This window comes from Lonsdalea quercina subsp. quercina, from assembly GCF_000688655.1.
Lineage (GTDB): Bacteria > Pseudomonadota > Gammaproteobacteria > Enterobacterales > Enterobacteriaceae > Lonsdalea > Lonsdalea quercina.
Map to the genome: position 1 here is coordinate 346,030 of NZ_JIBO01000006.1, position 57,671 is coordinate 403,700.

Genomic DNA, 57,671 nt, shown 5'->3' on the forward strand with positions numbered 1-57,671 from the left:
TCGATTTCGCGGGCGATGGCCGCCTGCGCTTCAGGATTTTTCACCTTTAGGGCGCCCTGAACCCGGCGACGCAGCCGTTGCTGGTCGCGCAGCATTAACGCATTGATGTGGGGATAAAATGCGGTGAGCTGTGATTTCACGGTTGGTTCCTTAAATACGTCTGGCAGACGTGGCGCAGAGACTGGACGCCACGCTTGGATTTGGCGGCGGGCATGGTATCACATTGACGCCGCAGGCTATAACCTACCTCCACGCCACGTTATTCAATTAAATCGAACAAGGTTCTCGAAATATTACGCTATCGCGTTTTTATTAGGCTGCTTATGATGAAACTCAACGGCGAACGACGCCACGGTGACTCCACCCACTGACTCTCCGAGACAAGGAACAGGCAATGAAGAAAGTATTAGTACTGAAATCGAGCATTCTGGCGGATTACTCTCAGTCTAACCAAATGGCAGACCACTTTGTTGCAGAGTGGCAGGCGGCGCACCCCGATGACGCAATCACCCTGCGCGATCTGGCCGCGCAGCCGATTCCTGTACTGGACGGCGAATTGGTTAGCGCGTTTCGTCCCTCAGAAACGCCGCTGACGCCGCGTCAACAGGAAGCGCTAGCGTTATCCGATACGCTGGTCGACGAACTTCAGTCCCATGACCTCATTGTGATCAACGCGCCGATGTACAACTTCAACATTTCGACGCAGTTGAAAAACTACATCGACTTCATCGCCCGCGCCGGCGTCACGTTCCGTTATACCGAGCAAGGCTCTGAAGGTCTGGTGAAAGGTAAACGCGCGCTGGTGCTGACGAGCCGCGGCGGTATTCATAAAGACACCCCGAGCGATCTGGTCACGCCGTATCTGAAGCTGATGTTGGGCTTTATCGGCATCACCGACGTCGAATTCGTGTTTGCCGAAGGGATTGGCTACGGTCCGGAAGTCGCTCAGAAAGCCTTGCAGGACGCGAAGACCCGGCTCACCGAACTGGCCAACGCGTAAGCTCTCTCTTCCCTCGTTCGTGTTAAGTGCTTTGGCTATATTACTTTTTTTGCGCGCCAGTCGGCGCGCTTTTTTTTATCTGCTCCGCGACGTCGGTATCGGACTTTTCCAGCAGCTGCGTGGCTTCTGGATCCGCCTTAATGTGAATATCGTGATCGATCTTCACATTCATGTTGATGGTGATCGGCGTGTCCGGCGCGGTCACTTCAATGCGCGGCGTACACCCGGTCAGAAAAAGGGCGGTCAGCCATAAAACGGCTCGTCTGTCATGCATCGTGTGGTTCCTCATTGGGTTGACCGCTGCTCCAGCGCGTTCTGTATCGTGTCGCCCCAGCGCAGGCTACGCCATAGCTGGAACAAATTTTCTTGATGACGATAGTTCAAATCAACCTGCTGCCGGGCATCTCGCGGCGAATTATGGCCGCTGATATAGGATTTCATCAACAGTTCCCCCTGATTGCTCAGTTGCAGCGTCGCGTCCGAACGGTCGATTTCCAGATAGCGCAGCCAGCGAACCAGCGCCGCGCTGACCATGTCGCTCTGAGCCACTTCATCCGCCAGGTCCTTATCCAGTCTCAGCGTCAACGCGCCATCGTTGGTGACGCGGCCGTTCTGCACCAGCATCGTCGGATGATTGAAATTGATCGGCAACACGCCGCTGACACGGCCGGACAACGCCACCTTTTTCACGTTAATCGCGGTCATCAGTTCACTGGTTTCAACTCCGTCCATCCGCAACAGCGCCGCATCATGCTGCGGAAAACGCAGCGGCGTCAGAGAAACCTTCCCGCGCAGCAGGCCCATCTCTACCCCGGCCAGCGTAAGCGGGTGTCGATCGCTGTAGGGATACGCGCCAAACACATCGGCCCGGATATTCTGTATCCGGAATCCGCTGTTCAACTCGGCGATACGCAATGAAACCGGTCGCGAAATGCCCAGTTGCCAACGCGGATCGGCATAACGATACGGTAGAACGAAATCTACGCCGCTGACGTCGCCGTCGTTGAGCCAAGCGCTGCCATTTTTGACCACCCAGTGACCGCCGACGCGAAAACCCTGTACGCGGGCCGCAGAAAACGCCCCCTGGCCGTAAAACTGCCCGCGGCGCAGTTTGATTTTCCAGTCCGGCGGCAGCAAAGGCTGGAATACGCGCAGCGACTGCGGCGGCCACCAGCCGCTGCCGCGCAGGCGCTCGCCGTCCCAGCGCCCGACCAGTTTAACCGGCCCGATCTCCTTGGCCTGCAACGCGCCGCGCCACAGAAAATGGTTGGGATGCTCGCCCTGCACCTGCACGTTCAGCTCGGCGGGCGGTAATGCGCCGCCGCCGGTGAATGCGATACGGTCAGCCACTAACCGGAACGCGCCCGCGAACGCATCCTGTTTCTGATTACGCTGCCATCGCAGCGGCTGCACCAACGTCAGCCGGGGTTTGGCGACGGTCATCGCGCCGTAACGCAGTTGGTTCAACCCGCTGGATAAGGTGCTGACTTCCAGCAACGCGTCTTCCCAGCGCCCGCGACCGGCGATGTCCCACCGACCCTGCAACGGCGGCAGCTGTCCTTTTCCCCAGTAGCGCCAATTCCAGACACCGTTGTCCGGCCAGAAGCGCTCCGCTTTGCCGTCCATATGCAGGTTGAAGCGTCCCCAGTAGGCGTCGTGGGCTTTGACGATCGCTTGCAGACGCCCGCTCACGCCTTGCGTATTGACCACGATCCCGGCCAGCGGCCAGCGCGCATCTTCCAGCGTCAGGCCGGGCTGGGGCTGTCCCCAGGCGCGGAGCAGGGAACCGGGCAGCAAGACCAGATCGGGATCCAGCAATGCGCCGCGCAGCACGCCCGGCAGCGTGGCTGAAAAGGACAAATTCGCCAGATTAGCCTGTCCGGCGAGTTGGATGCGCAGATCGCTATCACTCAGCCCGAGCGAACCTGGCCCTAACGTCAACACCGCGTTGGCCCGGCCGTTGCGACCCTGCGTTAACATATTGACGCGCGCCTCGATCTGAGGCAGTCCGTGTCTCTGACGCCAGTCGCGCAGCGCCAACGATAACCCGCCCGAGACCGGCTGCGCGCTGTACGGCCACGCCCAGCGTCCCTCGCTAACGGTGATAGCATCCGCGCTGACGCGCCACGGCAGACTCAACAACGGCGATGCATCCGCCTCTTTCGCCACCCTCAGCTCTCCCTGAGAGTCCTGCCAATTGAGCGTCGCCTGGACCGCCTCAGGTAAATCGAACGGCAGTCGGCCTGCCAGCAAATGTCCCTTTTCCGGGAGGCTGGTCAGCGAATCCGAAAGCTGCACTTCGCCTTCTATCCATAGCGGCGGGCGATCAGGCAGCGCGGTCAACTCCGCACGTCGCAGCGTCAATGTCCGTCCGACGAGGTCGGCCTGCAGTTTCAGACGTACATTATCGATGTTCAGTGATTGCTTCCCGTCACGGGAGGTCAAATGCAGCGCGCTGACGTCATCCAGCCACGGCGTCAGCGTCAGGCGCTCTACCGTCATCTCGCCCACGGGCAGACGCTGTTGCCACTCCGATAGACTCATCGACGTCTCTGAGGCGGAATTCTCGCTTTGCGGCCAGTGCGCGAGGCAGCTGCCATCCAGCGCCACGCTGGCGACATGAAGACGCCAGCCGTCATCCTGTCTCGTTAGACGGCCGTTATCGACGGTAAGTAGATGGCATTGAGGTAGTTGTATGGAGACACCCGGCACAGACAGTCCGCCCTGTTGCCAAGAGGGACGCTCGCCCAGCGCCACCGTCACGCCGGGGGGCGCCAGAAAGGTCAGCAGACGAGGTAGCCAGAGCGGCAACGTCAGCCAGCTTATCAGTATCACCAGCGCGATAGCGCCCAGCCCGAGGCCTACGCGAGGTAAAAAATGTTTATTCATTCGCCATCATTATGCATATCAGTCTTTGGTGAGCACGGCGTTGACTTCCACGCCATGCGAGGTTGAGCATCGATAACGGTAGCAGAATTCCGCTATTCAACGACTTCCGCTACAAAAAACAGCGATCATTCATCGGCCTGCATAATAGTCCCCCGACGTGACAGATACCACCCTTCACGCCAGCCGCCGGGTGAAGGTATGCTGTCTCTGTCTCGACCTCTACACGCCTCAAAACGCCCCCGGATATCGATAAACACTATCGCAACGGGCCAGATGTTTTGGCGGTGGGGTTCCTATCACACTCACTATTTTATGCTAGCCTAACCTAAAAATAGCGGGGTATCCGATGATGAAACTGGCTGTCTACAGCACCAAACAGTACGACCGTAAATATTTGGACCGTGTCAATCAGGACTATGGCTACCAGATGGAGTACTACGACTTCATGCTGAGCCCGCAGACGGTGAAAACCGCCGAGGGATTCGATGCCGTGTGTATTTTCGTCAACGACGACGGCGGGCGCGAAGTGCTGACCGAACTGGCGGCCCTCGGCGTCAAGATCGTGGCGTTGCGCTGCGCGGGTTTCAATAACGTCGATCTTGACGCGGCCAGAACGCTGGGGATAGCCGTGGTTTACGTGCCGGCCTATTCACCCGAAGCCGTGGCGGAACATACCGTCGGTATGATGATGAGCTTAAACCGGCGAATTCATCGCGCCTATCAGCGCACCCGCGATGCCAACTTCTCACTGGAAGGGCTGATTGGTTTCAACATGCATCGTCGTACGGCGGGGATTATTGGTACGGGAAAAATCGGGGTGGCCACGCTGCGCATCCTGAAAGGATTCGGCATGCGGCTGCTGGCGTTCGATCCTTATCCGAATCCGCAGGCCAGAGAGTTAGGGACGGAATATGTCGATCTAAAAACGCTGTACGCGGAATCGGACGTCATCTCGCTGCACTGCCCCATCACGCCGGAGAATCACCATCTGCTCAACGAGGTCGCTTTTTCGCAAATGAAAGACGGCGTGATGGTCATCAATACCAGCCGAGGCGGTCTCATTGATTCGCAGGCCGCGATCGACGCCCTCAAACAGCAAAAGCTCGGCGCGCTGGGACTGGATGTCTATGAAAACGAACACACGCTGTTCTTTATTGATAACTCGAACGACGTCATTCAGGATGATATTTTCCGTCGGCTTTCCGCCTGCCACAACGTGCTTTTTACGGGACATCAGGCGTTTCTGACGGAAGAAGCGCTAACCAGCATTGCCGGCACCACGCTGCAAAGCCTGCGTCAGATAAGCCTCGGCGAAGACTGCCCGTTCGCACTGACGTAATATCGCCACAGATCGGCTAGCGGAATCCTCCGGCCAGGCAGGAGCCATCTTCCAGCGACTGGGCGNCGCAGCGACGTCCGTTGGTCAGCAGACAGGTTCCTACGCTGGCGCCGTTCAATTGGCGGGCTAAGCCAATTCGCCCGCCAGCCAGCGTACAGGCAGCCGCGGCAGAGTCCTTACCCTGCCAGGCTGTTATTTCCTGAGCGGACAACGTCACCGCATCCGCCGGCACGACGGCGTTCTCCTCCGCCGTTTTTTCACTGCTGCCGCACCCGGCCAGCGCCAGCGCCATCCCCGCCAACATCCCCTGCCACACCTTCATGTCCCGCCCTCATCGCCCGATTAGTCCCAATCCTATTTACCACAGTTTATTGCGTGTTAGCAGACCGGCAAGCCGTTAGCAGTGAAAGTTTTTTGCAAAATGAAAAACAAGGCCACATCAAAACGGCCAAGAAGCGACTCTCCACGTTAAAATGACGGAGAAATCGCCGTCCGGCGTTGATGCAAAACGATGAGAACAATGAGATAGCGATTGTGGCGACGCTTGATGATAAACTTGCCCGCCATAAGCTTTATGCCCTAACCCTGCCTAAACCTGAACGTGAGCCACAGTGAAATGTCAGAAATTCAATCGGTGACGCCCAAACAGCAGTACAACCTGAATAAACTCCAGAAGCGCTTGCGCCGCAACGTGGGCGAGGCCATCGCCGCGTTTAATATGATCGAAGACGGCGACCGTATCATGGTGTGCCTCTCCGGCGGCAAAGACAGCTACACCATGCTGGAAATATTGCGCAACCTGCAGCAGAGCGCGCCGATTCAGTTCTCGCTGGTCGCCGTGAATCTGGATCAGAAACAGCCGGGGTTCCCGGAGCACGTGTTGCCGGAGTATCTCGACAGCCTGGGCGTCGAGTATAAAATTGTTGAAGAGAACACCTACGGGATCGTCAAAGAGAAGATCCCCGAGGGTAAAACCACCTGTTCGCTCTGCTCGCGTCTACGCCGCGGCATTTTGTACCGCACCGCCACCGAACTCGGGGCCACCAAAATTGCGCTCGGCCACCATCGCGACGACATATTGCAGACTCTGTTCCTGAATATGTTTTACGGCGGCAAGCTCAAAGGCATGCCGCCCAAGCTGATGAGCGACGACGGTAAACACGTCGTAATCCGCCCGCTGGCCTTCTGTCGGGAAAAGGATATCGAGCGTTTCGCCGAGGCGAAGCACTTCCCGATCATCCCTTGTAATTTGTGCGGCTCGCAGCCCAACCTGCAGCGTCAGGTGATTAAAGATCTGCTGCGCGACTGGGATAAGCGCTATCCGGGACGCATCGAAACCATGTTCACCGCCATACAAAACGTCGTGCCATCCCATCTCGCCGACGAAACGCTGTTCGACTTCAAATCCATCACACATAACAGCGACGTAGTGGACGGCGGCGATCTGGCGTTCGATCGGGAAACATTCCCGCTACAGCCGCTGGGCTGGCAGCCTGGGGATGATGAGATTGCGCCGCCCGCCGATCAGCGGTTGGACGTCGTCGAAGTTAAATAAAGGCGGTAATTCGTCTGAAGCGGCCGGTCTCTGTACCGGCCGTTTTTGTTTTTAGCGCGGGGCGTTGTGATGCAGATGAAAAAAAAGCCGGCATAACATTGCCGGCTTGGTGTGAATTAAATGTGCTATGCAGTAATTCAAAAAAGGAAGTAAGACAATATGGAGCGCAACGCCCATCGCTTGACGTTGCATTCACCTGCAGCCGGAATCTTGCCGTATGCGCCGTTCTGGAATGTTGATGTTGCTCAAAGTTGAACGATTCTTTTGAGTGCCGGGCGATAATATCGCATTTCCTAACTTGAAATTTGGCGGATTTTACATCCACTTACTTCGTTTTAACCACCACGCAACCATTAGCACCATAAAGACCAGCATCATGCAGAAGGAGATAAAGCCAATCGAACTGCCTGAGCCTGGGATGCCCCCCAAATTGACGCCGAACAACCCCGTAAGAAAGGTCGTCGGTAGAAACAGCATTGCCAGCACCGACATATTATATGTTCGCCGGTTCATCGACTCCGCCATCAGGGTGTTGATCTCATCCGCGATGACAGCAGTGCGGGCAATGCTGCCGTCCAGGTCTTCCAGTCCCCTTCCCAACCGTTCGGCAATTTCCATCATCCGGCGACGATCATCATCCTGGAGCCAGAAAAGTTTTTCCCCCGACAGACGAGAGAAAATATCGCGCTGCGGCGTCATGTAACGGCGCAGTACAATCAGCTGTTTACGGATTAGCGATAGCTCGCCGCGCGCAGGCATCGCCTGTTCCAGCAGCGCATCCTCCAGGTCGATAATGCGCTCGTGAAGCTGGTCGATGAACTCGCTGGTATCGTCAGTCAGCGCCTCGGCGATGGACACCAGCCAACTGCTGCTATCCGTCGGGCCATTGCCTTCTTTCAAGTCGCTCATCACGGCATCGATGGCCGCCACTTTGCGGCGGCGCGTTGAGACAATCAGTTTATCGGTAATGTAGATGCGGAGCGCCACCAGCTCATCCGGCCGCGCGTCGCCATTGTAATTGATGCTGCGGAGCGTTATCAGCGTGCCTTCCCCCAGCCGACTGACGCGGGGCCGCGCGCTTTCTCCTGACAACGCGTCGCGCACCGTATCGGGCAACAACCGGGTTTCCTGCAGCCAGCGGCTGCTTTCGGGTTGGGTAGAGTCCAGATGCAGCCAGCAGGGCTGAGTGTTGTTGACGATTTCGTTATCTTTGATGGAAATGACGCCGCCTTTTCCATCCAACTGATAAGAAAATACGGCGCCCGTGCGCTGCAATGCGGTTCCATTAATCACGTCTGCTTCCACTCGGTTTCTCCCATTGACTCCCCTTAGTCACTATCTTAGCGTTTCTGACCATAACGGCAACGACCCCGCGGCGGCCGGCCGCGGCGCGCGCGAGATCAGTGTTTGGTGATATAGAGCATATGGCTGTAAGCCGTATCTTCAGGATTATTAATGGGATAGCCCTTGACCCAGGGTTTAATCAAGCGGGCGTTGGTGTACTGGTAAATGGGCGCAATCGGCGCTTCATGGGTGAGGATTCGCTCGGCCTGATTGTACTCCTGATTCAGCCTCTGGCTGTCGGTCTGCCCGCCACTGTTCTTCATCAGCCGATCGTACTCCGCATTTTTGAAGCGCGAGATATTGCCGCTGTGCTGTGCGGTCATCAGCGATAAAAACGTCGAGGGTTCGTTGTAGTCGCCGACCCAGGAAGCACGCACGACGTCGAAATTACCGCTATTTCGGTTATCGATATAGGTCTTCCATTCCTGGTTGACCAGTTTGACATCGACACCCAGCGTTTTTTTCCACATGGAGGCGACGGCGATAGCCACCTGTTTATTGGTTTCCTGCGTGTTATACAGCAGGGACAACTTTAGTGGGTTGCCCGGACCGTAACCGGCCGCGCCCATCAGCGCCTTGGCCTGCGCATCCAGTTCAGCCTGCGAGTACTGCTCCAGCTCGTTCTGTTCCGGCGTGAATCCGGAGGTCACGTCCGGCGTCAGACGGTAGGCCGGTTTCTCGCCTGTTCCCAAGACCTTCTGAGCAATCACCTGTCGGTCAATCGCAAACGACAACGCCTTGCGCACCCGCTGATCGCTGGTCGGCGCTCTTTGTGTGTTGAAAGCATAGTAATAGGTGCCCAATTGAGGAGGCGTATATACCTCACCCGGCAGCGTCTTCAACAGTTTTTGATACTGGTTTTTTGGAAACGATTCGGTGATGTCGATATCGCCGGCCAGATAGCGCTTGGCGGCGTTAGACTCCTGACTGATCGGCAGATAGGTCACTTTGCGCAGGACCGTGTGAGCATGATCCCAATAGTTTTCGTTCGGCGTCAGCACCAACTTTTCATTGACCACGCGTTCGTCCAGCTTGAACGCGCCATTGCCCACTAGGTGGCCGGGGCGAGTCCAGTCAGCGCCGTATTTTTCCACCGTGGCCCGATGGACGGGAAACAGGCTGAAGTTCGCCATCAGATTGACGAAATACGGCACCGGCCGACTCAGCATCACCTTCAGCGTGTGGTCATCCATCGCGACGACGCCCAGTTGGTCGGGAGGCAATTTACCCGCCAGAATTTCGTCGGCGTTGACCATCCCGGCCAGACTAGCGAACCAGCTGAATGAGGAGGTGTTGGCCGGCGTGACCAGACGACGCCAGCTGTAGACAAAGTCCTTCGCGGTGACCGGATCGCCGTTGGACCAGCGTGCGTTATTGCGCAGGATAAACGTAAACGTGCGGTTGTCGCTGGTCTGCCAGCGCTCTGCCACACCGGGAACGGGATTGCCGTGCTCATCCTGATTCACCAGCCCTTCGAACAGGTCGCGTATCACCGGAATTTCAGGCAATCCGACGGCTTTGATCGGGTCCAGAGAGGCGGGTTCATCCTTGATATGGCGGACCACTTCTTGTTTGACGTCCAGCACGGTGCCGGCGGGAACCTGCGCGGCGTTGACGGCGCCGGTCAGCGTCGCCAGCAGTCCGGCGCAAAGGGCGGAATAGCGAAATGGCATCATGTGTTCGTTCCTTAAAATAGCTGCTGCGCGGGTCGCAAAAGATACCGGCCCCAACGAACCTGTAAAAATCGGTCATTCAGCGCTGAGGTCAACATTTCTTCTATCACGGTATTTTCTCTACGGATCCCTCTGAAAAACGACATAAATCCCCCTTTCGGGCGATGCATTATCATAGCTTGAAATCAGATTTTGCCTATCGGAATGACGCCAAATCCAAACATTCATCGATAAGGTCCCCGCAGCATCGCTGCATGGCCCTTGGGGAAAAGGATACCGCGCTAAAAGTCTGCTATTCCGCCGAGGAAAAGGTTAAAACGTGACTTAACCGAGACTTAGGTCGTCTTAAGTCGACTTACTTTTTTATACCAATGTTGATAATGTTGCCCTACACTGAACACCTTGTTAACCACCTGTAATAAAGGACGCAACCATGTCAAAGAATGTACNCTTCCAAGGTCAACCGCTACCGGTTTCCGGCGAATTCCCCGCTGTAGGCAGCAAGGCCAAGGCTTTCTCACTGGTGGCAAAAGACCTTTCTGATATTCCGCTGAGCCATTACGCGGGCAAACGTAAAATCCTGAACATTTTCCCGAGCATTGATACCGGTGTTTGCGCGACCTCCGTGCGTAAATTTAATCAGCTGGCTTCTGAGCTGAGCAACACCGTCGTACTGTGCATCTCTGCGGATCTGCCTTTCGCTCAGGCGCGTTTCTGCGGCGCAGAAGGGCTGAACAACGTGGACGTGCTCTCCACGCTGCGTGGCGCCGAGTTCAAAGAAAACTACGGCGTTGCTATCGCCGATGGCGGTCTGAAGGGATTAACGGCGCGCGCCGTCGTTGTGCTGGATGAAAATGACGTTGTGCTGCACAGCGAACTGGTCGACGAAATCACGACTGAACCAAACTACGATAAGGCGCTGGCTTCCCTGAAATAAGCGGAATCCCCTGCCTCAGCATCCCGGCCGACCGCGCCGGGGTGCTGCTCTTCCTCACTCGCCCACAGCCAGAGCTTTCCTCTCACTTTGATTCGTTTCGGACCGCCTGTTTCGTCGATGCATCCAGCATGCCCCAACCACCAACAGCAACATCACACTCCACTCCACGCCCAACGAGGCGATCAGCGCAACGTCATGGCGTCCCTGAAACCTATGCAGCAGATGAACCAGCACGGAGCCTAAAACGATAGGCCCCATTCCCATCGCCGTCTGCAGTACCGTGGACAACAGCGCGCCGCCCGATCCTGCATGAGATAGCGGTACATCCGATAAAAAAATGCGATAAAAGCTGCTGACGATAAAAGCCTGACCAAACCCGATCAGACAGGTCGCGGGCAATAGCGTCCACAGCGTTGGCTCAGGCCAGACCAAAGCCAGCGTGGCCATGAGCAGCAGCAGTCCGCTCATCTGGATAGCGCTGCCGATCATTAAGGTAGGAATATTGCCCTTGCGTTCCGTCACCCGGCTGCTAAGCAACGAGGCAATGAAATACGCCGTCCCCAACCCGATGAAGCTGTTGCCAGATTCCAGAGGCGAAAATCCGGCGCCGGATTGCAGTACATAGGCGACGATAAACATGAAGCCGCTCCAGCTGGAGAAAAACAGCAGGGCAATGGCGCAACCGAAACGAACGCTGGAAAGGCGGAACAGCGCGGGAGGCAGTAAAGGCTCCTGCCGACGTCGCTCTTGACGTCGTTCAACCCACCACAACAGCGGAAACAGGCCAAAGCTCGCCGCCAGCGTCGCGATACAGCTCAAGGGCCAGTGCCATAGCGGCCCCAAAGCCAGAGGAAACAGCAGGCATGACAGGGCCAGCGCCAGCAATACGGTGCCGGGAAAATCAATCGCCTTGCGCTTATCGCTACGGGTGTTCGGCACCCAAAACGGCGCAAAAATCAGAATGAGCAGGCAGAACGGCAAATTCACCAGAAAGGCGCTGCGCCAGCCGTATCCACCAATATCCAGCTTCAGCAGGGTTCCGCCCAGCACTTGTCCAATGATGAAGGCCAATCCGCCGATGGCGCTGTAGAGCCCTAACGTCCGGGCATGCCGCCGTCCGCTCAGGCAGACATGGATCGTCGCCAGGATTTGCGGGACGGACAGCGCGGCGCCAATCCCTTGCAGCGTCCGCGCAAACAGCAGTAGCCATACGGACTGCGCAATACCGCATAACAGCGAGGCCACGCCGAACACGGCTACGCCTGCCATAAAAATCCGCCGCCGCCCGAGGTTATCGCCCAGACGTCCGCCCATCGCCAACGCGACGGCGAACGCTACACCGTAAACCGCGACAATCAGCTCCAGTTCCGCCGGACTCGCGGAGAGCGAACGGGCGATAGATTCCAGAGCGACGTTAACGATGGAAAAATCAATCATCGGCAGGAGTTGCCCGGCCAGTAATACCACCAGCCCGAGACGACTCAACCCATGTAATGGTGATCCTTGCTTCATTGTGTGTACCCATTGTATTCGTTATCCACGAGCGCTAGCATCGTGGTTAATGAAAACGGGTACCAGTTCTTGATTATCCTGGTATAAATTCCACCTGTCTGGCGCGGAGTCCTTGATATGTCAGCACTAACCACGGCCCCCCTTCCTGACAGTACCGAACAAAACCGCAGGCTTACGCTGGGGAAATTCCTGCGCACACGCAGAGAGAGTCTGGACCCGGAGCGGTTAGGGCTGTCTACCCCGCGTAAGCGGCGTACGCCGGGGCTGCGTCGAGAAGACGTCGCCCTGCTGGCGGATGTCGGTATCACTTGGTACACCTGGCTGGAACAGGGACGCCCTATCAAAACGTCCGTAAAAACGCTGCTGGCGATCGCCAAAGCGCTACAGTTTAACGAGGNGGAGACCCGGCACCTGTTCATGTTGGCAGAACTGCCCTTTTCGCCAACAGTGCGCGCCAGCTGCGAGAAAATCAACGAAGACAGCCAGACAATTCTGGACCAGCTTAACCCTTATCCCGCCGTCATCGTCAACGCCCGCTTCAGCATTCTGGGCTTCAATCAATCCTGGTGCCGGCTGCTCAATATCGATTTGAATCAGATCCCGCATGAAGATCGTAACTGCATCTATCTGGCCTTCACGCACCCTGACTGGCAGAAAGGCCTGGCGGACTTGCAGGAATTTCTTCCCAACATGGTCGCCATGTTTCGAGCGCGGCTGGTGGAACACAGCGGTGAACCGCTATGGGAAACGCTGTTGCAGCGCTGCCTGAACGAATCAGAGCTGTTTCGCCAGCTTTGGCACCAACGCTATGAAATACAGGGCGTGATAAACAAGGTGAAGCGTTTCCAGCATCCGCTGCTGGGCGTCATTTCTCTGCGGCAGATNAACTGGTGGACGGCCAGCCATAACGGCGATCGCATGCTGGTCTACATGCCCGCTGAGGCGCAGGATAAACAGATGCTGGAAAAATTGGCCCGGCTGGATTTCCCCGTCTGAAACGCCGAGGTTGCGTCCTATCGAAAAGCAGGAGAATGCACCATGTTTCCGTTAATCACGCCCCGTTTTTTTATTCGCCCTTTCACCCCGGACGATATCCCGCAGCTCGCTGAGGCCGTACGTGAGTCCAAAGATACCCTTGGGCGCTGGCTGTCTTGGTGCACCGATGAATACAGCATCCCCGAGATGTCACGCTGGGTCGCCCAGAGCGCGCTGCGGATTAAGGAAGGTATGGCGTTTGACCTTGCCATCATTGAACAAAACTCCGGGCGGCTGATGGGCTCCGTCGGCATCAACAGCATTCAATCCGGCTATCAGATGGGGAACATCGGCTATTGGGTGCGTCAATCCGAGCAAGGGCAGCAGATCGCTCTCGAGGCCGTAAAGGCGATCACCGCTTTCGGTTTCGACCAGCTGGGGCTTACCCGACTGGAGATTATCGCGGCTGAACACAACCTGCCGAGCCGCCGCATCGCAGAAAAAGCCGGAGCGCGTTTCGAAGGCATCGCTTACAACCGTCTGGTCATCCACGGCCACCCCACCGACGCCGCCATGTACTCGCTGATCCCTACGCGTTAATGCGTGGGTAAGAGAGACGCGACAGTCTTGCCCGCCGACCTCTCACAGACTGAAAAGAGTGATGGATTCAGGTCGCCGTGCGGCCGACGAGGAGCAAGGTCTTGGCTCATGCCGATGAGATGGCGGACGACACATCACGGTAAAGGAAATCAGCGAACCGTCAGGACGTACTGCCACGTCGCAACCTTTAGGAGGATGACTCCTCGTCGCCCGGCGCTTTACGTGCGCTCAGCCCATACTCGCGCAGCTTGTTGGCGATAGCAGTATGGGATACGCCCAGTCGTTTAGCCAGCTTGCGCGTGCTGGGATAGCTCTGGTAAAGGCGAGTCAGAACGGAGCGTTCGAACCGTTTGGTGATGTCATCCAGTGAACCTTCCAGCAGCGTTTCGCTGTGCGCCAGCGCAGAGGAGAACGCGGGTAAGTCGATATCCTGCAGAGTCAGCGTGTCGCCGTCCAACTGGGTCAGCGCCCGGTAAATGATATTTTTCAACTGCCGCACGTTGCCCGGCCAGCCATATTGGGGCAGAAGTTGTCGCACTTCGGGCGCGATGCGCGGATGACGCATTCCCTGTTCGTCCGCAAAACGCGCGACGAACAGCTCGACCAGCGGCATGACGTCTTCCGGACACGCCCGCAAAGGCGGAAGCTCCAGCGTCAACACGTTCAGGCGGTAATAAAGATCTTCCCGGAACTGGCCGCGCTGCACCAGTTCCAACAGATTCTTCTGCGTAGCGCAAATCACCCGCACGTCAACGTGCAGCTCGTGCTCTTCCCCCACCCGTCGGAACGTCCCATCGTTGAGAAAACGCAGCAGCTTGGTTTGCATTTGGGGCGACATTTCGCCGACCTCATCCAGCAGCACCGATCCGCCGTTCGCCTGCTCGAAGAAGCCTTTTTTGCCTTCCAGCGCATTCGGATAAGCGCCCGGCGCATGGCCGTAAAGCTCGCTTTCCATCACGTCGTCCGGCAAAGCCGCGCAGTTCAGAGCCAGAAAGGGCTGAGCGGAGCGGTGGCTACGCAGATGACAAGCGCGTGCCAGCATGTCTTTACCGGTGCCGGTTTCGCCGACGATCAGCAGCGGCGCATCCAACGGCGCCAGCTTACGCGCCCGCTCCATCACCTGACGCATTGTCGGACTGACGGCAACGACAGTGTCGAAAACGCGGTCGTCGTTCGCGGACAAATTTTGTAGCTGATGCCCCATCCGCGCCGTGGATTTGAGCATGATCAGCGCACCTGAGGCGATTGAATCTCCGCTCTCGTCGTTCAGATAGACCGGCGTAACCTCCAACAGGAAATCCCGGCCGCGGACCACGACGCGCTCCGTTTCCGATTTTGCGCCCTGCTCCAGCCAGCGGTTAAAGGCGTAGCGGCCAATTAATTGGTTGATGTTCAACTGAGAGACTTTATCCGCCGTCTGCCCAAACAGCGTCAGCGCTGCGGCGTTCATCATTTCGACGCGACCTTTAAGATCGACGGACAGAACGGCCTCGGGCATGGATTCCAGCAGCGCTTTCAACGCGCGATGCTCGCGTTCGGAAGGCATAAACGAAACGGTGCGGACATCGCTGACGCCTTGCGTACGCCGGATGTCCGCCATCAGCGCCCGAAAATCTTCGACGCGCAGCGAATCAACGTGGAGATAGATTCGTCCGGCAGCGGCAATTTCTATACCGCGCAGATCGATGTTGCGCAGCACCAGCAGATCCAACAGTTCACGAGTCAGACCCATACGGTCTTTACAAAAAACTTCCAGACGCATCAACATACCTTCTTCTTCAGGCGCGCGGGGGGACGAAAGCCGAATGATACCCTATTCGCCGTCGTCGGATGAAGCAGAGTGTCAGCAAAAGTTGACACTCTACTCAGGCCTGGCGTGTTCTGGCGGCGGCGCATCACGCCGCTTCATCAGGGCGATCGCCCCTCCCATCGCCAGCATCAGGATAGAGAGTGCGGACAGCAGCAGGAAGCTGACGGCCTAGTTGCCGAACAACGTATGAAGCCCGCCGGTCACCAGCGGTCCCACCGACGCCAGAGAATATCCCACGCCCTGTACGGCCGAAGAAAAGCGACGGTTTTCATCCAGATCGCGCGCGTGGTCCATGATCAGCATGAAAATCGCGGTAAAGCCGCCGCCCTGCGCGATACCGCTGGCCAACGACCAAAGCGGCCATTGATGCGGCCAGTAATACATCCCCGCCGGCGTCAGCATCCAAAATACGCCGACGATCGCCAGCAAGAATGCCCGAGGTACGCGCCATAGCGAGGCCACCATCGGTACGCCGAACGAACCGATTAGCGCCGTGATTTGGAAGACCGAGGCGATCAGACCGGCCTCCGCAAGGCTCATTCCCGCTTCCTGCGTTAAGTAGGCGGGCAGCCAGGCGGTCATGCCGTAGTAGATGAAAAGGTGAACGGTGAAGGCCGTCACCAGATACCACAGAATTGGCTGACGCCAGAACGTGAGCGACGGCAACGGCGACAGGCTAATTTGAACCTTGATCGGGACGGAGCCGCTCTCCGGCTGACGCGCGCCGCGTTTGCGTTGAATCACGCGTCCCCAGACCGCCAGCGCCACTATCGCCAGCACGCACCAGATCCCCAGCGCCACCCGCCAGCCAAACAGCAGCGCCAGCGGCGCGGTCAACGCGGAAGTCAACATAGTGCCGACATTAATGGCCGCCGTGTACAGTCCAGTGGCCATATTGCGCCGCTGATGGAAGTCCCGGGCGATCACCATCAGGCAGACGATATTGCCGACGGTCAGTGACGCGCCGATCGTCAACGTCCCCGCCAATGCCATCGTGACGCCGCCCATAGGCCGCAGCAGCGTCCCCACCGTCGCGCCAATCAGGGACACTATAATCGCCCTCTCTATGCCCATGCGAGAGATGAGTAGCGACGCCAACGGCGTCAGCAGGCCGAAGCACAGCACGGGGATCGTGGTCAGCAGCCCCGCGAGGGTCACGCTGATGTGAAGATCGGCGCGAATTTGGTCGATAACCGGCGCAATCGCGGTTAGGGGGCTGCGCAAATTGAGCGCGAGGGCAAGCAAAGCGAAAAGGATCAGAAGCGGCAACCGCAGTCGGTTATTACGCATAGTGGCATCACATGAAAAGGCGAACAGCCTGGTGTCATCGTGGATGCAATATACGCTTTTCCCTTCCTGCGATCACCGTTGGCGGCTCGGGGTCAGGCGAATTATTTTTTGTCGGCGAGCGTGGATTTCAGCTGGCCGACCAGCTCGCGTCGGAAATCCCCCAGGCGCGGCTTATCGTCCAGCCACGGCAACGGGCGGCACAGCTCCATCGCTTTGATGCCGAGACGCGCGGTCAGAAGCCCGGCCCCCAACCCCTGAGCGACGCGCGCGGACAGTCGGGCTGCGAGATCCTGCGACATCCAGTCCATTCCGATTTCACGCACCAGCTCGGATGCGCCGGCGAAAGCGACATTGAGCAGCACCAGACGAAACAGGCGAATGCGGCTAAAATAGCCCAATTCAATGCCGTATAGCGCGGCGATCCGATTGACCAGCCGCAGGTTGCGCCAGGCAATGAAAGCCATGTCCACCAACGCTAACGGACTCACGGCGACCATCAGGGCGGATTCGGCTGCATATCGGCTGATTTCTCGCCGCGCCTGCACGTCCAGCACCGGCTGCACCAGTTCCGCGTACAGCGCCACCACTTCCCGGTCGTTGTGGGTTTCATGCAGCGAGGCAAGCCATCGCTGCATCGCCGGGTGTCCGTGGTCCAGTTGCGCCTGCCGCGCCAGTTGTTCGCAAAATTCACGCCCCGCGCCCATCCCGTGGCTGTGCAACAACTCGGCGGCGCGGTCGCGCGCCTCCGCCCGTTGGCGCAGGCGGTATAGCCGACGCCACTCCATCGCCAGCGAGCCAACCCCCGCGCCGACGATCAGCGTTCCGGCGGCGATACCGCCGAGAGAAATCCAGTCCTGATTCAGCCACGCATGGTGAAGCGACTGTATGCCCTGCGCGACGGCGCTGGCGCCAAACAGCGCGACGCCAGCCATCGCCATGCGCCGCCACAGGCTGCGGCGTGGACGCAACGCGCGGCTGACGGCGGCTTCCGCCCCCCCCTCTTCCTGCTCGTTTTCCGTCAGCGTGGGCGTGAATTGATGAGCGTTCTCCTCGTCGAAAGTCACGTTGGGGCGCAACGTCGGCGGCAAGTCCATCGGCGACGCCTCTTCGAACCTCATTCGTGGTTTAAGCGGTTCAGTCATCGCATTTTATCCCCCAGTAAATAGTCCATCACCGTATCCAGGCGAATATGCGGCAGCGGCGTATCAATGCTCATTTCCGGCGGTCGAAAGGCATCGAAATGAAACCCTTGTTCGCGCCAGAATGCCGGTCCCGGAAGACGTGACGGCACTTCGCCGGGATAGACCGTCAGCGGCTCCCCATCGCTGAGCCGATGGCCCTTCAGCGCGGGAATTTTCTGCCCTTGGTGGTCGACCAGACCGCTTTGCGTCGCCTGCACGGAGGCAATCCCGGCACACTCCATGCTGATGCCCTCAAACGCCGCGTTTTGCCAGGCGTCCTGTACCAACTGCTGCAACAGCGACACCAGATTGGCGTGCTGATCGGTGGTGATATGATCCGCCTTTGTCGCGGCGAATATCAGCTTGTCGATACAGGGAGAGAACAGGNGGCGAAACAGCGTGCGTTTGCCGTAATGAAAGCTCTGCATCAGCTGCGTCAGCGCCAGGCGCATGTCGTTAAACGCCTGCACGCCGCTGTTCAACGGCTGCAAGCAGTCCACCAGCACAATCTGGCGGTCAAAGCGCACGAAGTGCTGCTTATAAAACCCCTTCACCACATGTTGACAGTAGTAATCAAAACGCTGACGCAACATGCCTATGTTGGTCGATGCGTCAGCCTGCGCCAGCGCGGACTCCTGCCCGTCGCGGCTCTGCGGCCAAGGGAAGAATTGTAGTACCGGCGCGCCCGCCAGATCGCCGGGCAGCACCAGTCGGCCCGGCTGAATAAAGTGCAGGCCTTCCCGTTTGCAGCGCAACAGATAATCCGTGTAGGCCTGAGCCACCGCCGCCAGTTGGTTCTCATCCGCAGGCGCTAAGGGATCCAGCTGTTCGCACAGCGACAGCCAAGGCTGCGCCCACGTGCGCCGTTCGCCCTGAAGCAGTCCGCTCATCTGATGGGACCAGTCCAAATAACGTTGCTCCAACATCGGCAGGTCCAGCAGCCACTCCCCCGGATAGTCGACGATTTCCAGATACAGCGTGGAGTTGTCTTTGAAATGCCGCAGCAGCGAGTCATTGGAGCGGTAGCGCAGCGCCAGTCTAATCTCGCTGACGCCGCGCGTCGGCGTCGGCCAGTCCGGCGGCTCGCCGTATAGCGCGGCCATGCCTTCGTCGTAGGCGAAGCGCGGTACGCCCAAATCACGCTGCGGGATGCGTCGCGCACCCAGCAAACGGTTTTCGCGTACGGGCGAAAACAGCGGCAGACGCGCGCCGTTATGCACCGACAACAGTTGATTGACCAGCGCCGTGATGAACGCGGTTTTTCCGCTGCGGCTCAGGCCAGTGACGGCCAGACGCAGATGACGGTCGACGCCGCGATTCATCAGCGCGCCGATGTCTTGCTGCAGTCGATTCAGGGGATTTGCCATGACGCTCCTTTCCCTGTGTGTCGCTTCTAAGGAAGATAATAGGTCAACGCTATTATGGTGCCCGACGGCAAAATGCGAAAGCGCACGTGTCGGGGTCATAGATAGGCCACGGCGTTAGCGCAGGCTTAACCGTGGCAGATAGGATTACATCTGGCGAAACTGACTGCGCACGCCGTAAGTTTCTGAAGTGATGTAGCGCTCGATATCTCGCAGACGGCGCTCGCTTTCCATCAGCTGCGCATCCGCCTGATCCAACAGTTGGTTGGGAGAGGCGTCCGGCGTCCCGTAAGCGGCAGGCGGCGCCGGATCCAGAATAAAGCTCAGCACGATATACGCCACGACGGTAAAGAAGAACAGGCCAAAGAAGATCGACAGCACGGCAATCAGGCGGATCAGCTTCACCGGCACGTCGAAATAGTGGGCCAGTCCGGCGCAAACGCCTTTGATCATGCCCTCTTCCGGCATCAGATACAGCTTTTTAGCACTCCGGTTCAGTCTCATCAGGATTGTCTCCAGTTCGGATGTTTTGCATCCAGAATCTCTTCCAGCGTCTCAATACGTTCGCGCATACGCTGCGCGTCTTGCGTCAATGTGTGCAGCTGCTGCATATCCGCCGTCCCCAACTGAGCACGGTTTTTTCGCTGACTGTAATGCAACCAAAGCCAGAGCGGAGCGACGAATAGCAGAAAAATGGTCAGCGGTATCATCGTCAGAACCAAGGCGCCCATTTTCTCTCCTTAATAATCATGATGCGTATCTCAGGCTGCCGCCGACGGCGACAGCCCTGGCGGTTACTCCGCAGGTTTTNCTTTAGCTTTTAACGCCGCCAGTTGCGCGTCGATTTCATCGTTCGCTTTCAGCTCGGTGAACTGCTGATCCAGCGTTTTCTGCTTACCCAGACCGACGCTTTCACCTTCGGCTTCGATGGAGTCGATCCGACGTTCAAACTGCTCGAAGCGCGCCAGCGCCTCATCCAGCTTACCGCTATCCAACTGACGGCGAATATCGCGCGAAGAGCTGGCGGCCTGATGACGCAGCGTCAGCGCTTTCTGGCGTGCGCGAGTTTCGGTCAGTTTATTTTCCAGCTCGCCGATTTCACGCTTCATGCGCTCCAGCGTTTCATCGACGTTCTCTGCTTCCTGCTCCAGCACGGCGATGAGTTCGGTCAACTTCTGCTTCTCAATCAGGGCGGCGCGAGCCAGATCTTCTTTATCTTTACGCAGCGCCAGCTCCGCTTTTTCCTGCCATTCCGTCTGTTGGGCGTGAGCCTGGCTGATGCGGCGCGCCAGCTGCTTTTTCTCCGCCAGCGCTCGCGCTGAAGTGGAACGCACTTCGACCAGCGTGTCTTCCATTTCCTGAATCATGAGCCGAACCAGCTTCTGGGGATCTTCCGCCTTGTCCAGCAAGGAGGTGATGTTGGCGTTAACGATGTCGGCGAAACGAGAAAAAATACCCATAGTGTTATCCTCTTGATAATTTCCGGCGTCTTAGTACGCCCGTTGGATCCGCCCCGGTGTATCGGGTCACGTTCTCTTCGTCAGGTATTTCAATATCCGTGCCAATGTCGCAAACAGAAATAGTTAACTGAATTTAAAAGCATTATTATTTTTTACGGAATGACGCGCGACTGCTATGCTGGTTAAATTCGCTAACAGTTAGTCAATATCACAAGGTGATCAGGTGGCCTACGAACAAGACTCGCTGCTGGGGGAAGCCAACAGCTTCCTCGAAATGCTGGAACAGGTTTCCCAGCTCGCGCAGCTCAACAAACCGGTGTTGGTGATCGGCGAGCGCGGTACCGGCAAAGAGCTGATCGCCAGCCGCCTGCACTACCTGTCTCCCCGCTGGCAAGGGCCGTTCATTTCACTTAACTGCGCCGCCTTAAATGAAAACCTGCTGGACTCGGAGCTGTTCGGCCATGAAGCCGGCGCATTCACCGGCGCGCAAAAGCGTCATCTCGGCCGTTTCGAACGCGCCGACGGCGGCACGCTGTTTTTGGATGAACTGGCGACCGCGCCGATGCTGGTGCAGGAGAAACTGCTGCGCGTCATCGAATACGGCGTGCTGGAACGCGTGGGCGGCGGACAATCTTTGCAGGTCGACGTGCGTTTGGTGTGCGCCACTAACGACGATCTTCCCGCGCTGGCGGCGCAGGGGAAATTTCGCGCCGACCTGCTGGACCGCCTGGCGTTCGACGTGGTTCAGCTTCCGCCGCTGCGCCAGCGTCAGCAGGACATCATGCTGCTGGCGGAGCATTTTGCCGTTCAGATGTGCCGGGAGCTGGGACTTCCGCTTTTCCCTGGGCTGACCGATCGCGCGCAACGCACCCTCCTCGACTACAGCTGGCCCGGCAACGTACGCGAACTTAAAAATGTGGTGGAACGCTCCGTTTATCGCCACGGCACCAGCAGCGAACCGCTGGACCATATCATCATCAACCCGTTTCAACCGAGCGCGCCTCTCTCGGTGCCGGACACCGCGCCAGACACCCTGCCCGCGCTGCCGCTGGATATGCGCGGCTGGCTGAGTCAGCAGGAGCAGCAACTGTTGCAGCGAGCGCTGGCTCAGTCCCGCTTCAACCAGCGCAAGGCCGCCGAGATGCTGGGACTGAGCTACCATCAGCTGCGCGGACTGCTGAAAAAGCACGCCATCACGGTCAATGAGCTTTAAATCTCGACCTGCCGATGGAAAAAGCAAGCCCGCACGATGGTGAAAAAGGCGACGGTTGGCGACAAGGAATTGGGACGAGACGCAGAGTGCGTTACACTCTGTCTATCGCATATTGCCTGAAAACTCCCGTATGTCTGGAAAATATACTCTTGCGCTAGCGTTGGCCTGGTTAACAGGTTCCGCGCTGGCTGCACCGTTGCCGCCCACGCCAAGCCCGACGCCGCCGGAAGATATTCGCAGCAGCGGCTTCGTGTATTGCGTCAACGACGAACTGACGACGTTCAACCCGCAGATGGCGCGCAGTGGCGCGATGGTGGATACCCTCGCCGCACAGCTGTACGATCGCCTGCTCGGCGTGGACCCCTATACCTATCGCCTGGTTCCTGAGCTGGCCCAACGTTGGGAAGTGCTGGACAACGGCGCGACCTACCGCTTCACGCTGCGCCACGATGTCCCGTTTCAACACACCGCATGGTTTGCGCCCACCCGCGCCATGAACGCAAACGACGTGCTGTTCAGCTTCGAACGAATGCTGGATGAACATCACCCGTTTCACGACATCAACGGCGGCGAATACCCCTATTTCGACAGCCTGCAGTTCGCCGATACGGTGCAGAGTATTCGCAAAATCGGCGATTACGCCATTGAGATCCGTCTTAACAAACCGGACGCGTCGTTCCTGTGGCACCTGGCGACACACTACGCGCCGGTCCTGTCGGCTGAATATGCCCAACAGTTGCAAAAGCAGGATAAAAAGGAGCTGATCGACCGCCAACCGGTCGGCACCGGCCCTTACATGCTGAACGAATATCGCTACGGACAGTTTGTGCGTCTGCGGCGCAATAACGACTACTGGCGCGGTCAACCGCGCATGGAACAGGTGGTGTTTGACCTTGGCGCGGGCGGCACCGGACGGCTGTCCAAGCTGCTAACCGGCGAGTGCGATGTCCTGGCCTATCCGGCCGCCAGTCAGCTCAGCATCCTACGTAACGACCCTCGCCTGCGTCTGTCGCTGCGCCCTGGCATGAACGTCGCCTATCTGGCGTTCAACGTGCGTAAGCCGCCGCTGGACGACCCTCGCGTCCGCCATGCGCTGGCGCTGGCAATCAATAATGACCGCCTGATGCAGTCGATTTATTACGGCACGGCGGAAACCGCCGCCTCCATTTTGCCTCGCGCGTCATGGGCCTATAACAGCGAGGCGCAGATCACCGCGTACAATCCGGAGAAGTCCCGTCGGATGCTTCAGGAACTGGGGGTGAATCAGTTGCACCTTCAGCTGTGGGTGCCTAGCACATCACAGTCCTACAACCCCAGTCCGGTGAAAACCGCGGAGCTGATTCAGGCCGATCTGGCCCAGGTGGGCGTTGAAGTGACGCTGATACCGGTCGAGGGCCGCTTTCAGGAAGCGCGCCTGATGGAAATGAATCACGACCTGACCCTCGCCGGCTGGGCCACGGACAGCAACGATCCGGACAGCGTATTCCGCCCCCTGCTCAGCTGCGCCGCCATCCGGTCGCAAACCAACTATGCCCACTGGTGCGATAGCGGATTCGATCAAGTGTTGCAGGACGCGCTTTCGTCGCAACAGCTCTCCAAGCGCATCGATTACTACCAGCAGGCGCACCAAATTCTGGCGGACCAGCTGCCGGTGCTGCCGCTGGCGTCCTCGCTGCGCATGCAGGCCTATCGTTATGATATGAAAGGGTTGGTGCTCAGTCCCTTCGGCAATACCTCTTTCGCCGGAGTCTACCGCGAAAGCGATGCGCCGCAGCCTGCACTTCCGGAATTGCCGCCGATGGAAGGAGTCGCGCCGTGATTATCTATGCCTTGCGCCGCCTGTTATTGCTGGTGGTGACGCTATTTCTGCTGACGCTGGTCGGCTTTAGCCTGCTCTATTTCACGCCGAACGCCCCGCTGCGAGGCGTAGCGCTGTTTGACGCCTACCGCTTCTATATCGTTGGCCTGTTCCAATGGAACTTCGGGCTGTCCAGCATCAACGGACAACCGGTCAGCGAACAGCTGAAAGAGGNGTTGCCCGCCACGATAGAGCTGTGCGTGCTGGCCTTTTCGCTCGCGCTGGTCATTGGTATCGTGCTGGGGATCACCGCAGGCATCCTGCAAAACAAAACGCAGGATAAGATTCTGAGCGGGCTGGCGCTGCTGGGATTCTCGCTGCCGGTCTACTGGCTGGCGCTATTGATGACGCTGTTCTTTTCGCTGCATCTGGGCTGGCTGCCGGTCTCCGGCCGTTTTGACTTGCTCTATCAGGTGCCGCGCGTCACCGGGTTTTCGCTGATTGACGCCTGGCTGGCGAAGTCCCCCTACCGCGACGAGATGATGATGAGCGCCGTTCGCCACCTGATTCTGCCGGTATCAGTGCTGTCCGTCGCCCCGACGACGGAAGTGTTCCGATTGATGCGGATCAGCACTACCGAAATTATCGGCAAAAGCTACATCAAGGCGGCCTACACGCGGGGACTGTCGCGTACCACCATCATTCGCCGTCATTTGTTGCACAACGCGTTGCCGCCCATCATTCCCAAGCTGGGACTGCAGTTTTCCGCCATGCTGACGCTGGCGATGATTACCGAAGTGGTGTTCAGCTGGCCGGGCGCAGGACGCTGGCTGGTGAACGCCATTCGCCAGCAGGACTACGCTGCGATTTCGGGAGGCGTCATGGTGATTGGTATGATGGTTTCCTCTATCGGCGTGCTGTCGGATATCTGGGGGGCGATGGCTAACCCGTTGAAACACAAGGAATGGTATGCTCTCCGATAACATCTACCGCGAAAAACATCAGCCCAGCCGCTGGCGTGATACCTGGACCATGTTCAAACAGGATCACCTGGCCATGATCGGGTTTTACGGCTTTCTGATGCTGATTGCGCTGTGTCTGTTCGGCAGCACCCTCGCCCCTTATGCCGTAGACCAGCAATTCCTCGGCTATCAGCTGTTGCCGCCGTCGTGGTCGCACTACGGCGAGGTCTCGTTCTTTTTGGGAACCGACGATTTAGGACGCGACTTGCTTAGCAGACTGCTGAGCGGCACGGCCCCGACCATCGGCTCCGCGCTGTTGGTCACGCTGGGTGCGGCGCTATTCGGCATTCTGGTCGGTCTGCTGGCGGGGGTGACCCACGGACTGCGCTCCGCCATCCTGAATCATATTCTGGATACCCTGCTCTCCATCCCCTCTCTGCTGCTGGCGATTGTGGTCATCGCCTTTATCGGCCCGAAGCTTGAGCACGCCATGCTCGCCGTGTGGCTGGCGCTGTTACCGAGGATGGTGCGCACCATATACACCGCCGTGCATGACGAGCTAGAAAAAGAGTACGTCATCGCCTCGCGTCTGGATGGCGCATCCACGCGCTATATCATCTGGTATGCCGTGCTGCCCAATATCTTGCCGTTGCTGGTCAGCGAATTCACCCGCGCCTTGTCGGTCGCCATTCTGGATATTGCCGCGCTGGGCTTTCTCAATCTGGGCGCGCAGTTGCCTACGACCGAGTGGGGAACGCTGTTGGGAAGTTCGCTGGAGCTGGTTTACGCCGCGCCCTGGACCGTCATGTTGCCCGGGGGCGCGATTACCCTGAGCGTGCTGATCGTCAACCTGCTGGGGGATGGCCTGCGCCGTTCTCTGCTGGCACAAACCGAATAGTGGTGGAAAAAAGGTATGCCATTACTGGACATTCGTAATCTGACCATCGAATTCATGACCGCCGAAGGGCCGGTCAAGGCTGTCGATCGCGTCAGCATCAGCCTGAGCGAAGGCGAAATCCGCGGTCTGGTGGGGGAATCCGGGTCGGGGAAAAGCCTGATCGCCAAAGCGATCTGCGGCATCACCAAAGACAACTGGCGCGTAACCGCCGACCGTTTCCGCTTTGACAACATTGACATGCTCAAGCTCACGCCCAGACAACGGCGCAAACTGGTGGGTCACAACCTGTCGATGATCTTCCAGGAGCCGCAGTCATGTCTTGACCCGTCCGCTAAAATCGGGCGTCAGCTGGTTCAGTCTATTCCCGGCTGGACCTACAAGGGGCGCTGGTGGCAGCGCCTGAACTGGCGTAAACGCCGCGCCGTCGCGCTGCTGCACCGGGTAGGGATCAAGGACCACAAGGACATCATGCGCAGCTACCCCTATGAGCTGACCGAAGGGGAGTGCCAGAAAGTCATGATCGCCATCGCGCTGGCCAATCAGCCCCGGCTCCTGATCGCCGATGAGCCAACCAATGCGATGGAAGCCACCACGCAAGCGCAGATATTCCGCCTGCTGTCGCGGCTTAACCAAAACAACAACACGACGATCCTGCTGATCAGCCATGACCTGCAGACGATGAGTAAATGGGCTAACCGCATCAACGTACTGTACTGCGGGCAGACCGTTGAAAGCGCGCTGAGCAGCGAACTCATCAGCACCCCGCACCATCCCTACACTCAGGCGTTGATCCGCGCAATGCCGGACTTCGGCCGCGCGCTTCCCCACAAAAGCCGGTTGAATACGCTGCCCGGCGCGATCCCGTCGCTGGAGCATCTGCCGGTCGGGTGTCGTCTTGGTCCGCGTTGTCCTTATTCACAGCGCGAATGCATGATCACGCCGCCGCTGATCGTATCGAAAAACCATTGGTATGCCTGCCACTTCCCGCTCAATATGGAGGAATCCTGATGGTGGAGACCCTGCTCGAAGCCCGCAATCTCACCAAAACGTTTCGCTATCGCACCGGCCTGTTCCGGCGGCAGCACATCGAGGCGGTCAAGTCGGTGAGTTTTACCCTGCGCGAGCGGCAAACGCTGGCGATTATCGGCGAGAATGGTTCCGGGAAGTCGACACTGGCGAAAATGCTGGCAGGCGTCATTCCGCCAACCTCAGGCCAGCTGGTGATCGACGACCATCCGCTGAAATATGGCGATTACGGCTACCGCAGCCAGCGTATTCGCATGATTTTTCAGGATGCCGGCAACGCGCTGAATCCACGTCAGCGTATTGGTCAGCTGCTGGAACTGCCGCTGCGGCTGAATACGCAGCTCAGTCCGGAAGAGCGGGAAAAGGCCGTCTATCTGGCGCTGCGTCAGGTCGGCCTGCGCGCTGACCATGCCTCGTATTACCCGCACGCGCTGGCGCCGGGTCAGAAACAGCGCGTCGGGCTAGCGCGCGCGCTCATTCTGCAACCGAAAGTGATTGTGGCTGACGAGGCGTTGGCGTCTCTGGATATGTCCATGCGTTCTCAAATCATCAATCTGATGCTGGAGCTTCAGGAAAAACACGGCATCTCCTACATCTACGTCACCCAGCATCTGGGCATGATGAAACACATCAGCGATAAGATTTTGGTGATGCATAACGGCGAAGTCGTGGAACGCGGCAGTACCGCTGACGTTTTGGCGGCCCCGTTGCACGATTTAACCAAGCGCCTGATCGCCAGCCATTTTGGCGAAGCATTGAGCGCCGACGCCTGGCGAAGCGACGGCGGCGTTCTTTAATATACCCAGCCCGGGCACAAAGCCGCAGTGATGACCAAAGTATTACATATGGCATCACTCATGCTAGAATCGCCCGGTTTATTCACACCGGTCGCCATTAACCAATAATTCTTTAACGGCGATCGCAGCAATAATGATCACAAGGATACTGCTATGGGTTTTCTTAATGGTAAGCGCATTCTGGTAACGGGCGTTGCCAGTAACCGCTCCATCGCATTCGGTATCGCTCAGGCGATGCAACGCGAAGGCGCCGAACTGGCGTTCACTTATCAGAACGACAAACTGAAGTCTCGCGTAGAAGGTTTTGCCAGCGAACTCGGTTCCAACATCGTTCTGCCATGTGACGTTGCGGAAGATGCCAGCATCGAAGCGCTGTTCACCGAGTTGGCGAAAGTGTGGCCGACCTTTGATGGCTTCGTGCACTCCATCGCCTTCGCACCGGGCGACCAGCTGGACGGCGACTACGTCGATGCCGTGACGCGCGAAGGATTCTCCATCTCTCACGACATCAGCTCTTACAGCTTTGTCGCGATGGCGAAAGCGTGCCGCAAGATGCTGAACCCGAATTCCGCTCTGGTGACGCTGTCCTATCTGGGCGCAGAGCGCGCCATCCCCAACTACAACGTGATGGGTCTGGCGAAGGCGTCTCTGGAAGCCAACGTGCGTTACATGGCGAACGCCATGGGCGCTCAGGGCGTGCGCGTGAACGCAATCTCCGCAGGTCCGATCCGGACTCTGGCGGCGTCCGGCATTAAAAACTTCAAAAAGATGCTGTCTCACTGCGAAGCCGTCACGCCGATCCGCCGCGTTGTGACCATCGAAGATGTCGGCAACTCCGCCGCCTTCCTGTGTTCCGATCTGGCTGCCGGGATCTCTGGCGAAGTTCTGCACGTCGACGGCGGTTTCAACATCGCTGCGATGAATGAGCTGGAGCTGGATTAATCCCTCCGGCAAGCGAGCCTACGGGCTCGCTTGTTTTCTCGCCCTTACCCCCGCCTATCTAACACCCTGTTTTTCCCGTTCTATTCACATCCTGCGTTTTGCCGTGCTAACCACGCCGCCGCCACGTTGAAGAAATGCTGGGCCAAGGCCGTCGCTCTCCCCGGCTCGGAAATCACCACGGCCGTCGTGCGCGGCATCAATGGCAACGTCAGGTCGCGCCACGCCAGCTGCGGCGTCATTTCCGGCAGCAGGCTGCCCTGAGGCACAATACCGCATCCCAGACCCACGAATACGCTTTGTATCAGTTGCAAGACCGAGTCGCTTTCTACCACCACATTGGGCGTCACATCGGCGTCCTGCCAGAGCGAATCCAGATATCCCCGCAAATAGCGTCCGGTGTCCGTCAGGCACAGCGGTAGTTCGGCGACATCAGCCAGCGAAAGCGGCGTATCGCCCTGTAGCGAAGGAAAATGCTGCGGATTAAATAACAAAGCCATATGCGGCGCGCCCAGCGAGCTGACCTGGAAACGCGGCGCCTCGAGCAGCGCGGGTTCGAAAAAGCCGATCCCGACGTCCACATTATGCGCCTGCAGCGCCTCCAGCAGTCGATCGGCGCTGAACAGCGACACCTGAAAAGCCAATTCCGGATAGACACGACGCACATCGGCTAACATTTGTGACACCGCGATACCACACTGCGGGACGGCACCGAGGCGCACCAGCCCGCTCGTGCCGCGTTTCAGGGCATCGACTTCCAGCTTCAGCCCTTGATAGACCATCACCATTTCGCGCGCCCAGGTCAGCACGCGTTCGCCTTCCGCGGTGAAACCGTTGAAATTATTACCGCGGTTGATGAGCGACAAACCCAGTTCACGCTCCAGATTTTTAAGTCGCATGGAGAGCGTAGGCTGGCTCACAAAACTGGCTTCGGCCGCACGGCCAAAGTGGCGTGCCTTTTCCAGATTGCACAGGTAGATAAGTTGTTTGATATCGATTTTCGTAGTTCCTAAACGTTAAGCTCGGTGGAAAACCGCTGCCTTCGAGTCGCGCCAGCCCCCCCTTTTCATTTTACGGGTTGCCTAAACGCCGGGCGCTCAATTCAAGGTATTCACACCGAGCGAAGGCATCTCTCAGCAGGTCATAATCGTGTTGCATGAGTCTGTCTAATGAATGACGCCATGAAGGAGAGTGACGCTGACAACCACATGGGAGGAATAGGTCTCTTTGCACGCTCATTTTAGAAGCATGATGCCCGAATTCAAAACACGGTTCCCTGAGGTATATCGTGGATTTGTAGGAAAAAAGCCAAAACTTGTATAGATAACTATCCCCCTATACTATCAACGCTGCTGAAACGAACGGGAGGGAAGAATTAAGATGATTGATAAACATTCCTTTGTTCCTTTTTATCTGCAAATCGAGCAGATCCTGACCCGTCAGATCCATGACAACACGCTGAAACCCGGCGACCCACTCCCCACCGAAGCGGAAATGTGTCAGCAATATCAGGTTTCGCGCATGACGGCGCGCAAAGCCGTCGACTACCTGGTGCGACAAGGACTGGTCGAACGTTATCGCGGACGAGGCACCTTCGTCGCCCAGCCGGATACCCGGATAAAGGTGCAGCTGCCGCTGGACCAGCATCTGACCTCCAGCGAAGTCGCCAACAGCACGCAGCGCAAGATCGTCAACCAACTACGCCATTTTTCTCAGCAACCCGCCACCGCCGAGGTAGCTCATGCCCTGCGCATAGACCAAGAGACGCCGGTTCACTACATGGTGCGCCTGAGGTTGATTGACGGCACGCCGTTTGTGTATGAGCAATCCTGGATGATTCAGTCCCTGTTTCCCGACCTGAGCGAACACGATCTGAATCAGTCCAAGTACGCTTACCTTAAATCCAAAGGCTACGACGCCGTCGGCAGCCATAAGCAGATTTTCGCCGAGCTACCTTCCGTCGATGTGCTGGAAGCTCTCGGGCTGGCACGCGACGAACCGGTGCTGCGCGCGAGCGTCGTCGCTTTTTTCGCTGACGAGCGGCCCTTCGAGCTTTCCAACGTGTATTACAATCAGCGGCGCTATGCCTTTACCCTCGACGCGCCGCTGCGGCCTTTATTCACGCCGTAGCCCTGTCGTTTTTGTTCACTTCCGCAATCAGGTCAACGCGGGCCAATACCCTTGGTTAGCTTCGATCAACGCATCCAGTACTTTGCGCGCTTTTTTCGCATCCACCACCAGCCGATTCAGCGTCAGCGCCTGCAACGCCTTGGTGTAAGACCCTTCAAACCAGGCCTCAATCGTCAGGCGTTCATAGGCGAACTGCTGCTCGATCATTCCTTTATAGAAGGTGGGAATATTGCCGACGCCATAAGGCCGCGGGCCGTTGATGCCCAGCGTCGCCGCCACTTCCACCATCGCGCTGTCATCCAGATTGTTCACCAGACCATTGTTCTCCACGATCACCACAAAGATGCGATGTTGGTTGTAGGCGATGGATTCGGCGACCTCGACAATCATGTCGCCGTGCGCGTCGTTGTGAACCACGCTGGCGTCTTTCGTCGTTCCCGCCGCGACCGCATTTCGGCACGTATCGAACACGCGCTTTTCCCTTCCCGCCATCACCTCGTTGGCGCGGGTAAAGTTGGGGTCCAGCTTGCTGAGCTTGTAATCCGGATAGAGGTAATATTGCAGGTAGGTGTTGGGCAGATAGTCTGGGAAATCGCGCAGCATATCGGCCACCACCGCGTAGGTTTCCAGCCACGAAGCGTCGCGCTGCTCCGCATCCGCCGGTTTGAAGCCCTGATTAAGGATGATCTTTTTCAACTGCGGCAACAGATCCTCTCCTTCACGATCGTACAAATGCGTAAACCAGCCAAAGTGGTTCAGGCCGAAGTAGACCGGTTCGAACTCGTTCACGTCGCGGCCCAGCATGCGGGCATAGGATCGCAGCAGATTGACCGGCTGGTCGCAGATATTAAGAATGCGTTTGTCATACGGGAATTTGACGCGCAGGGCGTCGGCGACGATGGCCGCCGGATTGGTATAGTTCAGAATCCAGGCCTGCGGAGAACGCGCCCGCACCTGTTCCACCAGCTCAATCATGTCGCCGATGGAACGCATGCCGTAGGCAAATCCTCCCGGCCCGCAGGTCTCCTGACCGACGACGCCTAAGGAAAGCGGGATCTTTTCGTCTTTCTCACGCATGGCATAACCACCGGTACGCATCTGGCAGAAGACGAAATCGACATCCTGAAACGCCGCATCGACGTCCGTCGTGTAGGAGAAATCCAGCGCCGGATACTCTTCGCTGAACAGCAGGCGCGCAAAGTCGCCGATCACCGCCTGACGCTCGGCGTTGATGTCATACATCACCACCCGTCTGAGGGGAAACGAGTTCTGTCGCTTGCACAGCGCCTTGAGCAAACCTGGTGTCCAGGTGGAACCGCCGCCTACAATCACAATACTGTATGTCTTCGTCATAGCTGTTTCCCATTTTTCCGGTTGAGGTTTCATTACGCCGTGACGCCCAGCGCCGCTTTGACGTCGGTGGCGATTTTTTCCACTTTCGGCCCGTAGATAACCTGAACGTTGTGTTCATTCACGCGTTTGACGCCATTCGCGCCCGTCGTCATCAGGGTTTTATCTACGACCAGGTTGATGTCTTTCACCTGCACGCGCAGCCGGGTAAAGCAGCAGTCCACTTCTGCGATATTGCTCTGCCCGCCCAGTCCGTCGATGATGGTTTGCGTCAGTTCGCTGGCGCTCACGGCCGCAGGCGCCGGCGCTGTTTCAGACTCCCGCCCCGGCGTCTCGACGTTCATACGCCTGATCACGAACGTGAACACGGAGTAGTAAATCAGGAAGTAAAACACCCCCAGCAATACGGCATACCACCAGTGGGTTTTCAGCCCGCCCAGCACGCCGAACACGATCAGGTCGATAGCGCCGCCCTGGATATTGCCGATCATGAGGTGGGCCAGAGACATCAGCATGAAAGACAGGCCGCTAAGCACGGCATGCAGTAGATACAGGACAGGCGAAACGAAAATGAAACAGAATTCGAGCGGCTCGGTGATCCCCGTCGTGAAAGACGCCAGTCCCCCGGCCAGCATCAGCGCTTTCACGCGCTCTTTATGCTCAGGACGGGCGCACTGATACATCGCCAGGGCCGCGCCGGGAAGCCCAAACATCATGACGGGAATCTTGCCTTGAGCCAGAAACTGGGTGGCGTTGCGGATCACGTCGTCGCTGACGGCGCCGGGGTGAGTCAGCGAGGTGTTGAAGATATTCAACGCTCCCACCACCGTTTGACTGTCCACCGTCGCCACGCCGCCGATAGGAGTGAAGCGCACGGTTTCGTTCAGAATATGATGCAGACCCGTGGGGATGAGAATGCGCTCGGAAAAACCATAGAGGAACGCGCCGTACTGGCCGCTATGGCCGATTAGCGACCCGATCCAGGCGATGCCGGTGCCAATGGTGGGCCAAATCAACGCCAGACCGATACCCACCAGCGGCAGGCACACCACCGTGATAATCGGCACGAAACGGCGACCGCCAAAAAAGCTGATCGCCGTCGGCAATTCGATCGTGTAGAAGCGGTTATGCAGCATGACCGTCACTACCCCGGCAATCACCCCGCCCAGCACGCTCATGTTGTAGGTAAATATGCCCAGCGTTTTAGTGAACTCGGCGGCATACATCAACGCCGCGGTGCGGTCCATTCCCCCTGCCGTCAACGCTTCCACCGTGGTGGTAACCGGCGTCAGATTCTGCGCGGTGAGCGTCGCCTGCACGCCGACGTGCATGGAAAGAAAACCAATGACGGCGGCAAAGGCCGCCGTCGGTTTTTCGGCATTCGCCAGACCTATCGCGCTGGCGACCGCGAAAAACAGCGGAAGGTTAGCGAAAAGCGCACCGGCGACCTGACGGATAAAACCAATAATGAGCTGCGGGATTTGCAGATTAGCGAACGCATCGCCGGTAACGGCCGGGTTTTGCATCGCTGCCGCCAACCCCAGGAAAATCCCGGCGGCGGCGATGACCGAAATCGGCATCATGAGTGCCTTACCAAAGGCGTGAACCTTATTGCCAAGATCTTTCATTATTCGCCCTTCCTGTTTTTCGTTCTGATTAAGGAATAGCCGGAAAATAACAAAATTTGTCTATACAACTAGACAAAAAGAGCAAGACCCTGCACCCGGTCACACTTTATTTGCGATAACCCTCCTCTATCTCGCGATAGCTGTATTTGATTAGACGTCCCTGCCTGGCGATCCTAGACTTAACGTGTGACAGCAATTATTTAAAAAAACATTCACATATTAAAAACAATATGGCCCGCACATCCTATGATGAAATTCAAACCAGAAATCAAACCCTACCGCCGCGCTGCGGGGGGCTGGGGCTCGCTGGAAGCCACGACGCGCTATGTTCTGGACAGCAAAGAAGCCTTCAAAAACATTCGCAACTTGATGCGGGTCAACAAACCGCGCGGATTCGACTGCCCCGGCTGCGCCTGGGGCGACGATAACCACAGCACCTTCAGCTTCTGCGAGAACGGCGCTAAGGCGGTGAGCTGGGAAGCCACGCGCAAAGCGGCCGGACCCGAATTTTTCGCCGCGCATAGCGTGAGTACGCTGCGGCGCCAGAGCGATTACTTTCTGGAGTATCAGGGCCGCCTGACGCACCCGATGCGCTACGATCGCCATACGGACCACTACGTTCCCATCACTTGGGAACAGGCATTCGCGCTGATCGCACATCATATTCACGGAATGGATAATCCTAATCAGATGGAGCTGTATACGTCCGGACGCGCCAGCAACGAAGTCTCTTATCTCTATCAGCTGTTCGGCCGCATGATGGGGACCAATAACTTCCCGGACTGTTCCAATATGTGCCATGAAGCGAGCGGCACCGGGCTGAAACAGAGCATCGGGATCGGTAAAGGCACCGTGCGCCTGGATGATTTTAATCATGCTGACGCCATTTTGGTGTTCGGCCAGAACCCCGGCACCAATCATCCGCGCATGCTGCACAGCCTACGTGCCGCGGCGGCACGCGGCGCGCACGTGATCACCTTCAATACGCTGCGCGAACGCGGGCTGGAGCGTTTTACCGACCCGCAAAACCCGGTAGAGATGCTGACGCCGCTATCAGGCGCGATCAGCGATACCTACCTGCAGCCGAATTTAGGCGGGGATATGGCCGCCGTCCGCGGGCTGGTCAAAACGCTGTTGGAAACGCATCGCCAGCGTCTGACCGCCGGCGAACCCGGCATCTTCGATCAGGCGTTTATCGACAGCCACACTGATGGAGCGGAAGCCTATCTTGAGCAGGTCGATGCGACGAGTTGGGCGCATATCGTCGAACAATCTGGCCTGAGCGAAGCGCAGCTTCGCCACGTCGCCGAGCTTTACCTGAACTCCCCGCGGGTCATTTGCACCTGGGCGATGGGCATCACCCAGCACAAACACTCGGTGGCGACCGTACGAGAGATCGTCAATCTGCAGTTGCTGTTTGGTCAATTGGGCAAACCGGGCGCGGGACTGTGCCCTGTTCGCGGTCACAGCAACGTACAGGGCAATCGGACGATGGGGATTGATGAAAATCCCTCGGCGGCGATGTTGGACAGCCTCGCCGCACATTTTAACTTCACTCCTCCCCGTGAGCACGGTCACAACACCGTGCAGGCGATCGAAGCGATGTTGCGCGATGAAGTCAAGGTGCTGATTGCGCTGGGCGGCAATCTGGCCGCCGCCGCGCCGGACAGCGAACGTACGGCGGACGCCATCAGCCGCTGCGATCTGACCGCTTACATCAGCACTAAACTGAATCGCAGCCATCTGACCACCGGCCGGCAGGAATCACTGATTCTGCCGACGCTGGGACGGACAGACCGGGATGTGCAGGCGACGGGGCCTCAATACATCACCGTCGAAGACTCTTTCAGCATGGTTCACGCTTCTGAAGGCGTCGGGCAACCGCTCTCGCCTCAGCAACGTTCCGAGACGGCTATCGTCGCCGGTATCGCCCACACCGTGATGGGCAATGAACCGGTAGACTGGCTGGCGTTGGCGGGCAATTATGATTTGATCCGCGACCATATCGCCGCGACGCTGCCGGGCTTTGATAACTTTAACCCGCGCTGCGCCCAACCGGGCGGCTTCTATCTGGGCAACGCGGCCGCCGAGTTACGTTTTAACACCCCCGCTAAAAAAGCCATGTTCAGTAACACGCCGCTGCCTGCCAGCATCGTCCCCGAACAAAACGGCGTGCGGGCGCCGTTTATCTTGCAAACCCTGCGCTCCCATGACCAGTACAACACCACCATTTACGGACTGGATGACCGCTATCGCGGCGTTTATGGCCAACGTGAGGTGTTGTTCATGCATCCGGACGATATCGCTGCGCTGGGACTTCAAGACGGCGATCGGGTCGACATTGAAACGTGGTGGCATGACGGCATTACCCGTAAAGTCAGCGGATTCCGACTCGTGGAATATGCTATCCCACGCGGGAATCTGGCCGCCTACTACCCGGAAACCAATCCGCTGGTGCCGCTTTCCAGCTATGGCGATCAGACGTTTACTCCCACCTCCAAATCGATTCCCGTGCGCGTCTCTCGAAGTTTGGTCGCGCCGCAGCAGAGGATAGCCTGATCAAAGGCGTCACCGGCGGCGAAGGCGCGTAGGCGCCCTATACCACCGGCTACGCCCTCTTTTCCCCCTTTGGTCACGGTCGGCAAATATTGCTGGAGCCTCCGATCAACGCTTGCCGCCGGGGCACGATTCGCGTAAAACTGTGGGCCGCTAAAGCCACCTATAACCGCATTTCTGGACGCTATGTTTCAAGACAATCCGCTGCTTGCACAGCTTAAACAGCAACTCCACTCTAAGACGCCACGTGTAGAAGGCGTCGTAAAAGGCACCGATAAGGGATTTGGTTTTCTTGAAGCCGACGCACAGAAGAGCTACTTCATCCCACCGCCGCACATGAAAAAAGTGATGCACGGCGACCGTATCGTTGCGACGCTGCATACGGAAAAAGATCGTGAAATCGCCGAACCGGAATCCCTGATCGAACCGTTCCTGACCCGTTTCGTGGGACGCGTCCAGAAAAAAGACGACCGCCTGTCAATCACCCCCGACCATCCGTTGCTGAAAGATGCGATCAGCTGCCGTGTCGCACGTCAACTGGACCACGAGATTCAGGATGGCGATTGGGTGGTTGCGGAGATGCGTCGCCACCCGCTCAAAGGCGACCGTAATTTCCATGCGGAAATCACCGAATACATTACTACCGGCGACGATCCGCTGGTGCCATGGTGGGTGACGTTGTCACGTCATAACCTGGAGCGTAGCGCGCCGGAGAATGACGCCGCTGAGCTGAATGATGGCGCACTGACGCGAGAAGATTTAACCGCTCTGGACTTTGTCACCATTGATAGCGCCAGTACCGAAGATATGGATGACGCATTGTATGTCCGCGACAACGGCGACGGGACGTTGGAAATGACGGTAGCGATCGCCGATCCGACCGCGTATGTCCCCGCCGACAGCGAGCTGGACGCGGTCGCCCGCAAACGCGCTTTCACCAACTACCTGCCCGGTTTTAACATCCCGATGTTACCGCGTCACCTGTCGGACGATATCTGCTCTTTGCGCCCGCAGGAACGCCGTCCGGTGATGGCCTGCCGCGTCACATTGGCCGCGGATGGCGCGATGAGCGACATCCACTTTTTCGCCGCCTGGATCAAGTCCCGCGCCAAGCTGGTTTACGACGAAGTGTCCGACTGGCTAGAAGAGAAAGGCGAATGGCAGCCCGAGAGCGAGGCCATCGCTACCCAGATCCGTCTGTTGCACCAGATGTCGCAGCTGCGCAGCGCCTGGCGCACGGCGAACGCGCTGGTGTTTAAAGACCGTCCGGACTACCGCTTCCTGCTGGGAGAAAAAGGTGAAGTGCTGGATATCGTGGTCGAACCGCGCCGTATCGCCAATCGCATCGTCGAAGAAGCCATGATCGCCGCTAACGTCTGTGCTGCCATCGTATTGCGCGAAAAACTGGGCTTCGGCATTTACAACATCCACAACGGGTTCGATCCGGTTACGGTTGAACAAGCGGTCGCCATTCTGGAAAGCAACGGAATTCAGGCCGATGCGCAGCAGATACTGACGCTGCCAGGCTTCTGCGTGTTGCGTCGCCAATTAGATGCCCTGCCGACCCAGTTCCTGGATAGCCGTATGCGCCGCTTCCAATCGTTTGCCGAAATCAGCACCGAACCGGGTCCTCACTTCGGTCTGGGGTTGGAAGCCTATGCCACCTGGACGTCGCCCATTCGTAAATACGGCGATATGGTCAACCATCGCCTGCTCAAAGCGATCATCACCGGTCAGGCCGCGGAGAAACCCCAGGAAGACGTCACCGTTCAGTTGGCGGACCGTCGTCGTCTTAATCGTATGGCCGAACGCGACGTCAGCGATTGGCTGTACGCGCGCTACCTGAAAGCGCATGCGGGCACCGACACGCGTTTCTCCGCCGAGATTATGGACGTCACGCGCGGCGGTCTGAGGGTTCGTCTGCTGGACAACGGCGCAACGGCATTTATCCCGGCCTCATTCATCCATGCCGTCCGCGACGAACTGGTATGCAGTCAAGAAACCGGAACCGTCACTATCAAAGGTGAGGTGGTCTACCGCCAGAGCGACAAGCTGGACGTGATGTTGAAAGAAGTGCGTCTGGAGACGCGCAGCATCATCGCCAAACCGGCAGCCTAACTCGCTACGACGCCATCAGGGCCACCTGATGGCGTCAGCTCCCGCCAGATAAGCTCATTCCCTTCGTTCTTCGGCTGACGAACCGCTCGTTATCGCCCTACCTCTGCGCCATCCGCAAGATCGTAACCAGCGTATAGGCCCGTTTAACGAACGCATTTCCCTGCGTGGTCATTAGGTCAGCCATCAACGTCCTACTCCGCGTCTTACAGCGTTAAAGCCTCACGCCGTCATTTTAAGGTTAAATATTATTTACTGATCAAATATCAGGCTTACCTACCTTGCTTATGCGACGTAGACTGGGGTTGCACATTTTCACAGCAATCTTAGAAAGGAAAAATTATGAAAAAGATCGCAGCATTATTGTTAATCGCCGTTATTGGCACACTGTCTACATCAGCATTCGCCTGCCCTAAAGGACAGCATCCTCATGGCGGAACAGGGTCCCATCATAAAGGGGGACATTGTTCTTTCTAAATATTAAACCCGCTGTCACAGCGGGTTTATTTATTCCGAGCACCCACCAGCTTCCCTTCTCCCCGTCAAATTCATTAGCTATTTTTATGCTTATGTCTTGAATAAGGCAAAGCGTGTCCGCCCTCTGAACGGCGACAACACAAGGTAAACCTGTCGATGCGACTCCACGATGCAAGGGCGATTCTCCGTAATGCCCGCAGTGATTTGTCGGCGCCGTCATCGTTGCCGACTCATGGGGACTGGCCCCTGTCCAAGCAAGAAGCAATAGCGAGATACCGCGAGGAACATCGGCGGGCAGGNCAGTGGCATAAAGTGAACGATGGGATAACTAGAATTAAGAGTTTTTACCTATCGCAATTCTTGCCGACATTTATACTGCGCCTCAGGTAACAAAGCGTGAGTAAGTTGTAGTTAATTTTACAGAATGATGCCATCACCCTATTTCTTATGGGCAACGGTGACAAATCGTTGATTTCACCTAAGACGGCATCAACAGGAGAAGACCATGAGAGTAAATAAGGCATTGGCAGTGACGGTACTTGCGGTAGTCATGGCAGGAAGCCTGACCGGTTGTTCCAATATGTCTAAACGCGATCGCAATACGGCTATCGGCGCAGGCGTAGGCGCCGTAGGCGGATCCGTTCTCACCGGCGGCAGTACACTCGGCACGTTAGGTGGCGCGGCGCTCGGCGGCGTCATCGGCCACGAAGTCAAAAGATAATTATTATGGGCAGGTTTCCGTTACCGGACCTGCCCATGTCTGTCTTGCCCGCGGTTATCCCCCCGCCAGCTTCACCTTCATTCCTTTCGCTTCCAGCAGCTGTTTCAGCACGTCTCGTTTATCGCCCTGAATTTCGATTACGCCATCTTTGAGTGACCCGCCGCAGCCGCACTTTTTCTTCATCTCGGCCGCCAGTTTTTGCAATGCGTCATCATCAAGGTCGATGCCGGTGATCACACACACGCCCTTACCTTTACGACCACTCGTCTGGCGCTGTATACGCACGATGCCATCGCCTTTTGGACGCTCTACAGGGGCGGTTTTCTCCGCAATGCGTCCGCTATCCGTTGAATACACCAGCGGGTTGTCATCACGATAACTCATATTTATTCTCCTAACGTCGCCAGAATCGCATTCAGTGTTTGCGCCGGATCGGCCGACTGGGTAATCGGGCGGCCAATCACCATGTAGTCGACGCCGGCCAACTTCGCCTGCTCTGGGGTCATGATTCTGCGCTGGTCGCCAGCCGCACTGCCTGCCGGACGAATCCCCGGCGTCACCAGCTGAAAAGCCGCGCCGCAGCGCTGTTTAAGACGCTCCGCCTCGTGCGCCGAACAGACCACGCCGTCCAGCCCGCATTGCTGCGTGAGCACCGCCAGCCGTTCGGCCTGCTCTGCCGGAGACAGCGTGATCCCCAACCCGCGCAGATCGTCCTCATCCATGCTGGTCAGCACCGTGACGGCAATCAGCAAGGGCGCATCAGCCCCGTAGGGCATCAATGCCTCTTTTGCCGCCTGCATCATGCGCGCGCCGCCACTGGCATGTACATTGACCATCCACACGCCCAATTCCGCCGCGGCGGCAACCGCACGCGCCGTCGTATTGGGAATATCGTGGAATTTCAAATCGAGAAACACCTCGAAGCCGCGCTGTTGTAAATCGTTGACCAGTTGTGGCCCGAACAACGTAAACATCTCTTTGCCGACTTTTAACCGGCAGCGCTGCGGGTCGATGCGGTCAACAAATTCATAAGCATCGCGCTGGCTGGCATAATCAAGGGCAACAATAATCGGCGAGGAGTGGGAAGTCTGTTTCTGCGTTACGTTTTGGCCTTTCACTGGCGTTATCCCCGAGGTATCGATGTGGATTCAACGTCGCGGGGAGAAAGAGGCCGCACGACAACTCGACGAACGGCGCAAATGGNCTCCCACCGACACGAGACTAAGCGTTAATTTCCGCCGCATTCTACATGCCCCGCCCACCAAATCCCAGTGGCTGCTGAGCCGAGACGCATCGATGCCGGCGTGTGACACGCATGTTCGAGAAGAGAAAAAGGATGTTGTAACTATTTAGCGGGATAGGCAACCAACTCGGCGCGGGCGGGAAATTATTGGCCGTCCAACCCGCGTATCGGCTTGATCGTGGCCCAGGAGCGGCAGGACGGACAGTGCCAGTAAAGGGATTGTGAGGCGAAGCCGCACTTATGGCAGCTGTAACGCGGCTTGGTCCGAATTTGCTCCCCCACCATGTCACGCAACACCATCAGGCTATCTTTGGCGCGCCCTTCTTCGGCTTCGCTCAGGTGGAAATCCATTAGCCGGTGGAAAACTCGCATAGTGGGGTGTCGCTGTAGCTGGCGGTTAATATAGACCTGCGCCACTTCAGCCCCTTCTTCGTTCTCCAGAATATCCGCCAGCATTAAGTCGGCGGTAGCGCCGGTATTTTCCTCAACGCAGCGTTTCAGGAATGTCGCCCACTCCAGCGGTTGGTTCAGGTGTTGATAACACTCCTGAAGCATCGGCAACGTTTCCGTTACGAAATCTTTATCCTGATCCAGCACCTGCCGCAAAGCCGTCACCGCCTTGGCATACTGCTGCTGAGCCATGTAAATACGTCCCATCATGATGGACGCTCGAGCGCAAAGCTTATCGGACGCCGCTGCTTTCTTCAGCAGGGACATCGCCTTATCAAGATCGTCGCTGCCCATCGCCTGCAACGCTAACTCACAGTAGAAATGTGCAATTTCGCTGCGCAGATGTTCTTTCCCGAGTTTGACCAACTTTTCGGCCGTCTCAATCGCATTCTGCCAATCGCTGGTCGACTGATGAATCTGCAACAGTTGCTGGAGTGCGGTCAGACGAAAATCATCCTCGTCCACCAGTTGATTGAAGATCTCTTCTGCGCGGTCATACAAACCGGCGGTCATATAGTCGCGTCCCAGCTGTTGCACGGCCAGCAGGCGTTGTTCAAAACTGAGGGAGGCGCTTTCAGTCAGCGCCTGATGGATGCGGATAGCCCGGTCTACCTCGCCGCGGGAGCGAAAAAGATTACCCAGCGTCAGATGAGCTTCGAAGGTGTTGCTGTCGTCCTTGAGCATGTCAAGAAACAGTTCGACGGCTTTGTCCTGCTGGTTGGACAGCAGGAAGTTCACGCCCGTCACATACTCACGCGACAGGCGGTTGGCTTCATCCTGTTTGTCCTGCTGTACACTCCTGCGGCCCATGTACCAACCGTATGCGGCAGCAACGGGCAACAACAGAAACAGCAGTTCAAGCATAAAAAATCATTCCTTAGTGAGTCACAGGCTCGGGAGAGACCGTTTTACTCTCATCCGAGTCGGGCAGTTGCTGCTCGAGACGTTTGATTTTACGTTGTTCACGGCCTAGCGCAATGCGTAAACGCAGATAAAACAGCCCGCAAATGACCCACCCCAGCACAAAACCGGCGGCAAACAACGTCGCTAACAGCGTAGACAGGCGGTATTGCCCCTGTGCGATAAGGTAACTGAAGGTCACGACTTGATCGTTATGGGCTCCCAGCGTAATAGCCACAATGAAGATCGCCAACACGAGTAAAAAAATCAGCAAATATTTCACGTCTTTTTCCTGTGATATCGCTTGAAATAAAATGAATTATGCCGAAATCGGCTACAGACCCCATTTAAGTTAGCACTTCCGCCCCGACGTGGGAAACTCGTGAGAAAAAGAGCGTCGCGCGAGTCGCTGGAATGCCCGTTTCGGCGTGCGTGAGTCCACGCATCGTTCACATGTCAGGCTTAAGCATCACCTTCATGTGACAACGTCACCGTTTGTTTTTCTTGCTCAGCCTCGGTCTCTGCGGCGGTCAAAGGCCCACACCATCGAGATGCCAGCCCGGTGGCGACCAATACCAGCAACCAGCTTATGGCCGTCGCCATCATCAGGTCCTGAGGCCAATGCATCCCCAGCGCTAAACGGCTCCCCATCACGGCCACCGCCCATGCCATCACTATCGTCACGGTCACATAGTGGCGACGCGCCCACAACAGGCCGACTGCCAACAGCGCCCAGGAGGCGGCGAACATGGTATGACCTGACGGGAATGCAAAACCGGTTTCCGCCTGCCAGTGATGACGTAACCATTTGGGCAACTGTTGATCATCATGCAATTGGCTTTTAACCAATGCCGACCGCTCGGATCGCGGCAACGAGTAGAAATAGGCCTCATCGACCTGATGGCTCTTTTCGAGCCACTCGACAAAGGGTCTGGGTTCCTGTACCCAGCTTTTGATCGCCGATTTCATTCCCTGCCCGATACCTATGGTCACGATCAGAATCGCGAACACCCCCAGCGTCGATTTCAGGCTGAAACGCAGACACCACAACAACCAAAGCGACAACACGCTGCTCGTCACTACGCCCCAGGGTGACGTCACTGTTTCCGTGATCCAAAACAGCACACGCAGCCACCCGCCGGTCAGGTGCGGATGCCACTGCCAGCCGCTCAGCCAGACCCCAAGAGGCATTATCAGCAGCAACAGCGCGCCAATGGTAACTCTTTTAGTGATTCCGTACATTAATTCTCCCTATAATTCAGAGGGATATAAGACCAATAAAATTTTTCCGATATTACCAGAAAAGAGGACATAGGCGTTTAGTATGACGTAAAATACCTTTCGGTTACGTCAACGGCTTAGTGAGTAAAGTGTAGGCTCTGTTTCGCCTCTTATAAGCCCCACCAGTCTAAAAAACCGCCATTCATCCGGTCTTTTGTTAGCCTGCTATAGAGGTTTCGAGCAAAAGTAGTAGGATGCACTCTGTCTTTTTTATGTTGGAGATTAACATGCAGCTAAAACGAGTCGCCGAGGCCAAATTACCCACACCGTGGGGCGATTTCCTGATGGTAGGCTTTGAAGAAACAGCGACCGGGCATGACCATCTTGCGTTGGTGTATGGCGATATCTCCGGCTCCGAGCCCGTTCTGGCCCGCGTTCATTCCGAATGTCTGACGGGCGACGCGCTGTTTAGTCTGCGCTGCGACTGTGGTTTTCAGCTGGAAGCCGCCCTAAATCAAATCGCCGAAGCGGGTCGCGGGGTACTGCTTTATCATCGTCAGGAAGGCCGTAACATCGGTCTGCTGAACAAGATTCGCGCCTATGCATTACAGGATAAGGGTGCCGACACCGTTGAGGCGAACCACCAACTGGGCTTCGCCGCAGATGAGCGAGACTTCACGCCGTGCGCGGATATGTTCAAGCTGTTGGGCGTAGCGCAGGTTCGGTTGCTGACGAATAATCCGCAAAAGGTGAAAATCCTGACCGAGGCAGGCATCAACATCGTCGAACGCGTGCCGCTGATCGTCGGGCAAANCCCAAAAAACGAACGCTATATGGCGACCAAAGCCGCCAAGATGGGCCATCTGCTGGAAGGCAAATAGCCCTGCACAACACCGGATACAACCTAAACAGTCAGGTTGTACCCGGCTTGATGGCTTAATGCTTGATGATATAAAAATCCCGCGTGTAGAAGTTCCCTTGCAGGTCGGTTTTTAATCCCCCTACGTAGGGTTTAACCAGCTGACTACGCACGTAATAGTAAATCGGGATCAGCGGCATCTGTTGCTGGAGGATCGCTTCCGCCTGATGATAGTTCGCGTTGCGCTCTTCAAGACTTCCGGCATTGATCGCTTTGTCCTGTAACGCATCGAAGGCGGGGTCGCTGAACTTGCCTTGGTTGTTACTGTCATTGCTGCGCAGGGTATTAAAATAGGTCGACGGCTCGTTGTAGTCCGCAACCCATGATGACCTCACTACCTGGAAGCGTCCGTTGCGCATCGTATCCAGCAGGGTCTTCCACTCCTGACTGACCAGTTTAGTTTCTACGCCCAGTGACTGTTTCCACATGGCGCTGGCCGCTATCGCCAGCTTCTGATGAGCCTCAGACGTGTTGTATAACAGTTCGAAGCGCAAAGGATGACCCGCGCCGAAGCCGGCTTCCTGCAGCAGTTTTTTAGCCTCCGCAATGCGCTGCTGCTGGGTCCAGCCAGCCCAGACAGGCCGGTTGCTGGTATAGCCCGCCATCCCCGGCGGAACCAGGTTGTAAGCCGGTCTCTCCCCCATGCCCATCACCTTCTCGGCAATCACCACTTTGTCCAACGCCAAATCGAGCGCCCGCCGCACGCGCGCGTCGTTAAACGGCGGTATTTGCGTGTTGAATTTATAGAAATAGGTGGAGAGGAAAGGAGACACTTTGACCTGACCTGGTAGCGACTGCTGCAGGGACTTAAACAGCTGCGGCGGCAAGGTATTCGTGATATCGATTTCGCCGGACTTAAAACGATTGGTCTCCGCGGTCGGCGACGCGATGGGCAGATAGGTCACCTTATCAATCACCGTATGCGCGTTATCCCAGTAACGCGGATTGCGCTTTCCGACCAGCCTTTCGTTAACCACCCACTCACTGAGCGTATAAGGACCGCTGCTAACGAAGTTGCCTGGCTGCGTCCATCTATCGCCATACTTTTCGACGACCGCTTTTGGCAGCGGGGATAACACATAATGCGCGGCCATCGATAAGAAGTAAGACAACGGTTGATCGAGCGTGATCTGTACCGTTTGCGGATCTAACGCCTTAATGCCCAGCGTCTCCGGTCCCTTTTCACCACGCGTAATCGCTTCTCCATTCAGCACATGCATGCTTTGAATAAACGACTGGTACGGCGACACCGTTTTCGGATCGCTGAGGCGACGCCAGCTGAACACGACGTCGTCAGCGGTGATCGGACTGCCGTCGGACCAGGTCAACCCCGGCCGCAGATGGAAAGTCCATACCCGATAATCCTTGTTCTCCCAGCGTTCCGCGATGCCGCCGCTAAAGGTGCCGTCATCGTTTGCCCAAATCAGATTGTCGAAGAAGTCATGGATAATATTGGATTCAACGTCACTCTCCGCCCGATTTGGGTCCAGCGTCGCAGGTTCCGAACCGTTGCCGCGCACCAGTTCCTGCTTGTCCGACAGCACGGTGCCAGCGGGGACGACCGCCGCCTCCGCTGCGGCCCCCATGCTCAGCGCGCCCAGCATCACCGCCAGCTTCAGATGTTCCTTTGCCATTGTGTTTCCCTCTTACACGATGTGATGGTAAAAAAACTGCGGCCTCAGTGATACGCGATTATTTGACCTTCAACAAGAGGACGTTCGTATGACCTTACTTACCATAAGTGACAACGTCACTTGGATTTCAACATATTGCGGATGACGTAGTGCAAAATGCCGCCGTGACGGTAGTAGGTCAGTTCGTTACCGGTATCGATACGGCAATGGGTGCTCACCGTCTGGGTGTTCCCCTCCTCTGAGGTCATTGTCACTGCCACCGTACAGCCGGGTTGCAAATCTGTCAGCCCAGCAATATCGATACGCTCCCCACCGCTTAGCCCCAGCGTTTTGCGAGTCACACCGGCGGGAAACTCCAAGGGAAGGATCCCCATGCCAATCAGGTTGGAACGGTGAATACGCTCAAACGTTTCTGCTATCACCACACGAACGCCCAGCAGGCTGGGGCCTTTAGCGGCCCAGTCTCGACTTGACCCGGAGCCGTACTCCTTGCCCGCAATGACCGCCAACGGGACCTGCTCCCGCTGATAGCGCATCGCGGCGTCGTAAATCGCCAGGATCTCCTGCGAGGGGATGTGTCGGGTATACCCCCCTTCCGTGCCCGGCACCATTTCATTGCGGATACGGATATTGGCGAACGTCCCGCGCATCATGACTTCATGATTTCCCCGGCGAGAACCGTAGGAGTTGAACGCGTCTGGCTCCACGCCATGCGCCTGCAAATAGCGGCCCGCCGGACTGTCGGCCTTGATATTCCCTGCAGGAGAAATATGGTCGGTGGTGACGGAGTCGCCCAGAATAGCGAGAATTCTGGCGCCCTGAATGTCTTTTACCGGCTCCGGCGCGATCTGCATCGTATCGAAAAACGGCGTTTGGCGGATGTAGGNGGAGTCAGCCGGCCAGCGATAAGTCGGTTCATCGCCAACCGCTATCGCCCGCCACTCTTCCGTTCCGGAAAAGACTTCGGCGTACTCGCGACGAAACATATCCGTGCTGACGATTTGAACCGCCTCCGCGACTTCTTTCGCGGAAGGCCAGATATCACGCAGGTAAACCGGCTGGCCTTCATCATCCTCACCCAGCGGCTCACGGCTAAGATCCACCGTCATATTGCCCGCCAGCGCATAAGCCACCACCAGCGGCGGAGACGCCAGCCAGTTAGTTTTCACCAGGGGATGAATGCGGCCTTCAAAGTTGCGGTTGCCGGACAGCACCGCGCCGACGGTCAAGTCGCTTTGTCGGATCGCGGCTTCAATCGGCGCGGGCAATGGCCCGGAGTTGCCGATGCAGGTGGTGCAGCCATACCCCACCAGATGAAAGCCCAGCCGATCCAACGCAGCGGTAAGCCCGGCGCGCGCCAGATATTCCGTGACGACCCGTGAGCCGGGCGCAAGAGACGTTTTCACCCACGGGCGGGTACGCAGTCCGCGCGCCACCGCATTGCGCGCCAGCAGGCCCGCCGTCATCAAGACATTCGGGTTGGAAGTGTTGGTACAGGACGTGATTGCCGCAATAACCACAGCGCCGTCCCGCAATGCCTGCGTTTCACCTGCCGGCGAGTTGATCGGCGCGGAGACCTGCTGCGGCTGTTTCCGATTGAGATCCAGCTCACAACTGGCCCGGAAGGCCGCGGGCACATCAGCCAAGGCGACGCGATCCTGCGGGCGTTTGGGCCCCGCCAGGCTGGTTTCGACCTCGGACATATCCAGTTCAAGCTGGCTGGAAAAGCGAGGTTCATCACCCGGATTACGCCACAGTCCCTGCCGCTTGCAGTAATTTTCCACCAGCGCGATCTGCTCTTCGCTGCGATTGGTCAGACGCAGATAATTCAAGGTCACTTCATCGACGGGGAAAAAGCCGCAGGTGGCGCCGTACTCCGGGGCCATGTTGCCTAACGTCGCCCGATCGGCCAGCGGTAAATAGTCCAGACCATCACCGTAAAACTCCACGAATTTTCCTACGACGCCCTGTTTGCGCAGCATCTGAGTGACCGTCAGCACCAGATCGGTCGCGGTGATGCCTTCGCGCAATCGTCCCGTCAATTTGAATCCCACGACGTCCGGGATCAGCATGGAGATGGGCTGGCCCAGCATCGCCGCTTCAGCTTCGATACCGCCGACGCCCCAGCCCAATACACCCAAACCATTCACCATCGTTGTATGGGAGTCGGTACCGACCAGCGTGTCCGGATAGGCGATCCGCCGCTCTCCGTCCTGATCGAACCAAACGGTTTTAGCCAGGTACTCCAGATTCACCTGATGGCAGATTCCGGTGCCAGGCGGCACCACGCTGAAGTGACGGAAGGCTTTTTGCCCCCACCGTAGGAACGCATATCGCTCATGATTACGCGTCATTTCCAGCCGTGTATTTTCCGCTAGCGCGTCCTCTTCGCCGAAATGGTCCACCGTCACCGAATGGTCGATCACCAGATCAACCGGGGCCTGTGGATTGACTTTGTCGACATCGCCACCGAGCCGCCGAACGGCATCCCGCATCGCCGCCAAATCAACCACGGCGGGGACGCCGGTGAAGTCCTGCATCAGCACGCGAGCCGGTCGATAGGCGATCTCCCGATCTTCGTGGGTACTGGCTTGCCAAGCGACCAGCGCGCGCAGATCGTCATCACCCACGCTATCGCCGTCGTAGAATCGCAGCACGTTTTCAAATAACACTTTGAGGGATTTCGGTAAGGCGTCGATATTGCCCCAGCGGTCGGCGGCCAACGCCAGACTAAAGAAATGATAGGTGTGCTGACCCGCGGTCAGCGTTTCCATGCAGGCATGGCGACGTTGTATTGACATGCTTCCTCCAGGCTAATGCGTAACTGCCCTGCGGGACGCCGTAGGGCAAAGCAGGACGTTCTCGCCAGCGGGCAGGAGAGCCATCACTGATGGCCGCCGGCAGACAATAACCGGCATCTGTTTGTGGTCTTATTTAAAAATAACACAAACAAAAAATAACGTTTCTATAACAATGGCCGTTATCATAACGATAGGCATGAGTTAAAAATTCGTCGCTACCTGCGGCATGTGACGAAAAGGAGAGAGAATTTTCGGTTATACAGCGCGCAGATTGGCGCCTGGGAAAGCAGACAAGAATGAGTTTTTACTGTAAATAATAGGCGAGGCAATACATATCTCGCCTCAACGACTTCTTGCCACCCTATTGAAGCAGCCGACATCAAGAACAACACATCGAATCACATGGCAGTTTTTACGGAAGGAACGACGTATGAAACTCTATTACACCCCTGGTAGTTCCGCGCTGTTTCCTCATATCATCTTGTGCGAAACTCGCGCACACTTCACACTCGAGCGGGTGGACCTGCACACCAAAATGACCGAACAAGGCCGGGATTACCTGCACATTGCGCCTAAAGGTTTAGTCCCGGCGCTGGAGCTGGACGACGGCAGCGTCCTCACCGAAGCCGTCGCCATCGGGCTTTATCTGGCGGATAAAGCACCGCAATACAATCTCATCGCCCCCCCCAACACCATCCATCATTACCATGCCATCGAGTGGTTGAACTATATCGCGATGGAAGTGCACAAAGCGGTATCGCCGCTGTTCCACTCAGGCACCCCCGAGTCTTACAAAGACCTGATGAGAAGCTACCTGAAACAACGATTCAACTATCTGAATTTGGTGTTGAGCGAGCACGACTATCTCATCGGAAATCGTTTTGGCGTCGCCGATGCCTATCTGTTCACCATCGCCCGCTGGACGCATAAGTTGAAATTTGATTTGAGTACGTTCCCGGCGCTGAACAACTACATTGAGCGGGTGGGCAGCCGGCCGTCAGTTGAAAAAGCCATGACGGCGGAAGGACTTGAGCTTATTACCTGAATTAAGTCTCTATCGCGTTATAAAAACAGGGGGAACATTGCGTTTCCCCCTTTTTTTTGTCCAGGTGACGCGTTAACCGAGACGGACGGCCTGGAAATGATGGCGCGGACGAGCGATCCCATCCTGTGCCGCCACCAGCTGTAGCTCGTACTGTTGCATCTCGCTCGTCATGAGCATGACCTCGTATACCGCTGCGGTGGTATGCTCCAGCGCTTTCTCCAGCGCAATGCCTTTAAGCAAGTTCACTAACAGTAAACCGCTGGTCAGATCGCCCACGCCCACCGGCTGTTTTTCGCCGAAATCCACCAAGGGTCGGCTGATATGCCAGGCTTCCGTCGCTGTCACCAACAGCATTTCGAAGCTGTCCTGACGATAGGCCGCGCGGCTCAGGTGTTTTACCAGCACCAGCTTGGGACCGCGCCGACACAGCTCACGACACGCCGATACCGCTTCATCCACGTTGTGTACCGTGTGTCCGCTCAGCAGCTCCAATTCAGGTAAGTTGGGCGCTATGGCGTCGCTGACCAGCAGCGACTGGTGACAGTGGAAGTCCGTCACGCCGGGGGCAACGATGCAGCCTTTCTCCGGCGTGCCCATCACCGGATCGCAGAAATAGATCGCATTGGGGTTGGCCGCTTTGACCTGGCGAACGATATCCAGGATATGCGCGCCCTGCTCGGGGGAGCCAATATACCCGCTCAATACCGCGTCACAGTCCTTCAGTCGGTCGATGTTGCCGATGCCCTGAACAATCTCTGTCAGGTGCTCGGCAGGCATGACGCAGCCTGTCCACTGTCCGTACTGGGTATGATTGGAAAACTGCACCGTATTCAACGGCCAGACATTGACGCCCATGCGTCGCATCGGAAACTCGGCGGCGCTATTACCGGCATGGCCAAAGACGACGTGAGACTGGATCGACAGNATATTTTTCATGAACGATAGCTACCCTTGCCCCTGTGTTGCGATTTTTTTCGTACAGAATGAATAAAGGGAGCATCACGCTCCCTTCAAAAACCATCAGGCTTTCCAGCAAACCAGACAGTAATGTTTCTTACCGCGGCGCAACAGTGTGTAACGACCATATAAACGGTCTTCATCACTGAAGGTGTATTCCGCATTGCTTTGCTTTTCACCGTTTACGGAAACGGCGTTGGATGAAATCATCGTCCGCGCCTGCCCGCGTGACGGCACCAGCTCAGCACTGACCAGGGCCTGCTGAAGATCAGCCCCTTTTTCCAGCTCAATAGTCGGCATACCGTCCTGCGCCAGCTGCGAGAAGTCTTCCGCCGTCATGTCCTGCAACGCGCCGGAGAACAGGCTGTCCGTGATACGACGCGCCGCGGCCAGACCTTCTTCGCCATGCACCATCTGTGTCACCAGCTCGGCCAGTACGTACTGCGCGCGCGGCGCTTTGCCACTGTTGCGGTCTTCTTCTTCCAGCGCATCGATCTCTTCGATGCTGAGGAAAGTGAAGAATTTCAGGAAGCGATAGACATCCGCATCAGCGGTGTTGATCCAGAACTGGTAAAATTTGTACGGGCTGGTTTTGCTGGCATCCAGCCATACCGCGCCGCCTTCGGTTTTTCCGAATTTCGTGCCGTCCGCTTTCGTGATCAGCGGAACCGTCAGGCCAAAGACCTGTTTTTGATTCATACGACGCGTCAGGTCAATACCAGAAGTGATGTTGCCCCACTGATCGGAACCTCCGATTTGCAGCTCAACGCCGTGTGCGCGGTTCAGCGAAGTGAAGTCGTAACCCTGTAGCAGGTTGTAGGAGAATTCGGTGAAGGAAATACCGACGTCGTCGCGATTAAGACGCTGTTTTACCGCTTCTTTGTTGATCATCTGATTCACAGAGAAGTGTTTACCGATATCACGCAGGAACGTCAAAACGTTCATGGAGCCGAACCAGTCATAGTTGTTGGCGGCAATCGCGCTGTTTTCGCCACAGTCGAAGTCCAGGAACGGCGCAACCTGACGACGAATTTTTTCCACCCACTCATTCACAGTGTCTTCGGTGTTCAGCTTGCGTTCAGTCGCTTTGAAGCTCGGGTCGCCGATCAGCCCGGTCGCCCCGCCCACCAACGCCACCGGTTTGTGGCCCGCCATTTGGAAGCGTTTCAGGCAAAGCAGCGGAACCAGATGCCCCAAATGCAAGCTGTCGGCGGTCGGATCGAAACCGCAATACAGTGCAATCGGCCCTTGCGCCAGTCGCTCTGCTAACGCTTCCTCATCCGTTACCTGAGCCACGAGGCCCCGCTCTTGCAATTGTTTTACCAGGTTACTACTCGCCATTGAGAACTCCATTTTATAAAAAATCGTGTCGTTTCCCCGGCGTTGAACTGCCGGGCAACGTACTGGTGCCGTAATTCCAACCACGCGGGGACATAGGATAACCGTCGAATCTGATGCTATACGATACGCCGCCGGTCGCTGTGCGCGGCAGAAAACGCCATAGAATAAAGCGCGGTTAGCAGGAGCGCCAGAGGCATGTGCAGGTTTTCGTCCGTTATGGCGCGAGACGGTCTATTTGCCAGCCATTTTCCTGACGTTGATATAGAAAACGATCGTGCAGACGGTGCGTTCCGCCCTGCCAAAATTCCATGCTGTCGATATGCACGCGATATCCCCCCCAGAAACTGGGCAGAGGCACTTCGCCGTGTTGAAACTTCTGTTTCAATTCCAGGAATTTGCTTTCGAGAATGCCGCGCGCGGAGATACGGCTGGACTGCCTCGATACCCAGGCGCCAATCTGGCTATCTTTGGGGCGGCTGTTGAAGTACTTCAACACATCCAGCGTCGGCAGTTTTTCCGCTCGGCCGAGTGCCGCTACTTGGCGATCCAGCATCTGCCATGGGAAAAGCAGACTGATACGAGCGTTGTTAGCCAGCTGCTGCGCTTTGCGGCTACCGAGATTGGTATAAAACACCATCCCCTGACGGTCGAAATGTTTCAGCAGCACAATGCGTTGATAGGGTTGCCCCGTTTCATCGACCGTTGCGACGCACATCGCGGTGGGATCGCTCAACCGTGCGTCGCAGGCCTGTTTCAACCAACGCTCGAACATATCCAACGGATCTTCTGTCAGATCGCGGCGATGCAGCCCGCCTTGGGTATATTCGCGACGTAAATCCGCGATATCGACCTGCGCGGCGGCATCGGCCGCTATCGCTACCGTATTACGTGAGGGTTCATTTTCCGTTGTCATTGCGTCCTTCCATCACACAAACGGGTATCAAAGTACAATCATTCTGCGCCCGACAGGTGAAAATCTCAACGTTGATGACCCCCTATCCACCCGCTACTTCAGCACGCAATCATCCACGATAAGCTTGCCGTCCCGCTGGATTGCCGCCTGATTGCCGTTTCGAATAAAGGTATATTTATCATTGCCATACCGTATTCCTGACTCATCGGACACCTGTGTTAAGCGATGCCGTTCGCCATCGAGGAAGAACGCGATCTGTTCACGACCCTGAACCTGCGTTTGGGTCACGGTCAACGGCATCGTCCCACATTGATAGTGCATGACATTATCCTGAGCATGCCTAAAGTGGCTGCATCCGCTTAACAGCATTAGTGACATCCCCATCAGTAAAAGTTTGCTCATCTTGCGCTCCCATCGTGATTATTTAACCGGCAAGCAGTCTACCAACCGGTCGAATGGGATGAGCTCAGCAAAGTCCTATTCGTGGGACATGGCAGGATAGATCGCGCCCAGCACCGTTTCCCGGCATGCGCCGGTCACGGACGGCAAATTTCCGGGCAATCCCGACAGCGTGCGGTAGGCCAGCCAGGCAAAAGCCAAGGCTTCCATGTCATCCCCGCTAATGCCGAATGCATCGGTTGCGCTCACGACAGCGGTCGGCAATAAAGCCGCTAGCCGTTGCATCACGAGAGGGTTACGCGCCCCGCCACCGCATACCAGTAGACGTTCAGCCCCACCGGACTGGGTTATCTGCTGTGCAATGCTGATGGCGGTCAGCTCCGCGAGTGTTGCCTGTACATCGACGGGTTCAATTTCGGGAAATGTCGCCAACTGACGTTCGAGCCAATGCAAATTGAAATATTCTCGTCCCGTACTCTTGGGGGCTGGCAACAAGAAATAAGGGTCGCTCAGCATTTTTTGCAATAGCCCGTTATGCACGCTGCCGCCCAGCGCCCACGCGGCGTCTTTATCGTAAGGTAATGACTTATGCTTAAGAATCCAGGCGTCGAGCAGCATGTTGCCGGGACCAGTATCGAAACCGGTGACCGGTTGGCCCGGAAGCAGCAGGGAAAGATTGGCGATACCGCCGATGTTGAGGATAACCCGCCGCTCGGCGTCGCTGCTCAGCATCGCATGATGGAAAGCCGGGACTAAAGGCGCGCCCTGACCTCCCAACGCCATATCGCGCCGCCTAAAATCCCCCACTGTCGTAATGCCGGTGATGGCTGCAATCTGATTGTTATCACCGAGTTGAATCGTGCAAGGATCCAAACCCAAAGGCTCGTGCCATACCGTTTGCCCATGACAGCCGATAGCCGCAATATCGCGCGCCCGCAGAGAGGTCTGCATCAACAGCGCGTGAACCGCCTCGGCAAATAACCTGCCTAATTGAGTGTCTAGCTGCCCTACCGCTGACAATGTCACCGCCTGCCCCTGACACATACCCAGAATCGTTTTCTTCATCGTCTTCGGCATCGGATGGCAATAACTGGCCAGTTGAACTACATGCTTTTCGCCTATCTGAGCCAGCACGACATCGACGCCATCAAGGCTGGTGCCTGACATCACTCCTATATATCTACCTGAGTTCATGTGTTTNCCTGCGCCTATCGTTAACGCTAAGTGAGTCTTAAAATTAATCTAGGCTTGGAAAAATAGTCATCAATAAAAACAGGTTACCTTTTTTTGATGACATGAAATACAGTATTCCAGTACCGTCATCTCGGCAACACGCCCTGAATTTAACAAAAATGGCGATTAGAGGGAGTGCTGGCAGGAACTTTCTCACGTGTTTATCATCAATTTAATCGCAGAGTTTTAACTTTGTATTCAAAAGTGGAATGGCACCAAGAACAGACCATAATCTAAACACATACCTTTCGCCGGCACCCGGCTGTGCCAGCCCGACATAGTCATTAGGAGTTTTTTATGATGAAGCGTTTTATTGTCATTGCCATCGCAAGCGTCACCCTCGCTGGCTGCGCAAACACCAGCACGTTATCAGGCGATGTCTACAGCGCATCGGAAGCCAAGCAGGTTCAAACCGTGACTTACGGTACGGTCGTTTCCACGCGTCCGGTGCAGATTCAAGCCGGCGAGGATAACAACGTCATCGGCACCATAGGCGGCGCGTTGCTGGGTGGATTCCTCGGAAATACTATCGGAGGTGGCGCTGGACGTAGCCTGGCAACCGCGGCCGGCGCAGTCGCAGGTGGCGTGGCTGGGTCGAGCATTGAAGGCGCGGCTAACCGGACGCAAGGCGTTGAATTGGAAATACGCCGAGATGACGGCAGCACCATCATGGTGGTTCAGAAACAAGGCAACACCCGGTTTTACTCGGGTCAGCGCGTAGCAATGGCAAACAACGGTCGAACTCTGACGGTTTCCCCCCGTTAATCTGAAACAAACACAATCACCACCCATGAAGGTGGTGATTGTGTGCTTCAATTAATTGTTGATAAACCGTTCAGCCAACTCTCGTCAATAAACGATGGCACAAATAAATCGCTATTACTTATCCATTTTAGAAATGCATTTAATTAAGACTGGCTCTCATGTAATGAAAGTATATTTTTTTCCAATCGAGATATAATTACAGTTAATTTATTTACTTCTTCCGGCGTAATACCATCCAGTATTTCACTGCGCGTTTGTTGTATAACGTCATTCACCGCCACAATGATTGGGTCAGCCATTTCAGTCAAAAGAATACGCTTTGCGCGACGATCATGAGTACAAATATGTCTCGTGATCAGACCTTTATCTTCCAATTGGTCCAACGTGCGGACTAATGAAGGCTGCTCAATACCAATCGCTTTTGCTAGCTGTATTTGAGACTGTCCAGGCGGCAGTTCATGTATATTATGCAAAGTGACCCAATGTGTCTGGGTCAAATCCAAAGGCTTTAAACGTTGATCAATCAAAGCGCGCCAAACACGTACCAACCGAGCTAAATCAGATCCTAATGGCAATTCCATCACCTCTCCTTATAATTAGCAGACTAAGTTATATCCCTGGATTGCAACCATTTCTGATTTAATAGAAAAGAAAATAAGAAGTTAAAATTTGTTCTAAAAACGTAAGAGATCTTATCAAATAATAATTAATTAAAAATGATCTTACACTTAATTTTGGGCATTAAACATCACAACAAACATTAAAACAAGGGCGGTTGATCCGGCACAGTTGTTGTTAATAGTTGTTCTACTCTCTCGTACCGCTTCATTCTTTGCCGACATAGCCTCAAAACATTCTGTTTTTCAGCATCGCTCATACGTGCCCAGTTAAAACGTTCAGCTCGACTACGGAAACATCCGCGGCAAAACCCACGTTCATTAGCTTGGCAGATACCACGACAGGGATTGGGTACAGGGAAAAGTTCAAGCTGCTCTGCCACGGGACCTCCTCATCGGATCCCTTTATTGAACCGTTGTTCGCCACGGCAGGCAAGCGTTCATTGCGGATATCCGGAAAAATAGTTCAGATAATTGACTAACCGCAACCCAATTCTTAGCAGACCATAACAGGTCCGATAGTCTTCTGTCGATGAAAACCCTAAAATCACAAAAGCGAATTTTTGTTCATTAAACAAAGTTTTAACACATTGAAAAATAATGATTTGGACTGAAAGTTTTATGACCGCTATACTTTGCAGGCTATGTCCCGTAGTACACGGGAATGGTGACTGACAAAAGCCGAATGAGAGGACATTATGCGTTTACTTCATACCATGCTGCGTGTTGGCGATTTACAACGTTCCATTAACTTTTATACCCAGGTATTGGGCATGCGCCTGTTACGCACCAGCGAAAATACGGAATACCGCTATTCATTGGCTTTTGTGGGTTATACGGAAGAAAGCGAAGGCGCCGTGATTGAATTAACCTACAACTGGGGCGTCGATAGCTATGATTTGGGTTCGGCCTATGGTCACATCGCGCTGGGCGTGGATGACGTGGCTGCGACCTGCGACCGCATTCGCCAGGACGGCGGAAAGGTGACCCGCGAGGCAGGCCCGGTGAAAGGTGGAACCACCATTATCGCCTTCGTGGAAGATCCTGATGGTTATAAAATCGAGCTGATAGAGAATAAGCATGCCGGCCAGGGCCTGGGCAACTAATCTTCCCCACTGACGGGCGCGCGCTGCGTCCGTCGCCTCTGCATTACTGCATCCCCTTCAAAAATTTGCCATAATACGCACTGCATTTTTGCTAAAGAAAAGAGACTGATGGCTGAGAAAATTAATCTGAACGCACTGAGCGCCCGTTTTCGCGGGTTTTATCCTGTCGTGATCGACGTGGAAACCGCTGGATTCAATGCAAAAACGGATGCGCTGCTTGAGATTGCAGCCATCACGCTGAAAATGGATGACAACGGCTGGTTGCAGCAGGATCAGACACTACATTTCCATGTAGAACCATTCGAAGGCGCCAACCTGCAGCCTGAAGCGCTAGCCTTCAACGGCATCGATCCCAGCAATCCGCTGCGCGGCGCCGTCAAAGAGTACGATGCGCTGCACGAAATTTTCAAAATGGTGCGTAAAGGCATTAAAGATCAAGGCTGTAATCGCGCTATTGTCGTGGCGCACAACGCCACTTTCGATCACAGCTTTCTCATGGCCGCGGCCGAGCGTTGCAGCCTCAAACGCAACCCTTTCCATCCCTTCGCCACCTTCGATACCGCCGCGTTGAGTGGACTGGTGGTCGGC

At 56.5% G+C, this 57,671-nt stretch carries 53 protein-coding genes (2 of these 53 only partly in view); 22 read left to right on the plus strand and 31 right to left on the minus strand.

Annotation, left to right across the window (positions count from 1 at the left end):
* On the minus strand, positions 1–140 hold the 5' portion of the coding sequence (hrpA, locus tag RZ35_RS06640; protein WP_026742595.1) for an ATP-dependent RNA helicase HrpA. It extends 3,748 nt beyond the left edge of the window; the window shows 140 of its 3,888 coding nt (coding positions 1–140); the start codon lies at positions 138–140; its stop codon lies beyond the left edge, outside the window.
* Positions 141–394: 254 nt separating this feature from the next.
* Between hrpA and RZ35_RS06645 the strand changes: the two genes are divergently transcribed.
* Positions 395–1,000 (plus strand): FMN-dependent NADH-azoreductase, encoded by a 606-nt coding sequence (locus tag RZ35_RS06645; RefSeq protein WP_026742596.1) that lies wholly within the window; start codon positions 395–397, stop codon positions 998–1,000.
* A 40-nt stretch (positions 1,001–1,040) separates the two neighbouring features.
* Here the strand turns inward: RZ35_RS06645 and RZ35_RS06650 are convergent, their stop codons facing one another.
* Positions 1,041–1,274, minus strand: coding sequence for a YnbE family lipoprotein (locus RZ35_RS06650; protein WP_026742597.1), 234 nt, complete (start codon positions 1,272–1,274; stop codon positions 1,041–1,043).
* An 11-nt stretch (positions 1,275–1,285) separates the two neighbouring features.
* Entirely contained in the window at positions 1,286–3,889 is a 2,604-nt protein-coding gene (locus RZ35_RS06655; RefSeq protein WP_026742598.1) for a YdbH family protein, read from the minus strand.
* 349 nt (positions 3,890–4,238) lie between these two features.
* Here RZ35_RS06655 and RZ35_RS06660 point away from each other — a divergent pair, with 349 nt between their 5' ends.
* Entirely contained in the window at positions 4,239–5,228 is a 990-nt protein-coding gene (locus RZ35_RS06660; RefSeq protein ID WP_026742599.1) for a 2-hydroxyacid dehydrogenase, read from the plus strand.
* Between the two features lie 16 nt (positions 5,229–5,244).
* Here RZ35_RS06660 and RZ35_RS06665 read toward each other — a convergent pair whose 3' ends face one another.
* Positions 5,245–5,550, minus strand: coding sequence for a putative hemolysin (locus tag RZ35_RS06665; RefSeq protein ID WP_026742600.1), 306 nt, complete (start codon positions 5,548–5,550; stop codon positions 5,245–5,247).
* Between the two features lie 294 nt (positions 5,551–5,844).
* On the opposite strand from RZ35_RS06665, the gene ttcA reads away from it, so the two are divergent.
* On the plus strand, positions 5,845–6,783 hold the full coding sequence (ttcA, locus tag RZ35_RS06670; protein WP_026742601.1) for a tRNA 2-thiocytidine(32) synthetase TtcA: 939 nt from the start codon (positions 5,845–5,847) through the stop codon (positions 6,781–6,783).
* A gap of 315 nt (positions 6,784–7,098) precedes the next feature.
* Here the strand turns inward: ttcA and zntB are convergent, their stop codons facing one another.
* A complete protein-coding gene (gene zntB, locus RZ35_RS06675; protein WP_026742602.1) occupies positions 7,099–8,088 on the minus strand; it encodes a zinc transporter ZntB in 990 nt (329 codons plus the stop codon).
* Positions 8,089–8,183: 95 nt separating this feature from the next.
* A complete protein-coding gene (locus RZ35_RS06680; protein ID WP_026742603.1) occupies positions 8,184–9,800 on the minus strand; it encodes a peptide ABC transporter substrate-binding protein in 1,617 nt (538 codons plus the stop codon).
* Between the two features lie 433 nt (positions 9,801–10,233).
* Here RZ35_RS06680 and tpx point away from each other — a divergent pair, with 433 nt between their 5' ends.
* The gene (gene tpx / locus RZ35_RS06685; protein ID WP_026742604.1) at positions 10,234–10,737 is read left to right on the plus strand and encodes a thiol peroxidase; all 504 of its coding nucleotides are present in this window, start codon (positions 10,234–10,236) and stop codon (positions 10,735–10,737) included.
* Positions 10,738–10,791: 54 nt separating this feature from the next.
* On the opposite strand, the gene RZ35_RS06690 is transcribed toward tpx, so the two are convergent.
* Positions 10,792–12,249, minus strand: coding sequence for an MFS transporter (locus tag RZ35_RS06690; RefSeq protein WP_026742605.1), 1,458 nt, complete (start codon positions 12,247–12,249; stop codon positions 10,792–10,794).
* A gap of 117 nt (positions 12,250–12,366) precedes the next feature.
* Here RZ35_RS06690 and RZ35_RS06695 point away from each other — a divergent pair, with 117 nt between their 5' ends.
* Together RZ35_RS06695 and RZ35_RS06700 are read left to right on the plus strand one after the other, a co-directional pair.
* Positions 12,367–13,245 carry a helix-turn-helix transcriptional regulator gene (locus RZ35_RS06695; protein WP_026742606.1) on the plus strand — a complete coding sequence of 293 codons (879 nt, stop codon included), beginning with the start codon at positions 12,367–12,369 and terminating at the stop codon, positions 13,243–13,245.
* Positions 13,246–13,287: 42 nt separating this feature from the next.
* Positions 13,288–13,824: a GNAT family N-acetyltransferase gene (locus RZ35_RS06700; RefSeq protein ID WP_026742607.1), complete on the plus strand. Its 537-nt coding sequence runs from the start codon at positions 13,288–13,290 to the stop codon at positions 13,822–13,824.
* A gap of 187 nt (positions 13,825–14,011) precedes the next feature.
* On the opposite strand, the gene tyrR is transcribed toward RZ35_RS06700, so the two are convergent.
* From tyrR to pspA, 7 genes are all read right to left on the minus strand, one after another.
* Complete coding sequence (gene tyrR / locus RZ35_RS06705; RefSeq protein ID WP_026742608.1) at positions 14,012–15,586, minus strand: transcriptional regulator TyrR; 1,575 nt, start codon at positions 15,584–15,586, stop codon at positions 14,012–14,014.
* Positions 15,587–15,802: 216 nt separating this feature from the next.
* Positions 15,803–16,924: an MFS transporter gene (locus RZ35_RS06710; protein WP_081825701.1), complete on the minus strand. Its 1,122-nt coding sequence runs from the start codon at positions 16,922–16,924 to the stop codon at positions 15,803–15,805.
* Positions 16,925–17,025: 101 nt separating this feature from the next.
* Complete coding sequence (locus RZ35_RS06715) at positions 17,026–18,066, minus strand: YcjF family protein (protein ID WP_026742609.1); 1,041 nt, start codon at positions 18,064–18,066, stop codon at positions 17,026–17,028.
* Positions 18,063–19,460: a YcjX family GTP-binding protein gene (locus RZ35_RS06720; protein ID WP_026742610.1), complete on the minus strand. Its 1,398-nt coding sequence runs from the start codon at positions 19,458–19,460 to the stop codon at positions 18,063–18,065. The genes RZ35_RS06715 and RZ35_RS06720 overlap by 4 nt, the downstream gene beginning before the upstream one ends.
* A gap of 156 nt (positions 19,461–19,616) precedes the next feature.
* On the minus strand, positions 19,617–19,973 hold the full coding sequence (gene pspC, locus RZ35_RS06725; protein ID WP_026742611.1) for an envelope stress response membrane protein PspC: 357 nt from the start codon (positions 19,971–19,973) through the stop codon (positions 19,617–19,619).
* The gene (gene pspB / locus RZ35_RS06730; protein WP_026742612.1) at positions 19,973–20,200 is read right to left on the minus strand and encodes an envelope stress response membrane protein PspB; all 228 of its coding nucleotides are present in this window, start codon (positions 20,198–20,200) and stop codon (positions 19,973–19,975) included. The genes pspC and pspB overlap by 1 nt, the downstream gene beginning before the upstream one ends.
* 63 nt (positions 20,201–20,263) lie before the next feature.
* Positions 20,264–20,929: a phage shock protein PspA gene (gene pspA, locus RZ35_RS06735; RefSeq protein WP_026742613.1), complete on the minus strand. Its 666-nt coding sequence runs from the start codon at positions 20,927–20,929 to the stop codon at positions 20,264–20,266.
* Between the two features lie 223 nt (positions 20,930–21,152).
* On the opposite strand from pspA, the gene pspF reads away from it, so the two are divergent.
* The 7 genes from pspF (at position 21,153) to fabI (ending at position 28,565) form a co-directional block, all read left to right on the plus strand.
* A complete protein-coding gene (gene pspF, locus RZ35_RS06740) occupies positions 21,153–22,142 on the plus strand; it encodes a phage shock protein operon transcriptional activator (RefSeq protein ID WP_026742614.1) in 990 nt (329 codons plus the stop codon).
* Between the two features lie 130 nt (positions 22,143–22,272).
* On the plus strand, positions 22,273–23,961 hold the full coding sequence (gene sapA / locus RZ35_RS06745; protein ID WP_026742615.1) for an ABC transporter substrate-binding protein SapA: 1,689 nt from the start codon (positions 22,273–22,275) through the stop codon (positions 23,959–23,961).
* Positions 23,958–24,923, plus strand: coding sequence for a putrescine export ABC transporter permease SapB (sapB, locus tag RZ35_RS06750; RefSeq protein ID WP_026742616.1), 966 nt, complete (start codon positions 23,958–23,960; stop codon positions 24,921–24,923). The genes sapA and sapB overlap by 4 nt, the downstream gene beginning before the upstream one ends.
* On the plus strand, positions 24,910–25,800 hold the full coding sequence (sapC, locus tag RZ35_RS06755) for a putrescine export ABC transporter permease SapC (protein WP_026742617.1): 891 nt from the start codon (positions 24,910–24,912) through the stop codon (positions 25,798–25,800). Before sapB ends, sapC begins: the two co-directional genes overlap by 14 nt.
* A gap of 15 nt (positions 25,801–25,815) precedes the next feature.
* Positions 25,816–26,808, plus strand: coding sequence for a putrescine export ABC transporter ATP-binding protein SapD (gene sapD, locus RZ35_RS06760; protein WP_026742618.1), 993 nt, complete (start codon positions 25,816–25,818; stop codon positions 26,806–26,808).
* Entirely contained in the window at positions 26,808–27,623 is an 816-nt protein-coding gene (gene sapF / locus RZ35_RS06765) for a putrescine export ABC transporter ATP-binding protein SapF (protein WP_026742619.1), read from the plus strand. Before sapD ends, sapF begins: the two co-directional genes overlap by 1 nt.
* Positions 27,624–27,776: 153 nt before the next feature.
* Complete coding sequence (gene fabI / locus RZ35_RS06770; RefSeq protein ID WP_026740265.1) at positions 27,777–28,565, plus strand: enoyl-ACP reductase FabI; 789 nt, start codon at positions 27,777–27,779, stop codon at positions 28,563–28,565.
* Positions 28,566–28,645: 80 nt separating this feature from the next.
* Here fabI and RZ35_RS06775 read toward each other — a convergent pair whose 3' ends face one another.
* Complete coding sequence (locus RZ35_RS06775) at positions 28,646–29,560, minus strand: LysR family transcriptional regulator (protein ID WP_026742620.1); 915 nt, start codon at positions 29,558–29,560, stop codon at positions 28,646–28,648.
* A gap of 382 nt (positions 29,561–29,942) precedes the next feature.
* Here RZ35_RS06775 and RZ35_RS06780 point away from each other — a divergent pair, with 382 nt between their 5' ends.
* Positions 29,943–30,692 carry a GntR family transcriptional regulator gene (locus RZ35_RS06780; RefSeq protein ID WP_026742621.1) on the plus strand — a complete coding sequence of 250 codons (750 nt, stop codon included), beginning with the start codon at positions 29,943–29,945 and terminating at the stop codon, positions 30,690–30,692.
* 27 nt (positions 30,693–30,719) lie between these two features.
* Here RZ35_RS06780 and RZ35_RS06785 read toward each other — a convergent pair whose 3' ends face one another.
* Together RZ35_RS06785 and RZ35_RS06790 are read right to left on the minus strand one after the other, a co-directional pair.
* Positions 30,720–32,045 (minus strand): 6-phospho-alpha-glucosidase, encoded by a 1,326-nt coding sequence (locus RZ35_RS06785; protein ID WP_026742622.1) that lies wholly within the window; start codon positions 32,043–32,045, stop codon positions 30,720–30,722.
* Between the two features lie 32 nt (positions 32,046–32,077).
* Positions 32,078–33,670 (minus strand): PTS transporter subunit EIIC, encoded by a 1,593-nt coding sequence (locus tag RZ35_RS06790; protein ID WP_026742623.1) that lies wholly within the window; start codon positions 33,668–33,670, stop codon positions 32,078–32,080.
* Positions 33,671–33,919: 249 nt separating this feature from the next.
* On the opposite strand from RZ35_RS06790, the gene RZ35_RS06795 reads away from it, so the two are divergent.
* The 3 genes from RZ35_RS06795 (at position 33,920) to osmB (ending at position 39,539) form a co-directional block, all read left to right on the plus strand.
* A complete protein-coding gene (locus RZ35_RS06795; RefSeq protein WP_026742624.1) occupies positions 33,920–36,229 on the plus strand; it encodes an FdhF/YdeP family oxidoreductase in 2,310 nt (769 codons plus the stop codon).
* A gap of 183 nt (positions 36,230–36,412) precedes the next feature.
* Complete coding sequence (locus RZ35_RS06800) at positions 36,413–38,344, plus strand: exoribonuclease II (protein ID WP_026742625.1); 1,932 nt, start codon at positions 36,413–36,415, stop codon at positions 38,342–38,344.
* Positions 38,345–39,323: 979 nt separating this feature from the next.
* Positions 39,324–39,539, plus strand: coding sequence for an osmotically-inducible lipoprotein OsmB (gene osmB, locus RZ35_RS06810; RefSeq protein WP_026742627.1), 216 nt, complete (start codon positions 39,324–39,326; stop codon positions 39,537–39,539).
* Positions 39,540–39,593: 54 nt separating this feature from the next.
* On the opposite strand, the gene yciH is transcribed toward osmB, so the two are convergent.
* The 5 genes from yciH to pgpB all read right to left on the minus strand — a co-directional run bounded on the left by yciH (position 39,594) and on the right by pgpB (position 43,374).
* Positions 39,594–39,923, minus strand: coding sequence for a stress response translation initiation inhibitor YciH (gene yciH / locus RZ35_RS06815; RefSeq protein ID WP_026742628.1), 330 nt, complete (start codon positions 39,921–39,923; stop codon positions 39,594–39,596).
* Between the two features lie 2 nt (positions 39,924–39,925).
* Positions 39,926–40,657, minus strand: coding sequence for an orotidine-5'-phosphate decarboxylase (pyrF, locus tag RZ35_RS06820; protein WP_026742629.1), 732 nt, complete (start codon positions 40,655–40,657; stop codon positions 39,926–39,928).
* Between the two features lie 269 nt (positions 40,658–40,926).
* The gene (gene lapB / locus RZ35_RS06825; protein WP_026742630.1) at positions 40,927–42,096 is read right to left on the minus strand and encodes a lipopolysaccharide assembly protein LapB; all 1,170 of its coding nucleotides are present in this window, start codon (positions 42,094–42,096) and stop codon (positions 40,927–40,929) included.
* Between the two features lie 13 nt (positions 42,097–42,109).
* Positions 42,110–42,415 carry a LapA family protein gene (locus tag RZ35_RS06830; RefSeq protein ID WP_026740275.1) on the minus strand — a complete coding sequence of 102 codons (306 nt, stop codon included), beginning with the start codon at positions 42,413–42,415 and terminating at the stop codon, positions 42,110–42,112.
* A gap of 179 nt (positions 42,416–42,594) precedes the next feature.
* Complete coding sequence (pgpB, locus tag RZ35_RS06835; protein ID WP_026742631.1) at positions 42,595–43,374, minus strand: phosphatidylglycerophosphatase B; 780 nt, start codon at positions 43,372–43,374, stop codon at positions 42,595–42,597.
* Between the two features lie 266 nt (positions 43,375–43,640).
* On the opposite strand from pgpB, the gene ribA reads away from it, so the two are divergent.
* Positions 43,641–44,234 carry a GTP cyclohydrolase II gene (gene ribA / locus RZ35_RS06840; protein ID WP_026742632.1) on the plus strand — a complete coding sequence of 198 codons (594 nt, stop codon included), beginning with the start codon at positions 43,641–43,643 and terminating at the stop codon, positions 44,232–44,234.
* Between the two features lie 55 nt (positions 44,235–44,289).
* Here the strand turns inward: ribA and RZ35_RS06845 are convergent, their stop codons facing one another.
* Together RZ35_RS06845 and acnA are read right to left on the minus strand one after the other, a co-directional pair.
* Positions 44,290–45,906 (minus strand): ABC transporter substrate-binding protein, encoded by a 1,617-nt coding sequence (locus RZ35_RS06845; RefSeq protein WP_026742633.1) that lies wholly within the window; start codon positions 45,904–45,906, stop codon positions 44,290–44,292.
* A 116-nt stretch (positions 45,907–46,022) separates the two neighbouring features.
* Positions 46,023–48,707 (minus strand): aconitate hydratase AcnA, encoded by a 2,685-nt coding sequence (gene acnA / locus RZ35_RS06850; protein WP_026742634.1) that lies wholly within the window; start codon positions 48,705–48,707, stop codon positions 46,023–46,025.
* 430 nt (positions 48,708–49,137) lie between these two features.
* Between acnA and gstA the strand changes: the two genes are divergently transcribed.
* Positions 49,138–49,752 (plus strand): glutathione transferase GstA, encoded by a 615-nt coding sequence (gene gstA / locus RZ35_RS06855; RefSeq protein ID WP_026742635.1) that lies wholly within the window; start codon positions 49,138–49,140, stop codon positions 49,750–49,752.
* Between the two features lie 72 nt (positions 49,753–49,824).
* On the opposite strand, the gene pdxY is transcribed toward gstA, so the two are convergent.
* The 5 genes from pdxY to anmK form a co-directional block, all read right to left on the minus strand.
* A complete protein-coding gene (gene pdxY / locus RZ35_RS06860) occupies positions 49,825–50,688 on the minus strand; it encodes a pyridoxal kinase PdxY (protein ID WP_026742636.1) in 864 nt (287 codons plus the stop codon).
* Between the two features lie 84 nt (positions 50,689–50,772).
* Complete coding sequence (gene tyrS, locus RZ35_RS06865; protein WP_026742637.1) at positions 50,773–52,050, minus strand: tyrosine--tRNA ligase; 1,278 nt, start codon at positions 52,048–52,050, stop codon at positions 50,773–50,775.
* 214 nt (positions 52,051–52,264) lie between these two features.
* Positions 52,265–52,963 carry a pyridoxamine 5'-phosphate oxidase gene (gene pdxH / locus RZ35_RS06870; RefSeq protein ID WP_051625494.1) on the minus strand — a complete coding sequence of 233 codons (699 nt, stop codon included), beginning with the start codon at positions 52,961–52,963 and terminating at the stop codon, positions 52,265–52,267.
* Positions 52,964–53,056: 93 nt separating this feature from the next.
* Positions 53,057–53,365, minus strand: a complete 309-nt coding sequence (locus tag RZ35_RS06875; protein WP_026742639.1) for an MliC family protein — start codon at positions 53,363–53,365, stop codon at positions 53,057–53,059.
* Positions 53,366–53,440: 75 nt separating this feature from the next.
* Positions 53,441–54,556, minus strand: a complete 1,116-nt coding sequence (gene anmK, locus RZ35_RS06880; protein WP_026742640.1) for an anhydro-N-acetylmuramic acid kinase — start codon at positions 54,554–54,556, stop codon at positions 53,441–53,443.
* A 336-nt stretch (positions 54,557–54,892) separates the two neighbouring features.
* Here anmK and RZ35_RS06885 point away from each other — a divergent pair, with 336 nt between their 5' ends.
* Complete coding sequence (locus tag RZ35_RS06885; RefSeq protein WP_026742641.1) at positions 54,893–55,360, plus strand: outer membrane lipoprotein; 468 nt, start codon at positions 54,893–54,895, stop codon at positions 55,358–55,360.
* Positions 55,361–55,503: 143 nt separating this feature from the next.
* Here RZ35_RS06885 and slyA read toward each other — a convergent pair whose 3' ends face one another.
* Together slyA and RZ35_RS17260 are read right to left on the minus strand one after the other, a co-directional pair.
* A complete protein-coding gene (gene slyA / locus RZ35_RS06890) occupies positions 55,504–55,941 on the minus strand; it encodes a transcriptional regulator SlyA (RefSeq protein ID WP_026740287.1) in 438 nt (145 codons plus the stop codon).
* Between the two features lie 179 nt (positions 55,942–56,120).
* Entirely contained in the window at positions 56,121–56,360 is a 240-nt protein-coding gene (locus tag RZ35_RS17260; RefSeq protein WP_071999764.1) for a DUF1289 domain-containing protein, read from the minus strand.
* A 315-nt stretch (positions 56,361–56,675) separates the two neighbouring features.
* Between RZ35_RS17260 and gloA the strand changes: the two genes are divergently transcribed.
* Together gloA and rnt are read left to right on the plus strand one after the other, a co-directional pair.
* A complete protein-coding gene (gene gloA / locus RZ35_RS06895; protein ID WP_026742642.1) occupies positions 56,676–57,083 on the plus strand; it encodes a lactoylglutathione lyase in 408 nt (135 codons plus the stop codon).
* A gap of 108 nt (positions 57,084–57,191) precedes the next feature.
* Positions 57,192–57,671 carry the 5' portion of a ribonuclease T gene (rnt, locus tag RZ35_RS06900; protein ID WP_026742643.1) on the plus strand. The gene runs 195 nt beyond the window's last position, so the window shows 480 of its 675 coding nt (coding positions 1–480); it begins with the start codon at positions 57,192–57,194; the stop codon falls past the right edge of the window.

Coding starts and splice junctions, on each gene's coding strand:
- RZ35_RS06700 (WP_026742607.1), top strand. CDS start 13,288: ATGTTTCCGTTAATCACGCCCCGTTTTTTTATTCGCCCTTTCACCCCG.
- tyrS (WP_026742637.1), bottom strand. CDS start 52,050: ATGGCGAGTAGTAACCTGGTAAAACAATTGCAAGAGCGGGGCCTCGTG.
- RZ35_RS06885 (WP_026742641.1), top strand. CDS start 54,893: ATGATGAAGCGTTTTATTGTCATTGCCATCGCAAGCGTCACCCTCGCT.
- osmB (WP_026742627.1), top strand. CDS start 39,324: ATGAGAGTAAATAAGGCATTGGCAGTGACGGTACTTGCGGTAGTCATG.
- pgpB (WP_026742631.1), bottom strand. CDS start 43,374: ATGTACGGAATCACTAAAAGAGTTACCATTGGCGCGCTGTTGCTGCTG.
- RZ35_RS06680 (WP_026742603.1), bottom strand. CDS start 9,800: ATGCCATTTCGCTATTCCGCCCTTTGCGCCGGACTGCTGGCGACGCTG.
- anmK (WP_026742640.1), bottom strand. CDS start 54,556: ATGAACTCAGGTAGATATATAGGAGTGATGTCAGGCACCAGCCTTGAT.
- RZ35_RS06710 (WP_081825701.1), bottom strand. CDS start 16,924: ATGCGTAATAACCGACTGCGGTTGCCGCTTCTGATCCTTTTCGCTTTG.
- RZ35_RS06785 (WP_026742622.1), bottom strand. CDS start 32,045: ATGACGAAGACATACAGTATTGTGATTGTAGGCGGCGGTTCCACCTGG.
- sapD (WP_026742618.1), top strand. CDS start 25,816: ATGCCATTACTGGACATTCGTAATCTGACCATCGAATTCATGACCGCC.
- lapB (WP_026742630.1), bottom strand. CDS start 42,096: ATGCTTGAACTGCTGTTTCTGTTGTTGCCCGTTGCTGCCGCATACGGT.
- sapA (WP_026742615.1), top strand. CDS start 22,273: ATGTCTGGAAAATATACTCTTGCGCTAGCGTTGGCCTGGTTAACAGGT.
- pspB (WP_026742612.1), bottom strand. CDS start 20,200: ATGGGCGCCTTGGTTCTGACGATGATACCGCTGACCATTTTTCTGCTA.
- slyA (WP_026740287.1), bottom strand. CDS start 55,941: ATGGAATTGCCATTAGGATCTGATTTAGCTCGGTTGGTACGTGTTTGG.
- RZ35_RS06660 (WP_026742599.1), top strand. CDS start 4,239: ATGAAACTGGCTGTCTACAGCACCAAACAGTACGACCGTAAATATTTG.
- RZ35_RS06690 (WP_026742605.1), bottom strand. CDS start 12,249: ATGAAGCAAGGATCACCATTACATGGGTTGAGTCGTCTCGGGCTGGTG.
- tyrR (WP_026742608.1), bottom strand. CDS start 15,586: ATGCGTCTGGAAGTTTTTTGTAAAGACCGTATGGGTCTGACTCGTGAA.
- RZ35_RS06845 (WP_026742633.1), bottom strand. CDS start 45,906: ATGGCAAAGGAACATCTGAAGCTGGCGGTGATGCTGGGCGCGCTGAGC.
- pdxH (WP_051625494.1), bottom strand. CDS start 52,963: ATGACAACGGAAAATGAACCCTCACGTAATACGGTAGCGATAGCGGCC.
- RZ35_RS06780 (WP_026742621.1), top strand. CDS start 29,943: ATGATTGATAAACATTCCTTTGTTCCTTTTTATCTGCAAATCGAGCAG.
- gstA (WP_026742635.1), top strand. CDS start 49,138: ATGAAACTCTATTACACCCCTGGTAGTTCCGCGCTGTTTCCTCATATC.
- fabI (WP_026740265.1), top strand. CDS start 27,777: ATGGGTTTTCTTAATGGTAAGCGCATTCTGGTAACGGGCGTTGCCAGT.
- RZ35_RS06800 (WP_026742625.1), top strand. CDS start 36,413: ATGTTTCAAGACAATCCGCTGCTTGCACAGCTTAAACAGCAACTCCAC.
- yciH (WP_026742628.1), bottom strand. CDS start 39,923: ATGAGTTATCGTGATGACAACCCGCTGGTGTATTCAACGGATAGCGGA.
- gloA (WP_026742642.1), top strand. CDS start 56,676: ATGCGTTTACTTCATACCATGCTGCGTGTTGGCGATTTACAACGTTCC.
- RZ35_RS06875 (WP_026742639.1), bottom strand. CDS start 53,365: ATGAGCAAACTTTTACTGATGGGGATGTCACTAATGCTGTTAAGCGGA.
- RZ35_RS06655 (WP_026742598.1), bottom strand. CDS start 3,889: ATGAATAAACATTTTTTACCTCGCGTAGGCCTCGGGCTGGGCGCTATC.
- sapF (WP_026742619.1), top strand. CDS start 26,808: ATGGTGGAGACCCTGCTCGAAGCCCGCAATCTCACCAAAACGTTTCGC.
- ttcA (WP_026742601.1), top strand. CDS start 5,845: ATGTCAGAAATTCAATCGGTGACGCCCAAACAGCAGTACAACCTGAAT.
- RZ35_RS06715 (WP_026742609.1), bottom strand. CDS start 18,066: ATGACTGAACCGCTTAAACCACGAATGAGGTTCGAAGAGGCGTCGCCG.
- RZ35_RS06795 (WP_026742624.1), top strand. CDS start 33,920: ATGAAATTCAAACCAGAAATCAAACCCTACCGCCGCGCTGCGGGGGGC.
- RZ35_RS06790 (WP_026742623.1), bottom strand. CDS start 33,670: ATGAAAGATCTTGGCAATAAGGTTCACGCCTTTGGTAAGGCACTCATG.
- pspC (WP_026742611.1), bottom strand. CDS start 19,973: ATGAGACTGAACCGGAGTGCTAAAAAGCTGTATCTGATGCCGGAAGAG.
- sapC (WP_026742617.1), top strand. CDS start 24,910: ATGCTCTCCGATAACATCTACCGCGAAAAACATCAGCCCAGCCGCTGG.
- RZ35_RS06650 (WP_026742597.1), bottom strand. CDS start 1,274: ATGCATGACAGACGAGCCGTTTTATGGCTGACCGCCCTTTTTCTGACC.
- RZ35_RS06645 (WP_026742596.1), top strand. CDS start 395: ATGAAGAAAGTATTAGTACTGAAATCGAGCATTCTGGCGGATTACTCT.